General features: G+C 71.2%; 44 protein-coding genes, 3 tRNA genes, 1 rRNA gene, 1 other RNA gene and 1 pseudogene (1 of these 50 running past the window's edge). 23 read left to right on the plus strand and 27 right to left on the minus strand.

What is annotated here, in order from left to right; genetic code table 11:
* Positions 1–376, plus strand: the 3' end of a protein-coding gene (locus tag AB0C02_RS10340) for an ArsA-related P-loop ATPase (RefSeq protein WP_357543259.1). The gene continues 776 nt to the left of window position 1, outside the view; the window shows 376 of its 1,152 coding nt (coding positions 777–1,152); its start codon lies beyond the left edge, outside the window; it ends in the stop codon at positions 374–376.
* A gap of 25 nt (positions 377–401) precedes the next feature.
* On the opposite strand, the gene AB0C02_RS10345 is transcribed toward AB0C02_RS10340, so the two are convergent.
* A complete protein-coding gene (locus AB0C02_RS10345; protein ID WP_357543262.1) occupies positions 402–722 on the minus strand; it encodes a WhiB family transcriptional regulator in 321 nt (106 codons plus the stop codon).
* Positions 723–1,124: 402 nt separating this feature from the next.
* Between AB0C02_RS10345 and AB0C02_RS10350 the strand changes: the two genes are divergently transcribed.
* Positions 1,125–3,575 carry a penicillin-binding protein gene (locus tag AB0C02_RS10350; protein ID WP_357543362.1) on the plus strand — a complete coding sequence of 817 codons (2,451 nt, stop codon included), beginning with the start codon at positions 1,125–1,127 and terminating at the stop codon, positions 3,573–3,575.
* Positions 3,576–3,638: 63 nt separating this feature from the next.
* Here the strand turns inward: AB0C02_RS10350 and AB0C02_RS10355 are convergent, their stop codons facing one another.
* The gene (locus AB0C02_RS10355; protein WP_357543264.1) at positions 3,639–4,094 is read right to left on the minus strand and encodes a GatB/YqeY domain-containing protein; all 456 of its coding nucleotides are present in this window, start codon (positions 4,092–4,094) and stop codon (positions 3,639–3,641) included.
* A 25-nt stretch (positions 4,095–4,119) separates the two neighbouring features.
* On the opposite strand from AB0C02_RS10355, the gene AB0C02_RS10360 reads away from it, so the two are divergent.
* Positions 4,120–5,013 (plus strand): metallophosphoesterase, encoded by an 894-nt coding sequence (locus AB0C02_RS10360; protein ID WP_357543266.1) that lies wholly within the window; start codon positions 4,120–4,122, stop codon positions 5,011–5,013.
* A 156-nt stretch (positions 5,014–5,169) separates the two neighbouring features.
* Positions 5,170–5,246, plus strand: a tRNA-Pro gene (locus AB0C02_RS10365).
* A gap of 118 nt (positions 5,247–5,364) precedes the next feature.
* On the opposite strand, the pseudogene AB0C02_RS10370 reads toward AB0C02_RS10365, so the two are convergent.
* Positions 5,365–5,640: pseudogene (locus tag AB0C02_RS10370) on the minus strand (LacI family transcriptional regulator); the annotation flags it as partial.
* A 246-nt stretch (positions 5,641–5,886) separates the two neighbouring features.
* Here AB0C02_RS10370 and AB0C02_RS10375 point away from each other — a divergent pair.
* The 3 genes from AB0C02_RS10375 to AB0C02_RS10385 all read left to right on the plus strand — a co-directional run bounded on the left by AB0C02_RS10375 (position 5,887) and on the right by AB0C02_RS10385 (position 9,793).
* Complete coding sequence (locus tag AB0C02_RS10375) at positions 5,887–6,345, plus strand: hypothetical protein (protein ID WP_357543268.1); 459 nt, start codon at positions 5,887–5,889, stop codon at positions 6,343–6,345.
* 907 nt (positions 6,346–7,252) lie between these two features.
* Positions 7,253–8,365, plus strand: coding sequence for an ionic transporter y4hA (locus AB0C02_RS10380; RefSeq protein WP_357543270.1), 1,113 nt, complete (start codon positions 7,253–7,255; stop codon positions 8,363–8,365).
* 144 nt (positions 8,366–8,509) lie between these two features.
* Complete coding sequence (locus AB0C02_RS10385; RefSeq protein WP_357543272.1) at positions 8,510–9,793, plus strand: MFS transporter; 1,284 nt, start codon at positions 8,510–8,512, stop codon at positions 9,791–9,793.
* Positions 9,794–9,800: 7 nt separating this feature from the next.
* Here the strand turns inward: AB0C02_RS10385 and AB0C02_RS10390 are convergent, their stop codons facing one another.
* A complete protein-coding gene (locus AB0C02_RS10390) occupies positions 9,801–10,580 on the minus strand; it encodes a phosphodiesterase (protein ID WP_357543274.1) in 780 nt (259 codons plus the stop codon).
* Between the two features lie 184 nt (positions 10,581–10,764).
* Between AB0C02_RS10390 and AB0C02_RS10395 the strand changes: the two genes are divergently transcribed.
* Complete coding sequence (locus AB0C02_RS10395) at positions 10,765–12,297, plus strand: diguanylate cyclase (RefSeq protein WP_357543276.1); 1,533 nt, start codon at positions 10,765–10,767, stop codon at positions 12,295–12,297.
* Between the two features lie 4 nt (positions 12,298–12,301).
* Here the strand turns inward: AB0C02_RS10395 and AB0C02_RS10400 are convergent, their stop codons facing one another.
* The gene (locus AB0C02_RS10400) at positions 12,302–13,363 is read right to left on the minus strand and encodes an aspartate-semialdehyde dehydrogenase (RefSeq protein ID WP_357543278.1); all 1,062 of its coding nucleotides are present in this window, start codon (positions 13,361–13,363) and stop codon (positions 12,302–12,304) included.
* A 6-nt stretch (positions 13,364–13,369) separates the two neighbouring features.
* Positions 13,370–14,635 carry an aspartate kinase gene (locus tag AB0C02_RS10405; RefSeq protein ID WP_357543280.1) on the minus strand — a complete coding sequence of 422 codons (1,266 nt, stop codon included), beginning with the start codon at positions 14,633–14,635 and terminating at the stop codon, positions 13,370–13,372.
* A 250-nt stretch (positions 14,636–14,885) separates the two neighbouring features.
* On the opposite strand from AB0C02_RS10405, the gene AB0C02_RS10410 reads away from it, so the two are divergent.
* Positions 14,886–15,662, plus strand: a complete 777-nt coding sequence (locus AB0C02_RS10410) for a hypothetical protein (protein ID WP_357543282.1) — start codon at positions 14,886–14,888, stop codon at positions 15,660–15,662.
* Positions 15,663–15,943: 281 nt separating this feature from the next.
* The gene (gene leuA / locus AB0C02_RS10415) at positions 15,944–17,695 is read left to right on the plus strand and encodes a 2-isopropylmalate synthase (RefSeq protein WP_357543284.1); all 1,752 of its coding nucleotides are present in this window, start codon (positions 15,944–15,946) and stop codon (positions 17,693–17,695) included.
* Positions 17,696–17,722: 27 nt separating this feature from the next.
* Here the strand turns inward: leuA and AB0C02_RS10420 are convergent, their stop codons facing one another.
* On the minus strand, positions 17,723–19,156 hold the full coding sequence (locus AB0C02_RS10420) for an MFS transporter (RefSeq protein ID WP_357543286.1): 1,434 nt from the start codon (positions 19,154–19,156) through the stop codon (positions 17,723–17,725).
* A 107-nt stretch (positions 19,157–19,263) separates the two neighbouring features.
* On the opposite strand from AB0C02_RS10420, the gene AB0C02_RS10425 reads away from it, so the two are divergent.
* Both AB0C02_RS10425 and AB0C02_RS10430 read left to right on the plus strand, forming a co-directional pair.
* On the plus strand, positions 19,264–19,923 hold the full coding sequence (locus AB0C02_RS10425; protein WP_357543288.1) for an HNH endonuclease family protein: 660 nt from the start codon (positions 19,264–19,266) through the stop codon (positions 19,921–19,923).
* Entirely contained in the window at positions 19,920–20,303 is a 384-nt protein-coding gene (locus AB0C02_RS10430; protein ID WP_357543290.1) for a hypothetical protein, read from the plus strand. Before AB0C02_RS10425 ends, AB0C02_RS10430 begins: the two co-directional genes overlap by 4 nt.
* A 51-nt stretch (positions 20,304–20,354) precedes the next feature.
* Here AB0C02_RS10430 and AB0C02_RS10435 read toward each other — a convergent pair whose 3' ends face one another.
* The 9 genes from AB0C02_RS10435 to ffs all read right to left on the minus strand — a co-directional run bounded on the left by AB0C02_RS10435 (position 20,355) and on the right by ffs (position 30,518).
* Positions 20,355–21,452: an ABC transporter ATP-binding protein gene (locus AB0C02_RS10435; protein ID WP_357543292.1), complete on the minus strand. Its 1,098-nt coding sequence runs from the start codon at positions 21,450–21,452 to the stop codon at positions 20,355–20,357.
* On the minus strand, positions 21,449–22,435 hold the full coding sequence (locus tag AB0C02_RS10440) for an ABC transporter ATP-binding protein (RefSeq protein ID WP_357543294.1): 987 nt from the start codon (positions 22,433–22,435) through the stop codon (positions 21,449–21,451). Before AB0C02_RS10440 ends, AB0C02_RS10435 begins: the two co-directional genes overlap by 4 nt.
* A gap of 112 nt (positions 22,436–22,547) precedes the next feature.
* Positions 22,548–23,489, minus strand: a complete 942-nt coding sequence (locus AB0C02_RS10445; RefSeq protein ID WP_357543364.1) for an ABC transporter permease — start codon at positions 23,487–23,489, stop codon at positions 22,548–22,550.
* A 175-nt stretch (positions 23,490–23,664) separates the two neighbouring features.
* Positions 23,665–24,672, minus strand: coding sequence for an ABC transporter permease (locus tag AB0C02_RS10450; protein WP_357543296.1), 1,008 nt, complete (start codon positions 24,670–24,672; stop codon positions 23,665–23,667).
* A 92-nt stretch (positions 24,673–24,764) separates the two neighbouring features.
* On the minus strand, positions 24,765–26,435 hold the full coding sequence (locus AB0C02_RS10455; RefSeq protein WP_357543298.1) for an ABC transporter substrate-binding protein: 1,671 nt from the start codon (positions 26,433–26,435) through the stop codon (positions 24,765–24,767).
* A gap of 319 nt (positions 26,436–26,754) precedes the next feature.
* Entirely contained in the window at positions 26,755–27,348 is a 594-nt protein-coding gene (gene recR / locus AB0C02_RS10460; protein ID WP_357543300.1) for a recombination mediator RecR, read from the minus strand.
* Positions 27,349–27,356: 8 nt separating this feature from the next.
* Positions 27,357–27,665, minus strand: coding sequence for a YbaB/EbfC family nucleoid-associated protein (locus AB0C02_RS10465; protein ID WP_030502117.1), 309 nt, complete (start codon positions 27,663–27,665; stop codon positions 27,357–27,359).
* Positions 27,666–27,771: 106 nt separating this feature from the next.
* On the minus strand, positions 27,772–30,321 hold the full coding sequence (locus AB0C02_RS10470; protein WP_357543302.1) for a DNA polymerase III subunit gamma and tau: 2,550 nt from the start codon (positions 30,319–30,321) through the stop codon (positions 27,772–27,774).
* Between the two features lie 107 nt (positions 30,322–30,428).
* An RNA gene (gene ffs, locus AB0C02_RS10475) (signal recognition particle sRNA small type) lies at positions 30,429–30,518 on the minus strand.
* A gap of 82 nt (positions 30,519–30,600) precedes the next feature.
* Between ffs and AB0C02_RS10480 the strand changes: the two genes are divergently transcribed.
* The 4 genes from AB0C02_RS10480 to AB0C02_RS10495 all read left to right on the plus strand — a co-directional run bounded on the left by AB0C02_RS10480 (position 30,601) and on the right by AB0C02_RS10495 (position 34,774).
* A tRNA-Ser gene (locus AB0C02_RS10480) sits at positions 30,601–30,685 on the plus strand.
* A gap of 340 nt (positions 30,686–31,025) precedes the next feature.
* A complete protein-coding gene (locus tag AB0C02_RS10485) occupies positions 31,026–31,640 on the plus strand; it encodes a hypothetical protein (RefSeq protein ID WP_357543304.1) in 615 nt (204 codons plus the stop codon).
* 32 nt (positions 31,641–31,672) lie between these two features.
* On the plus strand, positions 31,673–32,158 hold the full coding sequence (locus AB0C02_RS10490) for a hypothetical protein (RefSeq protein WP_357543366.1): 486 nt from the start codon (positions 31,673–31,675) through the stop codon (positions 32,156–32,158).
* Between the two features lie 102 nt (positions 32,159–32,260).
* Positions 32,261–34,774: a hypothetical protein gene (locus AB0C02_RS10495; RefSeq protein ID WP_357543306.1), complete on the plus strand. Its 2,514-nt coding sequence runs from the start codon at positions 32,261–32,263 to the stop codon at positions 34,772–34,774.
* 97 nt (positions 34,775–34,871) lie between these two features.
* Here AB0C02_RS10495 and AB0C02_RS10500 read toward each other — a convergent pair.
* Positions 34,872–34,961, minus strand: a tRNA-Ser gene (locus AB0C02_RS10500).
* A 75-nt stretch (positions 34,962–35,036) separates the two neighbouring features.
* On the opposite strand from AB0C02_RS10500, the gene deoD reads away from it, so the two are divergent.
* The 3 genes from deoD (at position 35,037) to AB0C02_RS10515 (ending at position 36,943) form a co-directional block, all read left to right on the plus strand.
* Complete coding sequence (gene deoD, locus AB0C02_RS10505) at positions 35,037–35,744, plus strand: purine-nucleoside phosphorylase (RefSeq protein WP_357543308.1); 708 nt, start codon at positions 35,037–35,039, stop codon at positions 35,742–35,744.
* Between the two features lie 111 nt (positions 35,745–35,855).
* Positions 35,856–36,494, plus strand: a complete 639-nt coding sequence (locus AB0C02_RS10510) for a TetR/AcrR family transcriptional regulator (protein WP_357543310.1) — start codon at positions 35,856–35,858, stop codon at positions 36,492–36,494.
* Entirely contained in the window at positions 36,491–36,943 is a 453-nt protein-coding gene (locus tag AB0C02_RS10515) for a thioesterase family protein (protein WP_357543312.1), read from the plus strand. The genes AB0C02_RS10510 and AB0C02_RS10515 overlap by 4 nt, the downstream gene beginning before the upstream one ends.
* 29 nt (positions 36,944–36,972) lie before the next feature.
* On the opposite strand, the gene AB0C02_RS10520 is transcribed toward AB0C02_RS10515, so the two are convergent.
* From AB0C02_RS10520 to AB0C02_RS10535, 4 genes are all read right to left on the minus strand, one after another.
* Positions 36,973–37,425 carry a nucleoside deaminase gene (locus tag AB0C02_RS10520; RefSeq protein ID WP_357543368.1) on the minus strand — a complete coding sequence of 151 codons (453 nt, stop codon included), beginning with the start codon at positions 37,423–37,425 and terminating at the stop codon, positions 36,973–36,975.
* Between the two features lie 178 nt (positions 37,426–37,603).
* Positions 37,604–38,131, minus strand: coding sequence for a tRNA adenosine deaminase-associated protein (locus tag AB0C02_RS10525; RefSeq protein ID WP_357543314.1), 528 nt, complete (start codon positions 38,129–38,131; stop codon positions 37,604–37,606).
* A gap of 115 nt (positions 38,132–38,246) precedes the next feature.
* Entirely contained in the window at positions 38,247–38,417 is a 171-nt protein-coding gene (locus tag AB0C02_RS10530; RefSeq protein WP_357543316.1) for a hypothetical protein, read from the minus strand.
* A gap of 72 nt (positions 38,418–38,489) precedes the next feature.
* Positions 38,490–38,786 (minus strand): hypothetical protein, encoded by a 297-nt coding sequence (locus AB0C02_RS10535; protein WP_357543369.1) that lies wholly within the window; start codon positions 38,784–38,786, stop codon positions 38,490–38,492.
* 224 nt (positions 38,787–39,010) lie between these two features.
* Between AB0C02_RS10535 and AB0C02_RS10540 the strand changes: the two genes are divergently transcribed.
* Entirely contained in the window at positions 39,011–39,769 is a 759-nt protein-coding gene (locus AB0C02_RS10540; protein WP_357543318.1) for a M23 family metallopeptidase, read from the plus strand.
* A gap of 69 nt (positions 39,770–39,838) precedes the next feature.
* Positions 39,839–40,909, plus strand: a complete 1,071-nt coding sequence (locus AB0C02_RS10545) for a PHP domain-containing protein (RefSeq protein WP_357543320.1) — start codon at positions 39,839–39,841, stop codon at positions 40,907–40,909.
* A gap of 72 nt (positions 40,910–40,981) precedes the next feature.
* On the opposite strand, the gene AB0C02_RS10550 is transcribed toward AB0C02_RS10545, so the two are convergent.
* Positions 40,982–41,977 carry a DMT family transporter gene (locus tag AB0C02_RS10550; RefSeq protein WP_357543322.1) on the minus strand — a complete coding sequence of 332 codons (996 nt, stop codon included), beginning with the start codon at positions 41,975–41,977 and terminating at the stop codon, positions 40,982–40,984.
* Positions 41,978–42,150: 173 nt separating this feature from the next.
* On the opposite strand from AB0C02_RS10550, the gene AB0C02_RS10555 reads away from it, so the two are divergent.
* Positions 42,151–43,821 (plus strand): DUF885 domain-containing protein, encoded by a 1,671-nt coding sequence (locus AB0C02_RS10555; protein ID WP_357543324.1) that lies wholly within the window; start codon positions 42,151–42,153, stop codon positions 43,819–43,821.
* Positions 43,822–43,887: 66 nt separating this feature from the next.
* On the opposite strand, the gene AB0C02_RS10560 is transcribed toward AB0C02_RS10555, so the two are convergent.
* The 3 genes from AB0C02_RS10560 to nudC all read right to left on the minus strand — a co-directional run bounded on the left by AB0C02_RS10560 (position 43,888) and on the right by nudC (position 47,454).
* A complete protein-coding gene (locus tag AB0C02_RS10560; RefSeq protein WP_357543326.1) occupies positions 43,888–45,450 on the minus strand; it encodes a DUF6114 domain-containing protein in 1,563 nt (520 codons plus the stop codon).
* Positions 45,451–45,530: 80 nt separating this feature from the next.
* Positions 45,531–46,079 (minus strand): DUF6230 family protein, encoded by a 549-nt coding sequence (locus AB0C02_RS10565; RefSeq protein WP_357543371.1) that lies wholly within the window; start codon positions 46,077–46,079, stop codon positions 45,531–45,533.
* Between the two features lie 451 nt (positions 46,080–46,530).
* Positions 46,531–47,454 (minus strand): NAD(+) diphosphatase, encoded by a 924-nt coding sequence (gene nudC / locus AB0C02_RS10570; protein WP_357543328.1) that lies wholly within the window; start codon positions 47,452–47,454, stop codon positions 46,531–46,533.
* A gap of 193 nt (positions 47,455–47,647) precedes the next feature.
* On the opposite strand from nudC, the gene AB0C02_RS10575 reads away from it, so the two are divergent.
* Entirely contained in the window at positions 47,648–49,462 is a 1,815-nt protein-coding gene (locus AB0C02_RS10575) for a VanW family protein (RefSeq protein ID WP_357543330.1), read from the plus strand.
* 73 nt (positions 49,463–49,535) lie between these two features.
* On the opposite strand, the gene AB0C02_RS10580 is transcribed toward AB0C02_RS10575, so the two are convergent.
* A complete protein-coding gene (locus AB0C02_RS10580) occupies positions 49,536–50,162 on the minus strand; it encodes an NAD(P)-binding domain-containing protein (protein WP_357543332.1) in 627 nt (208 codons plus the stop codon).
* Between the two features lie 176 nt (positions 50,163–50,338).
* Positions 50,339–50,431: ribosomal RNA gene (rrf, locus tag AB0C02_RS10585) — 5S ribosomal RNA — on the minus strand; the annotation flags it as partial.

Genomic DNA, 50,431 nt, shown 5'->3' on the forward strand with positions numbered 1-50,431 from the left:
CCTGCTGGTCGCGGCTCCGGAGCCGGACGCGGTCCGGGAGGCGGCCTACTTCGCGGGCCGGCTCCGCGAGGATCGGATGCCGTTGGCCGGCCTGGTGCTCAACCGGGTGCACCGGCCTGCGGTGCCGGAGCTGAGCGCGACCGACAGCGTGGCCGCAGCGGAACGGCTGGCCCGGGAGGGCGGGCACGCGCGCACCGTCGAGGTGCTGCGGGCCCACGCCGCGCTGGCCCAGCAGGCCGTACGCGAGCAGCGGGTGGCGGCCCGGTTCACCGAGGCGTTTCCCGGGGTGCCGACGGTGTCGGTGACGGCGCAGCCCGCCGACGTGCACGACGTCGACGGGCTGCGGACGATCGGCGAGGCGATCAGCCGGCGGTGAGCCGCCGGGCCGCCCAGCACAATGGTCAGTTGGCCGAGGTCACCAGAATCTTGTCCTTGCCGGCCTTATCCTTGGCGTTCTTCTTCATGGCCGCCTCGAACATCTTGCGCCAGCTGGTCACCTGGGGGTGACGGCGCAGCAACGCCCGGCGTTCGCGTTCGGTCATGCCACCCCACACGCCGAACTCGATCCGATTGTCGAGCGCGTCGGCCAGGCACTCGTACCGAACTGGGCAGCTCCGGCAGATCCGCTTCGCCACGTTCTGTTCGGCGCCCTGTACGAACAACGCGTCCGGGTCCCCGTTCTGACACGCCGCCAGTGACGGCCAGTCAGCGATCATGCCCATCTGTACACGTCCCCCCTTGCATCAACCACGACTTCGCGCGACCAGCCGTCGAATTCCCCCCGGTCGTCCGGCCGGCCTCCCCCAGGGCGGCGCGGACGACATGTGGCTCTGTCGCCGCCATCATCATGCTGGGTAGTCACCCGATTACGCAACGTTGTCGGCGAAATCCATCATTCCGGACACTCCCGGCTTCCCGGGCCTACGTCCGCCGTCTACCCGGTCGAGGTACGTGAAAACCCTGCGCGGCTCCCCCGTTCGGGGGAGACTTCCCGCCAGGTTTCACGCAACCGCAGACCAGGGTTCGTGCGTTTAGCACAACGAGGCCGGCGCGCGCAGGAAATGGGGAAAAGACGCCCCAGCGCCCCTCGATTCCTACTCGCGTACCCTGTCGAGGTGACCTGGATGCGGAAACGTGACCACAATCTGCTGACCAATGCCGCATCGCTGCTCGTCTGTGGCCTGTTGGCCGGCGTGGTGGTCGCGGCGGCGGCCTTCCCCGCCGTGGCGATGTCCGGGCTGGCCGCCAAGGCGGGCGCGGAAACCTACGGCGCGCTGCCGAAGACACTGAGCGAACCCCGCTCCCCGCAGATCACCTATCTGCTCGCCGCCGACGGCAAGACGCCGCTCGCCACCATGTACGACGAGAACCGCCGCAACGTCAAACTCAAGGACATCTCGCCGTACATGCAGAAGGCGATCATCGCGGCCGAGGACCACAACTTCTACAAGCACAACGGCGTCGACTTCAACGGCGTGGCCCGGGCCTTCGTCAACAACAGAGGCGGCGGCTCCAAGCAGGGCGCGTCGACGCTGACGATGCAGTACGTCCGGCTGACCATCTCGTACTCGGCGACCCACCCGGCTGACGTGGTGGCCGCGACCGAGGACACCAGCGCACGCAAGCTGCGCGAGATGTCGCTGGCCCTCCAGGTGGACAAGGATCTCTCCAAGGACGAGATCCTGGAGCGCTACCTGAACCTCGCCCCCTTCGGCAACGGCGCGTACGGCGTCTACGCCGCCAGCCAGGTCTACTTCCGCAAGCCGCCGAGCAAGCTGGACATCCAGGAGTCGGCGCTGCTGGCCGGGCTGGTGAAGGGGCCGACCATGTACGACCCCACCACCACGTCCGGCTACCAGGCGGCGGTGGAGCGGCGGGACTACGTCATCGAGAACATGGTGCTGATCGGCGCCATCACCCAGGAAGAGGCCGACCAGGCCAAGAAGATCACGTTGGAGGTCAACCACAAGCGCACCCCGAACGGCTGCGTCGCCGCCAACGTGCAGAGTTGGGGCTTCTTCTGCGACTACTTCTACCGCTGGTGGATGCAGCAGGAGACGTTCGGCTCCACCACCTACGACCGCGAGCGCCAGCTGAAGAGCGGTGGCTACACCATCACCACCAGCCTCGACGTGAAGGCCCAGAAGGGCGCCGACACGGCGGTGCGCCACAACCTGAGCGTGAACAGCAAGGCCGCCCGCATGGTCGCGGTGGTCGAGCCGGGCACCGGCCGGGTCCGCGCCCTCGCGACCAACCGGAACTACAAGCTCGACGACCCGAGCCACCCGCAGAACAAGCTCTCGAGCAATCCGGCGAAGGCCGCGAAGAAGATCCGGGGCAGCTACCCGAACACGGTGAACCCGCTGATCAGCGGCGGCGGCGGCATCACCGGCTACCAGGCCGGCTCGACCTTCAAGATCTTCACGGTGGTGGCCGCGCTGGAGAAGGGCTACCCGCTCGCCTACACAATGAACGCGCCGGACCAGTTCAAGTCCGAATACATCATCGACTCGGGCAACTCGGCCGCCTGCTCGGGCACGCACTTCTACTGCCCGAAGAACGCCAACCCGGCCATGGCCGGGCCGCACACCATGTGGAGCGCGTTCGGCTTCTCGGTCAACACCTACTTCGTGGCGCTGCAGCAGCAGGTCGGCGCGGAGAACGTGGTGAAGACGGCGCAGAAGCTCGGTATCACCTTCCGCGCCTCGAACGACGCCAAGTTCGCCGCCGACAAGAGCGCCGCGCACCAGTGGGGCGCGTTCACCCTGGGCGTCGCGCAGACCACGCCGCTGGAGTTGGCCAACGCGTACGCCACCCTGGCGGCGGACGGCAAATACTGCGAGCCGATCCCGGTCCAGGAGATCCGCGGCCCGGACGGCGAGAAGCTCGACATCGCCAACCCGCACTGTGAGCAGCGGATCAGCACGCAGGTGGCCCGGGCCGCGGTGGACGCCGCCCGTTGCCCGGTGGGCGACCGCTCCTCCACCTCACGCTGCCAGACCCCCACCGCTGGCGGGGTCCAGGGGTTCGTCGACGCCCCGGTGGCCGGCAAGTCCGGCACCACGGACGGGAACAAGACCTCCGCCCTGGTCTCGATGACGAAGCAGTACGCGGTCGCGGGCATCATGGCCGACCCGGACTGGCCGCAGACCACCCAGCAGATGGGGCACAGCGAGTCGGACGGTATCAATCCGGCCGTCATGGAGACGCTGCGCGCCGCCATGAAGGGCAAGGAGCGGATCGACTTCACTCCGCCGACCGGAAAGATCGTCTACGGCGACCAGCGCTCCATCCCGGGCGTCAAGTGCGAGTCGATCGAGACCGCCAAGTCACGGCTGCGCGGTGCCGGTTTCGAGCCGGTGGTGTCCAGCACCAAGGTGGCGTCGGAGTGCGCGGCGGGTATGGCCGCCGGCACCAGCCCGGACGGGAAGACCATCAAGGGTGGCGTGGTGACCATCATGGTCAGCTCCGGCCAGGGCAGCACGCCGAATCCCGACACCAGCACCGGGCCCGGCAACGGCCCCGGTAACGGCACCACGCCGACGCCCGGCAACGGGCGACGACCACGCGGCTGACCTGGAGAAACAACAGCGGGCGGGCACCCCTCGGGTGCCCGCCCGCTGCTTCTTCGGCCCGTCTCAGAGGCCGAGCTGCCGACGTACCTCGGCGGCGACCCGGCCCCCCTCGGCTCGGCCGGCCACCGCGGCCTGGGCCGCCTTCATCGCCGGGCCCATCTGCGCCTTCCCGGTGAGGCCGCCCGCGGCGAGCGCGCCCCCGACCAGCTCGGTCAGCTCGGCGTCGGAGAGCTGCTTCGGCAGGTAATGCTCCAGCACCTCCCCCTCGGCGGTCTCCTTGCCTGCCTGCTCAGTGCGACCGGCGTCGGCGAAGGCGGTGGCGGCCTCGCGCCGCTTCTTCGCCTCCCTGGTCAGCACCGCGAGCACCTCGTCGTCGGTGAGCTCGCGCTTGGCCTTGCCGGCGACCTCGGCGTTGCCGACGGCCGCGAGGGCCATCCGCAGCGTGGAGGTGGTCAGCTCGTCGCGCGCCTTCAGAGCGGCGCGCATGTCGGCGGTGAGACGATCCTTCAGCGTGCTCATGGGTGGTGAAACTACCCTGAACGTCATGCGAAAGCGCACACTATTCCGACTCGCCGCCGGGACCGCCGTCGCCGGCGCGGCCACCTTGGCGTACGCGTCGCTCGTCGAGCGAAACATGTTCACCCTGCGCCGGTACGACGTGCCGGTGCTGCCGACCGACGCCGAGCCGCTGCGCGTGCTGCACCTGTCGGACCTGCACATGATGCCCGGCCAACGGCGCAAGCAGGACTGGGTCGCCTCGCTGGCCGCCCTCGACCCGGACCTGGTGGTGGTCACCGGGGACAACATGGCCGACCCCGACGCGCTCCCCGGCGTGCTGCGTGCCCTGCAACCGCTGCTCGACCTGCCGGGTGCCTTCGTCTTCGGCTCCAACGACTACACCGGGCCGGTGTGGAAGAACCCGTTCACCTACTTCCTGCCGGACCGGGAGTACGCCGAGGGCCTGCCGCTGCCGTACGAGGAACTGCGCGACGTCTTCACCGGCGCCGGCTGGGCGGACCTCAACAACGCGCGGACCACCCTGAAGGCGGGGGGCCGGGAGATCGAGCTGGTCGGCGTCGACGACCCGCACATCGAGCGCGACGACTACGACGCGGTGGCCGGCCCGGTCGGCTCCGGGGCGGCGCTCACCATCGCCGTCAGCCACTCCCCGGAACCGGTCGTGCTGGACCGGATGGCCGCCGACGGCTTCGGGCTGCTGCTCGCCGGGCACACCCACGGCGGCCAGGTCTGCGTACCCGGCTACGGCGCGCTGGTGACGAACTGCGGCCTGCCCCGCTCGATGGCCCGGGGGCTGCACCGCTGGCCCGGCTCGGACGCCTGGCTGCACGTCTCCGCCGGCCTCGGTACGCACCCCACCGCGCCCGTGCGTTTCGCCTGCCCACCGGAGGCGAGCGTGCTCACGCTGATCCCCCGCTGATCCGTAGGTTGGCCCGGACGATCGGATCTTGGAGGGAAACGGCCCCTGGAGGGGCCACCCTCCTCCAAGATCTCCCGCTGGTCCTGGCGACGCGGCGGGAGGGGGGTACCGAGTTTGACCATCGGAGCGGGTGGGCTACTATTTGTCGGCACGCCTCGGGGTGTGGCGCAGCTTGGTAGCGCGCTTCGTTCGGGACGAAGAGGTCGTCGGTTCGAATCCGGCCACCCCGACCAGAGTAGGTGCAGCTCAGGGCCGGTCTCCTTCACGGGAGACCGGCCCTGAGTCGTTCCCCAGGGGTACCCGTGGAAGAAATCTGGGAGAAGATCTTGACGGAACGTCTCCCGGCCAGCCCTACCCTCGCGGCTTCAATAGCCGGTTAAGCGCTGCCACGGGCGAGCCGGGCGCCATCTCCCGGCGGGCCGCGAGCGCTGCTTCCCACCGGTCGGTGAGAACCGTAACGAGCCGCCGCCGCATCTCTGGCGTCACGTGCGAGTAGCAAGCCTGCACCGACCGATCCTCATGCCCCATCCGCTCGTCCATGAGCTTCGGAAGGGTGCCCAGCTCGACCATGACGGTCTTGTGGGTGCGTCTGAGGCCGTGTGGCGTCAGTCGGGGCGCGACAGGCAGAGGCTTGGGCGTGGCGCTCCGTAAAGCCTCTCCGCCGAGTGCAGCCTCCCGCCGGGAACGGCTACGCGTGTGGCACAGGGCCACCGAAAGATCGATATGCGGGTAGTGTCCACATCGTACGGACGATCATGTGGTGGCCGTCTCGCGTCCACCCGGGGTTCGGCAGCAAGATCTCAAACGGCGGCTGCCGTACGAGGAAGTTCCGGGGCGTTCACCACGCGGCCGTCCGGGAGGGAGCAGGAGAGCATGAATCTCACCCGTAAGGTGCTGGCGTCGGTCGCCGCGCTGGCCGTGTCGTTCGCCACGGTGCAGGTGATCACCGAGGCGCCGTCGCAGGCCGCCGTTTCGTGTTCGGGGACGATCACGTTCCGCCAGGCGTACCCGGCGAGCAACCCGGTGATGGAGTTGGTCATCTATTACAACAGCACGAACGGCGGCACCAACAGCGCCTGCACCAACCACCTCGGCGCGACGTACGGGAAGCCCGCCCGCACCACGGTGCAGATAGCCCGGTGCGCCCAGACCTCGGGTAAGGGCAACGCCTGCACGGTCACCGCGGCGTCCACTATTGACGACGACATCTACTCGTACTATGCCGGCCCGCGCGGCGTCACCGGCACCGCCAACAACTGCGTGGCGGCGGCCGGCATGTTGCAATGGGGCGACATCACGTACAACATCACCAGCGGCACCCAGGGCTGCTGAGCGGCCGCAGTGACCGCGAAGGGCGGACACCGCGCGCCGGTGCCGGCGGACGACCCACGGGACGTCCGCCCGCACGCGTCAGCTCTTCCAGGGATCACCGCTCCTCCTGAGGCAGCGAACCACGGCGAGCGGCTGCAACCGCACGACCTGGGCCGTCCAGCAGTCGGACGATTCGGTCGCGAGTTCTGCCCCACAGTTGCACACCAAGTTGGGGCCGTCTTGACCGGCGGGACCGCAGCAACCGCTACGACGCTTGTCGTCGGGGTGTAGGCAGCGTACGAGCAGGTCGTCTGGGCTGATCAGGACAGTGTTTCGTGGGCCTGCAGGGACCAGAAATCCCTCATCCTCGCTCCACACCACCGGTTCCGGACGGACTGCTAGCGACAGCGCGGGCAGGTCAACTGCTTTGGCCGAGGCCGGCCGGCAGCAGCCCTGATCCTTGCAGGGCAAGGGCCAGCGTGGCGAGGCAGGTCAAGCCAGGTTGCCGCCGTGTGACTTCCGGCTGTGTCCACACTTCCTGGACCACGGGCTGCGGTCGCCAGGCGTGTCTGCGCCGGGGGACCAGGTGGGGACCACACGGTGTGCGCGATGGTGGCCATCATGCCGTCGGCTACGTAGGGCGGCCCGAACGGGTCGACGTCGACCGCGAACTTCCCGCTTGGCACCCATGCAGGACAGGGCTCGCCAGGTCGTAGGTCAGACGGCGCGACCGGCTCCGGCAACTCCTCGAACTGCACCTCGTCGAGGTCGTTGGTAACGGAGGTTCTGCAGCGGACGCAGGCGAAGACCGTCATGCAGAGATCATCGGGTACCGCCGACGCTATGGAAGATGGGGTTCCACCACTCCAGAGCGAGCGGAAGCACCTGAACAGGGCCGGTAGATCAAATCTCCTGGCATCGTTGACGGGTGTTTGCGCTCATCCGATCCCGCCTGACCGACTGGACCACCCTCGTACCCCTGATCGCGATCTTGATACTCGCGGCGTGCTGGGGACGCCAACTGCCCGCAGTGGTGGTCGTGGTGGTGGCCGCGCTGCTGGCCGGCGCGGTGCTGGCCGCCGTGCACCACGCCGAGGTGGTGGCGCACAAGGTGGGTGAGCCGCTCGGCTCGCTGGTCCTGGCGGTGGCGGTAACCGTGATCGAGGTCGCGCTGATCGTCACCCTCATGATCAGCGGCGGGGCCAAGACCGAGTCGCTGGCCCGGGACACCGTCTTCGCCGCCGTGATGATCACCTGCAACGGGATACTCGGGCTGTCCCTGCTGATCGGCGCGCTACGGCGACGGGTGGCGGTCTTCAATCCGGAGGGCACCGGCGGAGCCCTGGCCACCGTGGCCACGCTCGCCACCCTCAGCCTGGTGGTGCCGAGCTTCACCATCGGCCGGCCGGGCCCGCAGTTCTCTCCTGCGCAGCTCACCTTCGCGGCGGTCGCGTCGCTCGCCCTCTACGGGCTCTTCGTGATGGTGCAGACCGGCCGGCACCGCGACTACTTCCTCCCGGTCACTCAGGAGGGCAGCGTGCTGGCCGTCGACGCCGACGGTGACGGGCACGCCGACCCGCCGTCGACGCGTACCGCGTGGGCCAGCCTGGCGCTGCTGATCGTGGCCCTGGTCGCGGTGGTCGGCAACGCCAAGCTCATCTCTCCGGCGATCGAGGCCGGCGTCTCGGCGGCGAACCTGCCGCCCGCGTTCGTCGGGGTGGTCATCGCCCTGCTGGTGCTGCTGCCGGAGACCCTCGCCGCGTCCCGGGCCGCTCGGCGGGACCGGGTGCAGATCAGCCTCAACCTGGCGCTCGGCTCGGCGATGGCCAGCATCGGGCTGACCATTCCGGCCATCGCGCTCGCCTCGATCTGGCTGGAGGGTCCGCTGGTCCTCGGCCTCGGCGGCACGCAGCTGACCCTGCTCGCGCTCACCGCGGTGACCGGGGTGCTCACCGTGGTGCCCGGGCGGGCGACCGTGCTCCAGGGCGGGGTCCACCTGGTGCTGCTCGCCGCCTTCGTCTTCCTCGCTGCGATCCCCTGACGGGTCGCGATCCCCTGACGGGTCGTGGTCACCGGACCAGCCGTGGCAAGCGACGTGTTTTTACTCACCCGCCGGCTCTGCCGAGCGCGTGACCGGCGGTAATCGGGTCGCGGGCCGTCGTACCCACCACACAGAATTCCAGCCATGCTGCGCCGCGCCCTGCCCGCCCGTCCGGAAGCCCGCCGGATCCTGCTCGGCACGCTGCTGTCGGCCATCGGGCGCGGGCTGACCCTGCCGTTCCTCTTCATCTATCTCACCGACGTGCGCGGCCTGACCGACAACCAGGCCGGCCTGGTGATCGGGTGGTTCGGTGCGGTGACCCTCGCCCTGTCCCCGCTGGGCGGGGCGCTGATCGACCGGTTCGGCGCCCGCCGGGTGGTGCTGCCCTGCCTGGTGATCGAGGCGCTGGGCACCGGCTCGCTCACGCTGGTCGACTCGCTCGGGACGGCGTTCGCGGTCAGCACGCTGATCGCGGTGGGCGGTTCGGCGCTCTGGTCCGGGCAGACCACCATCCTCGCCTCGCTCACCGACGACGGCGAGCGGCAGCGGGTCTTCGGTCTCCAGTTCGCCCTGCTCAACCTCGGCATCGGGGTGGGTGGCCTGATCTCCGGCGCGGTGGTCGACATCGCCCGCCCGGTGACCTTCCAGGCGATCTACCTGCTCGACGCACTGAGCTACCTGACGCCGGGCCTGATCCTGCTGACCCTGCCGCATGTCGGGCACCGGCTGGTGCAGAGTTCGGCGGCGGGCACCGGGCGGTCGGCGGGCGGCTACCTCACCGTGCTGCGGGATCGGCCGTTCCGACGGCTGGTCGTCTTCGGCCTGGTGCTCACCACCTGCGGGTACGCGCAGGTCGAGGTCGGTTTCGCCGCGTACTCGATCCGGGTGGTGGAGGTGACGCCGCGGGTGGTGGCCTGGGCGCTCGCCGCCAACACCGTGATGATCGTGCTCTCCCAACTGCTGGTGATCCGCCGGATGGAGGGGCGCAGCCGGACCCGGGGCCTCGCGGTGGTGGGCGCGGTCTTCGCGACCGCCTGGCTGGTGCTCGGCATGGCCGGCCTGGTCGGTACGGGCAACGCGTTGGTCGCGGCGTTCTGCGTGGTGGCCTGCTCGGCGATCTTCGGGTTCGGCGAGACGATGCTCTCACCGGTGATGCCGGCGTTGACCAACGCGCTCGCCACCGACGAGCTGCGCGGGCGTTACAACGCGATGACCTCCATGATCTTCGGGATCAGCGGGATCATCGGCCCGGTCACCGCCGGCCCACTGATCGGTGCGGCGCACGGGCGGCTCTGGGTGGCGGTCGTGGTGGGCGGCTGCCTGGTCGCGTCGGCGCTGGCCCTGTCGCTGCGCCGGCTGCTCACCCCCGCCCAGGACGGCCGCGCCACAGCCACCCCGGCCCGCGACCCGGAGCCCGCCGCCGCCTGAGCGACGATCAGAACCAGGAGGTACGCCCGGCGGCGTGACTCACCTGGACGGTGTGCGTGACGCAGCCGCCGTCGGCCACCCGGTGCAGCAGGAAGGCGGTCGGTTCGGCGACCAGCCCGACCTCCGGCTCGTCGGTCGTGGTCAGGCTCAGCTGCACCCAGGTGCTCGGCGCGGTGGTCAGCACCGTGCCGGCGAACGCGCTGGTCACCGGGCGGTGCAGGTGCCCGGCGGCGACGCGTACGACATGGGGGTGGCGGGCGACCACCGCGGCGAACGCGTCGGCGTCGGCGAGCCGGATGGCGTCCATCGCCGGCATCCCGACCGCGACCGGCGGATGGTGCAGGCACACCACGGCGGGCTGCTCCGGGCGGCCGGCGAGCACCCCGTCGAGCCAGCCGAGCTGCTCGTCACCGAGCCGGCCGCCGCTGCTTCCGGGGGCGAGCGAGTCCAGCACCACGAGCGTGCCGTCCGGGTGGTCGACGTGGTAGTGAGCCGAGAAGCCGCCCCCGAGGTAGGGGGTGCCGCCGAAGGTGTCGAGCAGCGACTCCCGGTCGTCGTGGTTGCCGGCGGCGAGATGCACCGGCAGCGGGAACCGCCCGATGATCTCGCGCAGCGCGACGTACTCGTCGGGGCGGCCGTTGCCGACGAGATCGCCGGTGATGACGACGCAGTCGGGCCGGGGTCGCAGCGCCAGCACCCGGCCGAGGGCGCGGTGCAGCCCGGAGGCCGGCTCGGCGGCGAGCGGGCCGGTGGTCACGTGCGGGTCGCTGAGCTGGGCGATGAGCATCGACGCCTCCTCGGGACCGGGATCCTCACGCTATCGCCGCCAGCCCCGCCGCGCGGCCCCGCCGTCTGGGTCGGCCGTGCCCACAGGCTGTGTCCACACCCTGTGGATAGCACATGTGTACGAGAGTCGTCGGGCTGCACGCTGAGTACCCTTGATCGCACCCCGACCCCTGACCAGGAACGACGTGGAGCACGAGCGAGTCATCCGAGACGTCACGGTCCGCCTCCCGATGGCGTCGACCGTTGTCGAGGCGTGCGAGTGGAGCGTCGCCGCGCTCGCCCGGTACACCCCTGCGGCGATCTCGATCCTGCTCCGGGTGCACGACCGGCTCCGCTGCGTCGCGGCCACCGGCGCCTGGCAGGTCTTCTCCACCGTGCCGCCACCGGCCGGGAGCGACAGCTCCCGCTCGGCTGGCGGCCACAATTCGGCCTCCACGCCGCTCGGCGGCACTCCGGACCGAATGAAGGCCGGCGCGGCGCCCCACGGCGACCTGGAGCGGTCGATTGTCGGCCGGGTGTACGCCTCCGGTAAGTCCGCCGCCGTCACCAACGTCACCGCCCTCCCCGACCACCTTCCGGTACGCCCCGACATCACCACCGAACTCTGCGTACCGGTGCTGGATCCGGCCGGCCGCCCGATCGGCGTGCTCGACCTGCAGTGGAGCGGCCCGGTCGAGCTGGCGCGGTGGCGGGAGACCGCCGAGCGACTCGCCCACCGGCTGGGTGCCCGGATCGTGGCGCTCGGCGGGCCACCGGCGGAGAGCCGCAGCGAGAAGCTGCTCCGGCACGCCGCCGCGATGACCGCCGCCGCCACCGAATGGGACCTGCTGGCCGCCACGCTCACCGCGGCCCGCGACGTATCGGCCCTCGCCGCCGCCGTGCTGCTCCTCGCCGGCCCGCCAGAGCCACGGCTGGGCGCGCAGACCGGCGTACCCGGCGAGCTGGAGTCCCGGATCCGGGCCGAACTGGCCGAGGCCGGGCCGGACGCGCTCGGTCGACTGATCGCCCGGGCGCACCGGCACGGCTCGGCGTACACCCTCGGCGAGGCCGGGCACCCCCCGACCGAGGACCATCTGCCGCTGGCCCGGGCCGGGGCCCGCACCCTGGTGGCGGTGCCGGTCGGGCCGCCGGACGCCGGCGGGGTGCTGCTGGTCGCCGACGATCGGCTGCTGCGCCCCGACCCGACCACGGTCAACCTGCTGGAGCTGCTGGCCGGGCAGGCGTGGGCCTGCCTGGACCGGCTGCGTACGCTCGCCCGGCTGCGCGAGGAGGCCAGCTCGGACCCGCTCACCGGCCTACGGCACGCCGGGCCGTTCGAGCAACGGATCGCGAGCGCCACGCCGGGGCGTACGGCCCTGCTGGCCATCGACGTGGACGGCTTCAAGGACGTCAATGACACGTACGGCCACCAGGCCGGGGACCGGCTGCTGGTCGGGCTGGCCCGGGCGCTGGAGGGGGCGCTGCGGCAGGGCGACGAGCTGTACCGGACCGGCGGCGACGAGTTCGTCGCGGTGATCGAGGTCAGCCGCCCGGAGGAGGCGGTCCGCATCGCCGAGCGCCTCACCGAGGCGGCCCGGCGCACCGGCCGCACCATCAGCGTCGGCGTCGCCCTGCCGCACCCCGGCGAGTCCCCCGAACGCACCCTGCACCGCGCCGACCAGGCCCTCTACACCGTGAAGCGCCAGGGCCGCGACGGCGTCCGCCTCTCCGCCGCCTAAACCGTCAGGAGCGGGCGAGTTCGGCGGCGAGGAGTTCGGCGATCTGGGCGGTGTTGAGGGCGGCGCCCTTGCGGAGGTTGTCGCCCGTCACGAACAGGTTGAGGGCGCGGGGGTCGTCGACGGCGCGACGGATCCGGCCGACCCAGGACGGGTCGGTGCCGACGGCGTCGATCGGCATCGGGAACTCGCCGGCGGCCGGGTCGTCGACCAGGATCACGCCGGGGGCGTTGCGCAGCACCTCCCGGGCGACCTCGGCGTCCACCTCGGTGGCGAAGACCGCGTGCACCGCGACCGAGTGGCCGGTCACCACCGGCACCCGTACGCAGGTCGCGGAGACCTTCAGATCGGGCAGCCCGAGGATCTTGCGCGACTCGTTGCGCATCTTCATCTCCTCGGACGACCAGCCCCCGTCGGCCAGCGAGCCCGCCCAGGGCACCACGTTGAGCGCCAGCGGCGCCGGGAACGGGCCCAGCTCGTCGCCGACCGCCTGCCGCACGTCTCCGGCGCGGGAACCGAGCACCCGATCCCCGGCGATCTTGCCGAGCTGGGCGTGCAACACGTCCACGCCGGCCTGGCCCGCCCCGGACACCGCCTGGTACGACGCGAGCACCAGCTCACGCAGGCCGTACTCGCGGTGCAGCGGGGCGACCGCCACGATCATCGCCAGGGTGGTGCAGTTGGCGTTGGCGATGATCCCCTTGGGCCGGTTGCGCACCTGCTCCGGGTTGATCTCGGGGACCACCAGCGGGACGTCCCGGTCCATGCGGAACGCACCGGAGTTGTCCACCGCGATCGCGCCCCGGCCGACCGCGATCGGCGCCCACTCCGCGGAGACCTCGTCGGGGACGTCGAACATCGCCACGTCCACCCCGTCGAACGCCTTTGGGGTGAGCGCCCGCACGGTGAGCAGTTCGCCTCGACACTGCACCTGCCGCCCGACGGAGCGCTCGGAGGCGAGCAGCCGGATCTCCCCCCAGACGTTGCGCCGGGAGGAGAGGATCTGGCACATCACCGTGCCGACGGCACCGGTCGCCCCGACCACGGCGAGGGTGGGCAGCGACGACATCGCGCGCTACCGCCCGGTGCCGGCGTAGACCACGGCCTCAGACTCGCCGCCCAGGTCGAAGGCGTCGTGGATGGCCCGGACGGCCTTGTCGAGGTCGGTGTCCCGGCAGACCACGGAGACCCGGATCTCCGAGGTGGAGATCATCTCGATGTTCACCCCGGCCGCGCCGAGGGCGGCGAAGAAGCCGGCGGCGACGCCCGGGTGCGAGCGCATGCCGGCGCCGATCAGCGAGACCTTGCCGACGTGGTCGTCATAGAGCAGGCCCTTGAACTTGACCACGTCCTGGATCTTGTTGAGGGCGGCCATCGCCGTCGGGCCGTCGGCCTTGGGCAGGGTGAACGAGATGTCCGTGCGGCCGGTGCCCTCGGTGGACACGTTCTGCACGATCATGTCGATGTTGATCTCGGCCCCGGCCACGGTGTTGAAGATCTGCGCAGCCGCGCCCGGTTCGTCAGGCACCCCGACGATGGTGATCTTCGCTTCACTGCGGTCGTGGGCCACCCCGGTGATCAGTGCCTGTTCCACAGGAAGGTCCTCCATCGATCCGGTGACCATGGTGCCGGTGCTGGTCGAGTATGACGAACGGACGTGGATCGGCAACCCCGCGCGCCGGGCGTACTCGACGCTGCGCAGGTGCAGCACCTTGGCGCCGCAGGCGGCCAGCTCCAGCATCTCCTCGTAGGTGATGTTCTTGATGTGCCGGGCGTTCGGCACGATCCGCGGGTCGGCGCTGAAGATGCCGTCCACGTCGGTGTAGATCTCGCAGACGTCCGCATCGAGCGCGGCGGCGAGCGCCACCGCGGTGGTGTCCGACCCACCCCGGCCCAGCGTGGTGACGTCCTTGGTGTCCTGCGAGACACCCTGGAAGCCGGCCACGATGACCACCGCGCCCTCGTCCAGCGCGCCCTTGAGGCGGCCCGGGGTGACGTCGATGATCCGGGCCCTGCCGTGCACGGAGGTGGTGATCACGCCAGCCTGCGAGCCGGTGAACGAGCGGGCCTCGTACCCCAGGTTGTGGATAGCCATGGCGAGCAGCGCCATGGAGATCCGCTCCCCGGCGGTGAGCAGCATGTCCAGCTCGCGGCCGGGCGGCAGCGGGCTGACCTGGTTGGCCAGGTCGAGCAGTTCGTCGGTGGTGTCGCCCATCGCGGAGACCACCACGACCACGTCGTCGCCGGCCTTCCGGGCGGCCACGATTCGCTCGGCCACCCGCTTGATCCGCTCGGCGTTGGCGACGGAGGACCCGCCGTACTTCTGCACTACGAGTGCCACGACGGTGCACTCCCTCCCAGCGACGACCCTGAGCGTGCCGGCGCCGCCGGGAATCCGGCCCGGCGGCGCGTGTCAGACCTTCCCAGGGTATCGGTCCCGGTGCGGCGCCGAACCGGGTGATCCCACCATCCGGCCGGAGGTGGGGTGACTCACGAACGCCGCCCGGGTCGGTCGCGGCCCGCGCGACACGCCGGGACAACAGCCGTACGGCGGGCTCCCGCGGCCCCTCCGGGCACCGCAGAATATCCCGGTGCACGCTCACCTCCGCGCAGCCCGGCGGCTGGCCGGCGCCCTGGCGATCGCTCTGCCGGCACCGCTGGCCGCCTGCACCGCCGACCCGCCCCCGCCCGCCCTGGTCAGTACCGCCGACCCGATACCGGCGGAGGCGGACGCGGCCCGCGACGAGCTGGCCGCCCTGGCGGCCGCCGCCCAGGATCGCCACCTGACCGCCACGTACACGTTGACCACGGGAGACGACCCGGCCCGGACGATCTCGGTGACCAGCGCGAACGACGGCTCCTGGCGGGTGGACGTGCCCGGTTGGGGGCGCGGCGGCACGGTCGACGTCTCGCTCGCCGCCACCGCCGACGGGCTGTTCCAGTGCGCCCTGCCCTCGGCGGGTCACCCCGAGCCGGCGAGCTGCGTACGCCTCGGCGCCCCCGACGATGCTGTACCGGGAAAGCTGGACCCCCGGGTGCAGCACCCGTTCACCGACTCACTGGAGGTGCTCACCGACCGGCGTGCCCCGCTCGCGATCTCCCCGGCCACCCCGCCGGCCGGGATGAGCGGGCAGTGCTACTCGGTGGACTCGACGTCCGCCTCCCTGAACGCCCCGCTGGACGTGGGCATCTACTGCTTCCGGCCGGACGGCACCCCGTCCGGGGTCCGGGCCGCCTTCGGCACGCTGACGCTGGCCGGCGAGCCCGGCGCGGCGCCGGCCACCGTGCAACTGGCCGGACCGGTCACCGACGCCGAACCCGTCGGCCGACACGCCCCCACGGAAGACCCGAGCCCGACAACGCAGTAGACCGATGCGAAGCCCCGGCCGCTCATGGGACTCGCGTCTCAAAATGCGGACGCCGCTACCAGCGGCCCCCCTGATCACGTAGGGTCACCCTGTCATGTGGCGGGCGTACCTTCTCCTTCGCTGCCGCGACGGGGCCTGACGGCCGGCACCTCGTCGCGGGGCTGAACCGCGCCGTCCAGCAATCCGAACTTCTCCTCGGCACCGCGCGGGCAACGTCGCCCCGCATCTCGCCGACACCTTCCGATCTGCTGACGCCACATGTTCCCAGGGAGCTCTCCGAGATGGCTCAACCTGCCACTGAAGCTGAGACCGATCCGATCGCCCGGCAGCGCCCCAGCCGGATGCCGTTCCACCGTTACCTGCCCTACCACCAGCAGTTCCATCTCGACCTGCCGGACCGCACCTGGCCCACCCGCCGGGTCGAGGCCGCGCCGCGCTGGTGCGCGGTGGACCTCCGCGACGGCAACCAGGCCCTGATCGACCCGATGTCGCCGGAGCGCAAGCGCCGGATGTTCCAGTTGCTCGTACAGATGGGCTACAAGGAGATCGAGGTCGGTTTCCCCTCGGCCAGCCAGACCGACTACGACTTCGTCCGGCAGCTGATCGAGCAGGATCTGATCCCCGAGGACGTCACCATCCAGGTGCTCACCCAGTGCCGGGAGCATCTGATCGACCGGACCTTCGAGTCGCTGCGCGGCGCCCGCCGGGCCATCGTGCACTTCTACAACTCCACCTCCACGCTCCAGCGGCGGGTGGTCTTCGGCCTGGACCGGGACGGCATCACCGACATCGCCACCACCGGCGCCCGGTTCTGCCAGAAGTACGCGGAGATCCACACCCCGGACACCGACATCCGCTACGAATACTCCCCCGAGTCGTACACCGGCACTGAGCTGGAGTACGCGCTGGAGGTCTGCGCGGCGGTGATCGACGCCGTTGACCCGACGCCGGACCGCAAGCTGATCGTCAACCTGCCGGCCACCGTCGAAATGGCCATGCCGAACGTGTACGCCGACTCGATCGAGTGGATGCACCGGCACCTGCCCCGGCGGGACAGCCTGGTGCTGAGCCTGCACCCGCACAACGACCGGGGCACCGGCGTGGCCGCCGCCGAGCTGGGCCTGCTGGCCGGTGCGGACCGGGTCGAGGGCTGTCTGTTCGGCAACGGCGAGCGCACCGGCAACGTCGACCTGGTGACCCTGGGGCTCAACCTCTTCTCCCAGGGCATCGACCCGATGATCGACTTCTCGAACATCGACGAGGTTCGGCGGGCGGTCGAATACTGCAACCAGCTCCCGGTGCACGAGCGGCACCCGTACGCGGGCGATCTGGTCTACACCGCCTTCTCCGGCTCGCACCAGGACGCGATCAAGAAGGGCTTCGACGCCCTGCACGCCGATGCCGCGACGGCCGGCGTGCCGGTCGACGAGTTCACCTGGGCCGTGCCGTACCTGCCGATCGACCCGAAGGACCTGGGCCGCACCTACGAGGCGGTCATCCGGGTCAACTCGCAGTCCGGCAAGGGCGGCGTCGCGTACATCATGAAGTCCGAGTACCAGCTCGACCTGCCACGCCGCCTCCAGATCGAGTTCTCCGGCGTGGTCCAGCGGGTCACCGACCACGACGGCGGCGAGGTCGAGCCGGCCGCGATGTGGGACATCTTCGCCCGCAACTACCTGGTCGACCACCAGGTCGACCCGGCGGTCACCGTGGCCGACTACACCATCGGCACGGCGGACGGCAAGGTCGAGATCGAGGTCCAGGTCGGCTTCGGCGGCGAGGCCCGCTCGCTCGCCGCGATCGGCAACGGCCCGATCGACGCGTACGTCAACGCGCTGCAGGCCCTGGGCGTGGCGGTACGCGTGCTCGACTACCACGAACACGCGCTCTCCTCCGGTGGAGACGCGCAGGCCGCCGCCTACGTCGAGTGCGAGGTGGACGGGCACCCGGTCTGGGGCGTCGGGATGGACGCGAACATCGTGACCGCCTCGGTGAAGGCGGTCACCAGCGCCGTCAACCGCGCCCGCGCCTGACCCTGGGAAGGCGGGGCCCCTTCGGTGTTAAGAAGGGGCCCCTCCCTTACCGCTCGGTCGGTGGATCAGTAGGGCGGCGAGCGCGGCGCCGAGCAGCAGCAGACCGGCGCACCAGAGCATCGCCCCACGAAACGCGGCGGCCAGCGTCGCCTTCTGCTCGTATCCGGTGCCGGAGAGGCCGACCAGCAGCGGCAACGCGGCCACCGCCAGCAGACCCCCGGCCCGGGACGCGGCGTTGTTGAAGCCGCTCGCCACCCCGGCGAACCGGTCCGCCACGGCCGCCAGCACCGACGTGGTCAGCGGCGCCACCACCAGGGTCAGGCCCGCCCCGAACAGGGCCACCCCGGGCAGCACGTCCACCCAGTACGACGCCCCCGGCCCGACCCGGCGCAGCAGCAGCAGACCGGCTGCGGCGAGCACCGGCCCGACGGTCAGCGGCAGCCGCGGTCCGATCCTGGACGACAGCGCCCCGGCCCGGGGCGAACCGACCAGGAGCAGCACGGTCATCGGCAGGGTGGCCAGCCCGGTGCGCAACGGGGACCAGCCGATCCCGTTCTGCAGATAGACGGCGAGGAAGAAGGTGAACCCGCCGAGGGCCGCGTACACCAACACGGTGAAGACGTTCAGCACCGAGAAGAGCCGACTGCCGAAGAGCTTGGTGGGCAGCATGGCGGCTTCCCCGCGCCGCCGCTCGACCAGCACGAAGAGCACTGCGGCGAGCACCCCGACCAGCACCGACGCCAGCACCGCCGGGATGCGTCCGCCGCGCGCGTCGATCAGGGCGTACGTGACGCCGCCGAGGCCCAGCGCGCCGAGCACCGCGCCGACGATGTCGAACCGCCGTTTCGCCCCGGTACGCGAGGCGGCCACGTCGCGGCTCTCCGGCACCCAGCGCAGCGCGGCGAGCACCACCGCGACGGCGAGCGGCAGGTTGATGAAGAAGATCCACCGCCAGGAGAGCGCGTCGATGAGCCACCCGCCGAGAAGTGGGCCGAGGGCGGTGGAGACTCCGGACAGCCCGGACCAGGTGCCGATCGCCCGCCCCCGGTCGTCCGGATGGAAGCTGGCCTGGAGCACGGAGAGCGAACCGGGGGTGAGCAGCGCCCCGCCGGCGCCCTGCAGGAACCGGGCCACGATCAGCCAGCCGGTCCCCTGGGACAGCCCGCAGAGCATGGACGCCGCCGCGAACCAGGCCACGCCGATCAGGAAGACCCGCCGGCGGCCGAACCGGTCACCGAGCGCGCCGCCGAGCAGCACGAACGCGGCCAGCATCAGCAGGTATCCGTTCACCGTCCACTGCAAATCCGCGACGCTGGCCTTGAGGGTCGCGCCCAGCCGGGGCAGCGCCACGTTGACCACCGTGCTGTCCAGGAAGACCATGCCGGAGGCGAGGATCGCGGCGAGCAGCGTGCCCCGCCCGGCGGCGGTGCCCATCCGGAGCGCGGGAGTGGCTGCGGTCATGGGTATCCACTCTGCCCGCACTCCACTGACGACGCCACGAATCACCGAAACCGTTTTTGGGTACTGTGCGGATTCGCCATGAGCACGCAAGCTGGAAGGTGTCGTCTGTGCGTACGAGATCAGGAGTCCGGGCCGGGCTGGCGGCCGCACTCGCGGCGGCGGTCGCCCTGGGCATGGCCGGCTGCGTGCCGGTGGACGACGAGCCGGAGCTGTCGACGAGTAACAGCGCCGGGACCGGGACCGGGGCTGTCACCAAGCAACTCAACGAACTGACGGTGGCCGCCGCCGGGGCCATGAAGGGCTACAGCCGGTCCCGATTCCCGCACTGGCGGAAGACCGGCAAGAACTGCGACGTGCGGGACAGCGTGCTGCAGAAGGACGGCAACGACATCAAGCTCAACGGCTGCGATGTGGTCGGCGGCACCTGGAAGAGCCTGTACGACGACGTGGTCTTCGACGACCCGGCGAAGGTGGACATCGACCACGTGGTGCCGCTGGCCAACGCCTGGCGCTCCGGCGCGGACGAGTGGGACGACGCGAAGCGCGGCGACTTCGCCAACGACCTGACCCGGCCGCAGCTCATCGCGGTCTCCGCGCGCTCCAACCGGGCAAAGGGTGACCAGGACCCGTCCCAGTGGAAGCCGCCGAGCCATGCGTACTGGTGCCAGTACGCTACGGACTGGGTGGCGGTCAAGCACTACTGGCAGCTGACGGTGACCAGCGCCGAGAAGACCGCCCTCGCCGACATGTTGGAGGGCTGCCCATGAGCGAGCGCCAACCAGGTTCCGCCTCGGCCGGGATGACGGCCGACGGCACCCCGCCCGGTCGCGCCGACGTCCCCGGGGCGGGCATGTCCGCCGACGCCGCCCCGCCCGGCGGCGCCCCGGAGGGTGCGGGCTCGCAGCAGCGGACCAGCGACATCACGGCCGGCCCGGGCGGGGTGATGACCGACGAGGTCGGCGTGGTGACCGGCGAGCTGACTCTGTGCACCGAGTACGCCGACGGCCAGGTCACCCTGCACGTGCAGTACAAGGACGCCGACGAGTGGTACGTGGTGACCGGCGGGCAGGTGCCGCTGGCCGAACCGGCCAGCCTGGACGCCGTGCACGCCATCGCGGTCGCCCTGCTCGACCGTCCGGAGGGCTGAGACGCGCCGAGGCCCCCTGCCCGTGACCGGGCAGGGGGCCTCGTGCTGTGCTCACGGGGTAGGGATCAGCTCACCGGGCTCGCTCGGCGGTACGCCCTCGTCCGGCCGGACCAGTTCCGGCTCCACCTCGTGCGGCCGGATCCGGCCGTCGGCGATCTGCTCGGCATAGTGACAGGCCACCCGGTGCCCGCTGAGCACCTCGCGCAGCGCCGGCCGCTCGTCTGCGCAGCGGGTCGGCTGGGCCCAGGGGCAGCGGGTGTGGAACCGGCACCCGGCCGGCGGGTTGCTCGGCGAGGGCAGGTCGCCGGCGAGCAGGATCCGCTCGCGGCGGTCCTCCACCGTCGGGTCCGGCACCGGCACCGCCGACATCAGCGCCTTGGTGTACGGGTGCATCGGCTCGCGGTAGAGGTCGTCGCTGGACGCCTCCTCCACCAGCCCGCCCAGGTACATCACCCCGACGGTGTCGGCGATGTGCCGCACCACCGCCAGGTCGTGGGCGATGATCAGGTACGTCAGGCCCCGCTCGTTCTGCAGGTCCTCCAGCAGGTTGAGCACCTGCGCTTGAATCGACACGTCCAGCGCGGACACCGGCTCGTCGGCGACGATGAGGTCCGGGTCGAGCACCAGCGCCCGGGCGATGCCGATGCGCTGCCGCTGGCCGCCGGAGAACTCGTGCGGGTACTTGCTGAGCGCCGAGGCGGGCAGCCCGACCGCCTTCAGGGCGTCCCGGAGCCGCTGCGCGGTGGCCGCCTTGTCATCGGCCAGCCCGTGCGCCTTGAGCCCCTCGACCAGCAGCGATTCCACCGACTGGCGGGGGTCGAGGCTGGACAGCGGGTCCTGGAAGATCATCTGCATCCGGCGGCGGGCCCGGCGCATCGTCTCGCCCTTGAGCGAGCGGACGTCGGTGCCGTCGAAGATGACCTCTCCGTCGGTCGGCTCGACCAGCCGCAGCAGGCCCCGGCCGAGGGTGGACTTGCCACACCCCGACTCGCCCACCAGGCCGTACGTCTCACCCTTGTTGATCGACAGCGAGACGCCGTCGACGGCGTAGACGTAACCGACCGTACGGTCGAAGAGCACGCCGCTCTTGATCGGGAAGTGGACCTTGACGTCGCGTAGTTCGACCAGTGGTTCGGTTCGCTCGGTCACGGCACCGCCACCTCCTCGGAAACGGGGTTGTTGCAGCGCAGGTCGCCGCCGGTCGCGTTGGGTTCGAGCGGGGGCGTCCCCTCCAGGCAGGCGTCCACCACCCGGTCGCAGCGGGGCGCGAACGCGCACCCCTCGACCCAGGGGATGTTGTCGGCGACCGAGCCGCGGATGGCGTGCAGCCGCTCGCCCCGGGGGGCGTCCAGCCGCGGCACGGAACTGAGCAGCCCGTGGGTGTACGGGTGCCGCGGCCGGGCGAACAGCTCGTGCCGGGCGGCTCGCTCGACCACCTTGCCGCCGTAGAGCACGTTGACCGTGTCGCAGAGGCCGGCCACCACGCCGAGATCGTGCGTGATCATGATCAGCGCGGTGCCGGTCTCTTCGACGAGCTGCCGGAGCAGGGTGAGGATCTGCGCCTGGATGGTCACATCCAGCGCGGTGGTCGGCTCGTCGGCGATCAGCAGCCGCGGCTTGCAGGCCAGCGCGATGGCGATCAGCGCGCGCTGCCGCATGCCGCCGGAGATCTGGTGCGGATACTCCTTCAGCCGCCGGGTCGGGTCCGGGATGCCGACCGCGTCGAGCAGCTCCCGGGCCTCCTTCAGCGCCGCCTTGCGGTCCATGCCCCGGTGCCGCTCCAGCACCTCGGCCACCTGGACGCCGATCGGCACGACCGGGTTCAGCGAGGAGAGCGGGTCCTGGAAGATCATGCCGATGTCCCGGCCGCGCCGGTCCCGCATGTCGCTTGAGCGGAGCTGGAGCAGGTCGGTGCCGTCGAACATCACCTGGCCGCTGACCTTGTTGCCCCGCTTGGGCAGCAGGCCCATGATCGCCAGGCTGGTCACGCTCTTGCCGCAGCCGGACTCGCCGACCAGGCCAACGGTCTGCCCCGGCTCCACGCTGAAGCTGACCTTGTCGACCGCGGTGAACGACCGCTCACCGCGACGCTGGAACACCACGCTCAGATCGCGTACGTCGAGCAGGCTCATCGGGTCACTTCCTCACGGTGCTGGTATTTCGCTCGCGAATGCGGGGCTCGCACGCTCACTCCTGGCGCTCGCCGCCGGCCAAGGCCGGTTGGGCTGGTCCACCGCATCGCCGTCACCGCCGGTTCTTCGGGTCGATCGCCTCGCGCATCCCCTCACCCAGCAGGGTGAAGCCGAGCGCGACCACGATGATCGCCAACGCGGGGTAGTAGGCCAGCTCGGGCCGCACCTCGAAGTAGCGGACACCGTCCACACCGAGCATCAGGCCCCACTCGGCCCGGTTGATGTCCGGGTCGCCGAGACCGAGGAAGGAGAGCGAGGCGGCTTCCAGGATGGCGGTGGAGAGGGTCAGCGTGGCCTGCACGATCACCGCAGTCATCGCGTTGGGCAGCATGTGCCGCATCACGATGGAGTTCGTCTTCACGCCCAGCGCCCGAGCGGCCAGCACGTGGTCGCTCTCCCGCTGGGCCAGCATCGAACCGCGTAGCAGCCGGGCGAAGATCGGCACGTTGACGATGGCCACCGCCATGATCACGGTCCACTGGCTCGACCGGCTGGCCATGGCGACCAGGCTGATCGCCAGCAGCAGGGCCGGCAGGGCCAGCATCACGTCGGTGAGGCGCATCAGGATGTTGTCGACCCAGCCGCCGAAGGCACCGGCGACGGCCCCGACCAGCGCCCCGAGCGCCAGCCCGATCAGCGTGGCGAGCACGCCGACGAAGAGGGTCTGCCGACTGCCGTAGATCAGGCGGGAGAGGAAGTCCCGGCCCATCGGGTCCGACCCGAGCGGGAACCCGTCGGTGGTGCCGGGGATGTTGTCGACGGTGAGGTTCTTGGTGAGCTCGTCGAAACGCTGCGCCGGGTCGTGCGGCGCGAGCAGCGGCGCGAGGACCGCCACCAGGACGAACACCGCGACGATGACCACGCCGACCATGGCGACGGGGTTACGCCGCAGCCGACGGCCCGCGTCCCGGAGCAGGCTGACGCCGCCCTTGTCGGCGCTGGCCTGGGCCAGCGCATCCAGCTTCGCCTTCTTGCGGTCGCCGAGCCGGCCGATGCCGCGCTCGGCCGCGCCTTCGCGCGGCTTGTCGGTGGCGGGCGTGTCGGCGCCGTCGCGGGGGGTGGCCACCCCGGGCCGGGTGATCGGGTCGCTCATGCGGCCACCTCGCTTCGCTCGGCGGCAGCATGAGGCTCCGCCGCACTGTGCCTGATGATTCGCTCGCTACGCTCGCTCATCGCACACGCACCCTCGGGTCGATGACGGCGTAGGAGAGGTCGACCAGGAGGTTGACCACCACGAAGACCACCGCGGCCAGCAGGATCAGCGCCTGGAGCACCGGGTAGTCACGGCCGCCGCTGATCGAGTTGGTGATCAGCGTGCCCAGGCCACCCCAGTTGTAGACCTTCTCGGTCAGCACCGCGCCGGAGAGCAACGCGCCGGTCTGCAGGCCGATGGTGGTGACCACGGGCAGCAGGGCGTTACGCAGGATGTGCCGGCCCCGGATGGTCTTGTGCCGCAGGCCCTTCGCCTCGGCCGTGCGGACGTAGTCCTCGTTGAGCACGTCCAGCACGCTGGCCCGCGTCATCCGGACGATTACCGCCAGCGGGATGGTGGCCAGGGTGAACGCCGGCAGGATCAGGTGCCACAGCGCGTCGGCGGTGACGTCGAACTCCCGGGTGAGCAGCCCGTCCAGGACGAAGAACCCGGTTACGTGGGTGCTGTCCAGGCCGGTGCTGAGCCGCCCGGAGGGCGGGAACCAGTGGATGTTCTGGGTGAAGACGTCCTTGAGCAGGTAGCCCAGGAAGAAGATCGGGATCGAGATGCCGAGCAGGGTGCCGGCGATGCTCAGGTTGTCCAGCAGCCGGCCCTTGTACCGGGCGGCGAGGTAACCGAGCGGGACGCCCAGCCCGATCGCGATGATCATGGCGGCCAGGGCCAGCTCGATGGTGGCCGGGAAGGCACGCCCGAGCACCTCGGTCACCGGGTCACCGTTCCGGATCGAGTTGCCGAAGTCGCCGGTCACGACCCGCTGCATGAACTTGGCGTACTGCACCAGGATCGGCTGGTCGTAGCCGAGCGCCTTGGTCAGCAGCACTCGGCGCTCCGGGGTGCCCCGCTCACCGAGCAGCGCCTCGACCGGGCCGCCGGGCAGATTCCGCAGCCAGATGAAGATCAGCGCTGACAGGGCTATCAGGGTCACCACCAACTGGAGCAGTCGGCGGACTATGACTCGCAACATCTCTCACACACCAGATTCTCGATAACAGCGGGTCGGCCCGGGCCGGGGAAGCCCGGCCCGGGCCGATTCCACGTACGGCGTCAGTGACAGCGTCAGCCGACGCTGACCGTGTCGAACCGCTCGTCGGTCAGCGGGCTGGCGATCAGGCCCTTGACGTCCTTGGTGACCACGATGGCCGGCGGGGCGTGCCAGATCGGCACGGCCGGCAGCCACTTGGTGGCGATGTCGCGGTTGACCTGCTCCCAGGCGGCCCTCTTGCCGGCGTCGTCGACGGTGGCGTCGGCCTTCGTGATGGCCTCGAACATGTCGGTCATCGCCGCGTCACCGAACTCGGTCTTCGCCCGACCGAAGAAGGTCCCGACGAAGTTGCCCGGGTCGTTGTAGTCACCGGTCCAGCCGAGGAGGTGCAGGTCGTGCTTGCCGAACTGCTGCACGTCGTCCTTGTAGCCGCCGTTCCACGGACGGGACACACCGTTGACCTTGAAACCGACGGCCTGCAGGTCGTTGGCGAGGACGGTGAAGATCTCCTGCGGGTTCGGCATGTACGGCCGAGAGACGTCGGTCGGGTAGTAGAAGTTGAGGGTCATCCCCTCGGCCCCGGCCTCCTTGAGCAGCTGCTTGGCCTTCTCCGGGTCGTACTCGTACTTCTGCACGTCCGGGGCGTAACCGAGCACGGTGTCCGGCATGAACTCGTCGGCGACCTTGGTGCCACCCGGGCCCTTGGTCTGCACGAGCTGCTGACGGTTGAGGGCGTAGGCGATCGCCTGACGCACCCGCAGGTCCTTCAGCTTCGGGTTCTTCTGGTTGATGCCCAGGTAGAGGATGTTGAACGCCGGGCGGTTGATGACGTTGAAGCCCTCCGACTCCAGCGCCTTCCGGTCGGCCGGGGCCGGGAAGTCGATGCCCTGGACGGTGCCGGCGCGCAGCTCCTGCTTGCGGGTGTTCTCGTCCTCGATGACCTTGATGATCACCTTGTCGACCTTGGCCTTCTCGCCCCAGTAGTCGGCGTTCCGGTTCAAGGTGATCTCGTTCTTCGACTTGTCCCAGCCACCAAAGGTGAACGGGCCGGTGCCGACCGGGTGCTCGTTGGCGAACGCGCTGTACTCGAAGGAGTCGCCGTTCTGCTTGACCGTGTCGGCGTCGTACTTCTTCAGCGCGTCCGGGCTGGCGATCGAGAGCGAGGTCAGCGCGAAGGCCCCGGGGAAGGCGCCCTTGTACTCGTTCATGGTGATGACGGCCGTGTTGTCGTCCGGCGCGTCGCACTTGTTGTAGAGCGCCTTGCCGGCGTCATCGCTCTCGTTGTGCGCGAAGCCGCCGAAGACGTCCATGTAGTAGAGCATCTGCGACTGGGCCGCAGCGCCCTTCATGTTGTACCAGCGGTCGAAGTTGTAGCAGACCGCAGCGGAGTTGAAGGCGGAGCCGTCGTGGAACTTGACACCCTTGCGGAGGTGGAAGGTCCAGACCTTGCCCTCGGCGTCGTGCTCCCAGCTCTCGGCCAGGGCGCCCTCCAGGTCGGCCGTGCCCGGCTTGTTCTGGATCAGGGTTTCGAACATCTGCCGAACCGGCCGGAACGTCTCGCCGTCGTCGTTGAAGATCGGGTCGAAGTTCTTCGGGTCACCGGCACCCGCGAAGACGAAGGTCCCGCCGGTCTTGGCCCCGCCGCTGTCCCCGCCGCGCTCGCTCTTGGCGCAGCCGGACGCCCCGACTGCCAGAGCGGCTGCGGCCGCGAGGGCCACGGCTGCTTTACGCCTGCTCGCCTGCATCTCTCACCTCTGTCATGCGCCTGTCCACGCCGAAGTTGTGGCTCAGTCTGTGAGCGGGAGGCTATGACACGACACACAGAAGCGGAACGGCCGTTAGGCAATCGCTATCAAGCCGACACCAAGCCGCAGAGTCTGACAGCGGTTGAGCTTCCGACAAACAGGACTGTCACAGCGGCAAGCAGATGTCGAGACCGGGCATATCCTGCTAAGTCAGGCCAGCCTCACAGCCGCGTGGTGAACGGCACCCCATCCCACATTCCGGTTGCGGGATCGCCGCCGGGCAGACCGAGAGCCCACCGCGTCCCACACGCGGTGCGGCTCAGATCGCCCGACGGCCCTCGAACGCCCGGCCCAGGGTGATCTCGTCGGCGTACTCGAGGTCGCCGCCGACCGGCAGGCCACTGGCCAGTCGGGTCACCGCGATGCCCATCGGCTTGACGAGCAGGGCCAGGTACGTCGCGGTCGCCTCGCCCTCGGTGTTCGGGTCGGTGGCGAGAATCAGCTCGCGGATCGCGCCGCCGCCCAGCCGGGTCATCAGCTCCCGAATCCGAAGATTGTCCGGCCCGATCCCCTCCAGCGGATTGATCGCGCCGCCGAGCACGTGGTAGCGACCGCGGAACTCGCCGGTCCGCTCGATCGCCACCACGTCCTTCGGCTCCTCGACCACACAGAGCACCTCATCCGTACGCCGTGGATCGCGACAGATCCGGCACTGCTCCGACTCGGCCACGTTGAAGCAACTGGTGCAGAACCGCACCAGCTCCTTGACCTTTCGCAGCGCACCGGCCAGCCGGTTCACGTCGGCCGGATCCGCCGACAGGACGTGGAAGGCGATCCGCTGGGCGCTCTTCGGGCCCACGCCCGGCAGCCGGCCCAGCTCGTCGATCAGGTCCTGAATGGCACCCTCGTACATCTGTCGGCTCAGAACCCGGGCAGGCCGAGGCCGCCCATCCCGCCCGCGACCGGGCCCATCTTCTTCTCGGTCAGCTCCCGGGCCGCCTCGGCGGCGTTGTGCACGGCCGCGACGACCAGGTCCTCCAGGGTCTCCACGTCCTCCGGGTCGACCGCCTTCGGATCGATCTTGATCGCCTTCAGCTCGCCGGTGCCGGCGACGGTGGCAGTGACCAGGCCACCGCCCGCGGTGCCGGTCAGCTCCGCCTCGGCCAGCTCGGCCTGAGCCTTGGCGATCTGCTGCTGCATCTTCTGCGCCTGCTTCAGCATCTGCTGCATGTTCGGCTGTCCACCTGGGCGCACGGACGGCTCCTTCTCACACTCGTCTGATCGGCCGCGCCCAGCCTAGTCGGGCAACGGCACCGGTCTTCGGGGCCGGGCACGCTCAGCGCGCGTCCACCTCGTGGATCTTCTCCGCCCCGAACGCCTCCCGGAGCAGCTGTACCGCCTGCTCCTCGCTGGACTGCCGGGCGGTCCGCTCGTCGATCACGTCGTCCAGCGGCTCGTCTCCCGGGTCGAAGCCCTCGTAGACGGGGGTCGCGGTCGCGCCGCCGGCCGAGACCGGCCCGTCGTAGTCCGGGTCGTAGGGCGGCTCACCGGCCCACTCGGCGTCCGCGGTCTGCCGCGCCTGCGCCGCGCGAGGCTCCCGACCCGACCCGCCGGCCGTCGCGGCCGCCGCCGCCGCCCGAGCCGCCGCGATCGCGCTGCTCACCGGCGCGCCGCCCGCCGCCGCCCGAGCCGCCGCGATCGCGCTGTTCGCCGGCGCACCACCAGCTGGCTGCGCCAGCGGCTCGGGTACGGCGGGAGCCGCCGCCGCGGTCGCCGTGGCGCCACCTGGCCGGGCTGCCTCCGGCCAGTCGCCGTCCCCACCGCCACCCGGACGGGCCGGCTCGGGCCACTCCTCGTCGTCGGTGGCGGCCCCGCCACCTGCGGCCGACCGGCCGGAAGGGCCAGCCGCCCGCGTCGGGCCGGTGCCGGCCGAGCCGTTCGGGGAGCCATCCGCGTCCGCCCGGGCGCGACCGGTCGCGGCAGGCCCGGTCGAGGCCTGGTCACGACTCGCGCCGCCCCCGCCGTCCGGAGCACCGCCCGCAGCGCCCGAACGGGCCGGGCCGGACGGACCCGTGGCGGGTGTGGCGGCAGCCGGCCGGGACGAGGCGGCGGGCCGGGCCGGGCCGCCGAGCGACGCGGCACCCCGCTCGCCGGCCACCTCGCAACGGATCTGCCAGCGGCCGCCCAACTCCTCGTAGAGCGCGTCGGTCAGCACCTGGGCGTGGTCGGCCATCATCTTGGCCAGCACCGTCGACTTCACGGTCAGCACCAGCGTGTCGCCGTCCACCTCGCGGACCACCGCGTCGCGCATCAGCGCCGCGATCCGCTTGTTGGTCCGGTTGACCTTGCCGACCGCCTCGGGCCAGACCCGGCGTACGGCGACCGCGTCCAGCGCGCCGGGCGGAGTCGAGCCGGGACGCGGCGGTTCCGGGGTGACCGGATCGGGCATCACCGCCGACGGCGACGCCGGACGCCGGACGGGGGCATCGGCCGGAGCCGCGTCGGCCGGGCCAGCGGCGACCGGACCGGGACGGGAACCGGCGGCCGCGGCGGCGGCCCGCGCGGCGGCCACCCCGCTCGGGGCGCCGGCAGCCGCCGGCGTGCCGGCGGTCTGCGAGTCGGGCGCGGCGGCAGCCGCGGCCGGGGCGGGAGGCTCTTGGCGTACCTCGGGGGCGGGGGCTACCGGCGCGGGGCCGGCGGCGGCCGACGACGGCTCGGCACCGCCCAGGGTGAGCCGGCGTTCCATCCGTTCGAGGCGCTGAAGCAGGCCGCCGGTCGAGTCGTCCACGCCGGGCAGCAGCATCCGGGCGCAGATCAGCTCCAGCACCAGCCGGGGGGCGGTGGTGCCGCGCATCTCCACCAGGCCGTTGTGCACGATGTCGGCGCAGCGGGACAGGGTGGCCGGACCGAGCCGCTGGGCCTGGGCGGCCATCCGCTCGATCTGGTCGTCCGGGCCGTCGATCAGGCCCTTGGCGACGGCGTCCGGCACCTGCTGCAGAACGATCAGGTCACGCAACCGTTCCAGCAGGTCGGAGGCGAACCGGCGGGGGTCGTGCCCGGCCTCGGCGACCCGGTCGACGGTCGCGTACGCGGCGGCGCCGTCCCCGGCGGCGAGCGCGTCGCACATCTCGTCGATCAGCGCGGAGTCGGTGACGCCGAGCAACGCGGCCGCCCGGGCGTAGCCGACCCCCTCCGGGCCGGCGCCCGCGATGAGCTGGTCGAGCACGGAGAGGCTGTCCCGGGCGCTGCCGCCACCGGCGCGCACCACCAGCGGGAAGACCGCCGGGTCGACCTGGACCCCCTCGGCCTCGCAGAGCTGCTCAAGGTAGGGCCGGAGCACCTTCGGCGGCATCAGCCGGAACGGGTAGTGGTGGGTCCGCGACTTGATCGTGCCGAGGACCTTCTCCGGCTCGGTGGTGGCGAAGATGAACTTGACGAACTCCGGCGGCTCCTCGACCAGCTTGAGCAGGGCGTTGAAGCCGGCCGACGAGACCATGTGCGCCTCGTCGATGACATAGATCTTGAAGCGGCTGCGGGCCGGCGCGAAAAACGCCTTCTCGCGCAACTCGCGAGCGTCGTCGACGCCACCGTGGCTGGCCGCGTCGATCTCGATGACGTCGATCGAGCCGGAGCCGTCGATGGCCAGCGAGCGACAGGACTCACACTGCCCGCAGGGCTCGGGGGTGGGACCCTGCTCACAGTTGAGCGAGCGGGCCAGGATCCGGGCGCTGGAGGTCTTGCCGCAGCCCCGGGGACCGGAGAAGAGGTAGGCGTGGTTCAGCCGCCCGCTACGCAGCGCCTGCGACAGCGGCTCGGTGACGTGCTCCTGACCAATGACCTCGGCGAACGTACGGGGCCGGTACTTGCGGTAAAGGGCCAATGCCACCCGTACCGCCTCCTCTCGACCGAGCCATTCTGCGCCGGTCGGGCGCGGGTGACCACCCACCACCCCGTGACCTGACCCGCAGGGACGTTACCGGCGCCCAGAGACAGAAAGGCCTCCCGTGCACCCGGCAGAGCTCGCTTATCCTTGCTGCCTTCCGGCCCTGGGGAGGTTCACGAGGTACCGCCGCACGGGAGGTGCCGCCAAGCCTACCCGACCCCTCGTCGATCTTCGGGGGGTGGTGGGGTGGCCCACCCGACGGAGACCTGTATCCTGGCTCGCGGAGGATTCGCCTAGAGGCCTAGGGCGCACGCTTGGAAAGCGTGTTGGGTTAACACCCTCACGAGTTCGAATCTCGTATCCTCCGCCGTTCACACGAAGGCCGGCCCCGAGCGGGGCCGGCCTTCCGTCGTCTCTGCCGGTCGTTCTCGTCTCAGTTGAGGGACGGAGGCACCTCCCTACCGTCCGGGAATCTGGCGCGGCGCCAGTTCGGCGACGGGCCACCGGAGTGTCTCGGGTCAGCGGCTTCACCATCTGACCTGCCGTGGGCCGGCCACCGCCTCGACATCGGCCTCATCGCGCTTGTGCGGCTGGGTGGGCGGGCGTCACGATAATGGCGCTTCATGCCCGAAGCTCCCGACCACGGGGGCTACCTCGCCCGTCGTACACATGTTCTATCCACAGCCTGTGGACGCCGAGAGGATCGGATGAGTTACCAGCTCAGCGCGGTCGTCGCCGACGTCGAGCTGCTCCGCGAGCGGACCGCCGACCTGGATCACGCGATCCTCGCCGCGCTCCGCCAGGACTTCGCGCTGCTGCCGGTCACCCCGCAGCTCGTGACGGAGCTGACCGGTGCGCTGCCCGACTTCGCCACCGGCGAGCCGTCCGTCGAGCAGCCCTTCGAGCTCGTCCTCTCGCCAGCCCTGAGCGAGCTGCTGGCGGGTTGGTCGCGGCAGGGGCCGGTGGCGTACCTGGAGGCGGAGTTCGCCGGCGGGCTGGGCCACCAGTCGGCCGCGGTCTGGCTGGGTGGCGCGGTGAGTTGGGGGCCGTGCTTCGACGACGTTTTCGACCGGCCCCGCGCCGAGTGGCCGATCAACGCGGCGCTCGGCCGGCTCGGCGCCGAGCCGGGGCCGTGGATCGACCTGTTCGCCGAGCTGGGCCTGCATCTGGAACGCGAAACGGCCGGCTGGCTGGCGCACGGCCGCCGCGGCCTCTCCGCCGACTACTGGGACGACCTCGCCGAAGAGTGGGAGCTGCGGCAATCCGGGCAACACCAGCAACCTCCGCGCCCCGGTCCCGTTGGGGACTGGGGGATTGCATGAGACTGCGACAATTCGGGTTTATAGCCGTGCTGATGATGGCCGCCTCGCTCGTCGGTAGCGGTGTCCGTCCACAGGGGGCGGCCGTGCCGGCCCGGCCCGTCGAGGTGGTCGGCCTGACTGGGCTGCGCAACGCCGAATTCGGCACCACTGAGCAGGAACTGACCCGGCGCGGGATCCTGCGTAGCGACGTGGCGGCGTGCGGCCCGACGCTGACCGGGCACGGGTCCGTGAGCCCGATCTTCGCCGACAACCGCCTGGTCCTGCTCTGGCTCGATGACCCGATGAGCACGCCCGAGGGAATCACCGTCGGCACCCCGCTCCCCGCAGTGCGCGCCGCCTATCCGTCGGCGGCCGAGTTGGCCGCTCCACAGGGGACGCACCGGTTCGACGGACTGCTGGCCCGCGACGGCGACCGCGCGTACCTCTTCCTCCACGACCGGGCCACGGTCCGGAAAATCATCGCCGGGTACGCGGAGTGGGCCCGCCGCCTCTTCGACGAGGGCTACGGCCCCTGCTGATCGATCGACGAGCGCGACCAGTAAAGACGATTGCTATCGATCGACGCCCGTGGAATCATCACCTCGTCCGCGCAGGTCGCGCGGCATTTCACGGGGGAGTTGATGTTGAGGACAACCCTGCCCAACTTCCGGCACAAGGGCCTGCCGCGGCTGACGATGCTCGCCGCGTTGACCACCACCATGGCGAGCGTCCTGATCGGACCGCCCGCCGCGACCGCGGCGCCGTCACCGGCTTCATCGGCGGCGCCGACCACGACCACGGCTCCGTCGGACCCAGCGGCCAGCCCGTCGACCACCGCGCCAGCCGCTCCGGGTAAGACAGCCACCGCCGGGATCGACGGCGGAAAGTCCACCGACGCCGCGCAGAGCACCGGCTCCGGCGGCTGCGGCGGAAAGCTCGCCTTCGGCAAGGTTGAGCGTTGCTCGGCGATCAGCGGTGCACAGCAGAACGCCTGGACGGTCACCTCAACCGCCGCCCAGGACACGATCTACCTCCGGCTCAAGAGCGTGTCGGGCGAGGGCGTCAGCGCCCAGGTCACCGACCCCAACGGAGACGTCGTCTGTTACGTCCTGCCGTACCTGAACGAGTGCCGGCTCGGCGGGGCGGGCAAGTACACGGTCACCGTGACGCTTTACTACGGAACCGGGACGGGTGCCTACACGCTCTCCGCCGAGTCCATGCGGAAGCCGTCGGAGTGCGGCAACCTGCCGGAGAACTTCTTCTCCTTCGCCTCGGCGGGGCGCAGCGGCACGCTCCCGGCCGGCCTGGCCGCCCGCTGCTACAAGTTCAACCAGCCGACCGGCACCGTGCTGCGCCCGGCGCGCTCGGGCAGCGGTGACGTGCGGGGCGTTGTTCTGGACTCGCAGTACCAGCCGGCGGGGTGCACGGTGGGGTACACCTCCGAGTGCACCCTCACCGGGCCCGGCCCGTACCGGCTCTTCCTGCAGGAGTTCTACGGCGACGAGGCCGCGTACACCCTCAAGATGCCACGCATTTCGCGCGCGGTCGGGTGCCCGACCCTGCGGCTGGCGTCCTTCGGTAATCCCGGCACCGCCGTGAGCAACGGGACCGTGCCGGGCTACGACGGGATGACCTGCCTGTCGTTGTCCAGCACCACGGCCGGCGCGGTCGTGGTCCGCCTCAACCAGTTCGCGAACCAGTACCTCGGCTGGCGGGTGTACGACGCCGACGGCCGGCAGGTGTGCGAGAAGTGGTCCGACGAGCGTTCCTGTGCTCTGCCGACGGCGGGCTCCTACCTGCTCCTCCTCACTCAGACCTGGTACTGGGAGCCGGTGACCTACCAGCTGGCCGTGGTGGCGCTCAGCCGCGCCGAGGGGTGCGCCTCGACCATCGGCACCGCCTGGGACCAGCCGACCCAGGTGGTGCACCAGACCTCGGCCGTGCAGACCCACTGCCAGCCGTTCCGGGGCCGGGCCGGCGACCGGATCATGGTGTACCAGGCCCCGGACGTCTACGACGACACCTTCTCCTGGTTGGTCGACGAGCAGGGGAAGGTGCTCTGCTCCGAGTGGTCGGAGGACGACGGGTGTGCCCTGCCCGCCGCCGGGACCTACCGGGTGATCTCGTACCTGGGATACCGGGGTACGGACAGCGCCGACCTCACGTACCGCATGCAGGTGCGGTCGTTGACCGACCCGACCGGCTGCCCCACGGTCACACCCGGCGCCTACAACGCCGCGCCGGCCGGGGCGCTCGGCGGCATCCGCTGCCGGGTCCTCGACCTGCCGGCCGCCGGCACCTACCGGGTGCGGGCCGTCGACGCCGACAACTACCGCCAGTGGGGGTCCGTCTACGACGCTGCCGGGCACAAGTTCTGCACTGATGTGTGGTGCCAGGTCCCGGCCGCCGGGAAGTACACCCTGGTGCTCAATGCGGCGGAGCCCGGCAGGGTTATCGACGAAAACTTCCGGTACGCGTTGGCCCTGCTGCCGTGGACGCCGTCGGGCTGCCGGCCGGCGTCCGACACCGGCTGGCAGGGCACGCCGGTCCGGGGCGAGTTCACCGCTGCCGGCCAGTTCGACTGCCTGCAACTCGCCAGCCCGGCCGGATCCCGGGTCGTGGAGCTGCTGCCCGGCCGCGCCACCGGTGCCGCCGCCCCGGACATCACCGTCGTCGACTCGACCGGCGAATACCTGTGCGACTGGTACTCCGTGCGCCAGTACGCCTGCGAGTTGGCCGGCGAGGCACCGTACTTCGCGGTGCTCAACTCCGACGACGGCGCGCCCACTGGGGCGTACTCGCTGGCCTTCGCCCGGACTGACGGCCCGCCGGCCTGCCCGGTGCTGCCGGCGGACGCGACGGGGGCCACGGTGACCACGGGCACGGACCGGTACGCGGTCTGCTTCACCATCCCGGCGAACCAACGGGGCACCGGGGAGTCGATCACCTGGAAGCGGCTCACCGGCACCGGTGACGCCCGGCTCTCCGTCTTCTCCGAGTCCGGTATCCGCTACTGCGGCCCCGCCACCTACGCCGTCGAGCGGACCATCTCCTGCTCGCCCCCGGCAGGCGCGCTCACCGTGATCCTGGAGACGGCTGCGGTCGACGCGACGTACCAGCTCACCCACCGCGACGCGGCGCTGCCGCCCGCGTGAGCCACGGCGGGCCGGCCCTATCAGGGCCGGCCCGCCGACCTGCCCCTAGATGCGGAAACGCCCGGCCGATCCGTCAGGACCAGCCGGGCGTTTCCGTTGGCGGTGGCGGCGGGATTTGAACCCGCGGAGGGCGTAAACCCTCACACGCTTTCGAGGCGTGCTCCTTAGGCCACTCGGACACACCACCGCCGAGTACGGTACAGGATCACCGGTCCGGACGCCGAACCGGTATCCCCCGGCCCAACCTGGCAGGATCTTTGGCATGAGTACGCACATCGGCGCTGAGCCGGGAGAGATCGCCGAACGGGTTCTGATGCCGGGTGACCCGCTGCGGGCCAAGTGGATCGCGGAGACGTACCTCGAGGACGCTCGCTGCTACACGACGGTCCGCGGCATGCTGGGCTTCACCGGCCGCTGGAAGGGCGTCGAGGTCTCCGTCCAGGGCTCCGGCATGGGCATGCCGTCGGCCTCCATCTACGCCCACGAGCTGATCAACGAGTACGGCGTGAAGACCCTGATCCGGGTTGGCTCCTGCGGTGCCCTCCGCGAGGACCTCCAACTGCGGGACGTGATCGCCGCGATCGGGTCGTCCACCGACTCGAACATGAACCGTATGCGCTTCGACGGGCTGATCGACTACGCCCCGGTCGCCGACTTCGGCCTGCTGCGCACCTCCGTCGAGGTGGCCGAGCAGCGCGGTATCACCATGCACGTCGGCCCGATCCTGGCGGCGGACGCCTTCTACACCGACCGCCCCGACCTCTACGACGCCCTCGCCGACTACGGCGTGCTCGCGGTGGAGATGGAGTCGGCGGCGCTCTACACCATCGCGGCCCGGTTCAAGGCCCGCGCGCTGACCATCCTGACGGTCAGTGACCACATCAAGACCGGCGAGAAGACCACCGCCGCTGAGCGGGAGCAGACCTTCAGCCAGATGGTCGAGGTCGCCCTCGACACCGCGATCGCCTGACCCGTCCGAGCCCTCGCCGCCCCGCCACCGTCGCCGGTGGCGGGGCGGCCGCGTTCCAGATCACAAAAATAAATACGACCGGTCGTGCTTCTTTTGGATTACGCTCCCCGCATGACCTCCGACGGCCGCATCGCCCGCGGTGAGCGCACCCGCGCCGCGGCGCTGGACGCCGCCGTGGCCCTGGCCACCGAGGCCGGTCTGCACGGGCTTTCCCTCGCGCAACTCGCCGACGCCCTCGGAGTGAGCAAGTCCGGCCTGTTCGCGCACTGGCGGTCCAAGGAGGCCCTCCAGCTCGCCACCGTCGACCGGGCGGTGGCCCAGTGGCAGGAGCGGATCGTCCAGCCGGCCCTGCACGCCCCCCGGGGCGTACGGCGGCTGTGGGCCGTGCACGAGGCCCGGATCGACTTCTACGCCGCCCGGGTGCTCCCCGGCGGCTGCTTCTTCGCGAACACCGAGTTCGAGTACAACGCCCGTCCCGGCCCGGTCCGGGACCGGCTCGTCGAGGCGTTCGGCCAATGGACCGCCTTCCTCGAACGCCTCGTCCAGGAGGCGGTCGACCTCGGCGAACTCCCCGCCGACGTGGACGCCCCGCAGCTGGCGTACGAGATCGACGCGCTCGGGATCAGCGCCGTGATGCGCTCCCGGCTGCTCGCCCCGGACACCGCCTACCGGCACGCCCGCCAGGGCCTGCTGAACCGCCTACGGGCACTGTGCCCCGATCCGAACCTGCTACCGGAAGGTCTGCAATGAGCCACGCCACCGTCGATCGCCCCGCCGTCGAGTTCGGCCACGTCGAGCACGTCCCGGTGCACTTCGACGACCTCGACGCCATGGGCATCCTGCACAACGCGCGGTACGCGGTGCTGCTGGAACGGGCCCTGACGCCGTACTGGGCCGAGCGCGGCATCGCCTTCCAGGGCGGGCGGTCCACGGCCCCGGACGTGTTCCACGCGGTACGCGAGTTCAACATCACCTACCACGCCCCGATCAGCGGAACCGGGCCGGTGGCCGTGCACTTCTGGCTCGACCACTTCGGCACCAGCAGCGCCCGGTACGCCTACGAGTTCCGGTCGGTGGACGGTGCCACCCTGCACGCCGACGGCACCCGCTCGATCGTCCGGCTCGACCCGGCGACCATGCGCCCCACCGCCTGGACCGACGCCGCCCGGGCGGTCGCCGCAACCCTGCTGCGTCCGTGAGCGGGAGGGACGTGTAACCGGGCCCCTGCTTACCTGAAGAAGGCGCGGAGGAGGGCGGCGCTCTCGGTTTCGAGGACGCCGCCGTAGACCTCGGGGCGGTGGGTGAGGCGGCGGTCGCGCAGGACGTCCCAGAGTGAGCCCACCGCGCCCGTCTTCGGTTCCCACGCACCGAAGACCACCGTGGAGATCCGGGCCAGCGCGATCGCGCCCGCGCACATCGTGCACGGCTCCAGCGTCACCACCAGGGTGCAGTCCGCCAGCCGCCAGTGGCCCAGCCGCTCGGCGGCCCGGCGCAGCGCCAGCACCTCGGCGTGCGCGGTCGGATCGCCTGTCAGCTCGCGTTCGTTGCGCCCGATGGCCAGCTCAACGCCGTTCGGGCCGTAGACGACCGCACCGACCGGGACGTCCTCGACCGTGGCTTCCCCGTCCGCCGCCGGGTCGCTGTCCGGGCCGGTCACCGCGATCTCCAGGGCCCGACGCATCCACAGCTCATGCCGCTGCCGGCGGCCTGCGCCACCCGGATCGGCCAGCCCCTCGTCCGCGCCGGGGCCGACCCGGCCGACCGCGCCCGGGGTCGGCTGCCCGGGGCGTACGGTCTCCAGCGCCGGGTCGGTGACGTCGGCCGGCTCCCCGCCGCCGGTCGGCACCGCTCCGGGCGGCTCAGACCTCACGCAGCTCCTCGACCTCGTCCGCACAGCCGAGCACCTGGCAGATCTCGGCGACGACGTCGGCCGGCATCATTCCCTCGTGGCCGCAAAGGGCCAGCAGCTTCTGCGCCGAGATGCCCAGGTTGGCGAGGATGTCCGCGTCGCCCACCGGATCGGCCTCCGGATCCGCCGCCGGCTGCTCGGTCTCGTCGTCGCCGCCGGCGGCCGCCCGCGGCTCGTCGGTGTCCTCCAGGCCGGTGACCGAGGTCTTCAGGTCACCGACCAGCAGGGCGCCCAGCCTCGACTCGTCCGCGTACGCCGAGTCGGAGCCGAAGATCCGCAGATCCTCCCCCTCGTCCAAGCGCAGGATCACCAGGTAGGTGTCGTCGGCCTCGACGAACAGCAGGGACAGGTCGGCGTCCGGCTCGACGTCGCGCAGCCGGTCGGCGACCTCCTCGATGTCGGTGACGCCCCGCAGGCTCACCTCGTCGGCGGTCCAGCCGCCCTCGACGCGCGCCACGGCAGCAGCGAAGTACGACACGGTCCCCCCAAATTGGCCTCGGCAACAGCCGACTCACGCGTGCACGTTAACCGGTCGGGTCGGCAGGCGACCGGTCAACGCCCCGAAGGGCCGGCCGTTGCTGGAGAAAGTCGGGTCAGCCGGCGATGCGCCGGCGGGTGGCGATGAGCTGACGCAGCCGCTCGCTGCGGGCCCGCTGCGGCCGCTCGCGCTGGCGTACGGCGCGGGCACCGGCCAACTCGGCGAGGAGTTGCAGGCGGCGGCGGCTCCGCTCGGGGTCAAGCCGCGGCGGAATGGTCCAGGCCATACCGCGAGCGTGGCCCGTCACCGCGCGTACGTCAAGACGGCCTTCGCTGCGCAGTGACCCATACGCGTTGCGTCACCAGAGTGGCCAGACCCCGCTCTGCGCCCAGCGGAGCATGACGAGGGCGGCGGCGATGCTCCAGCCGCCGGCGGTGACGATCGCGACGCCGGTGGCCACCCCCCGGTCGCCGTACCGGGCCAGCGCTCCGGCGGCCAGCCAGGCCAGCCCGCCGGCGACCAGCGTCCACCAGGCGTAGCTGGGCAGATCGCGGCCGAGCAGGCCGAACAGGAGCAGCCAGGCGAAGGCGACCCCGGCACCGGACGCGACGCCACCGCCGCTGACCGGGTACGGCTCGCGCCACGTCGGCCGCATCGGCGCCCCGGCCGGGAAGAGCCCCGACGGGGTACGCGGCAGCGGGCGGTCCGGGCCCGGACCGGCCCCGCCGGGTACGTCGTGCCACCCGTTCATCGCCCCTGCTCCCTTCACCGACGGCGGACCCACCGAGATCACGCAGAGCTACCGTCCACGAATCCGAACGGACGCCGGACCGGAACTCGGCGTTCGTGCCCACGGTAGTGGTCTGTCAGGATGACCGGATGCGCTCGCGATCGACCGTACGCCGCCCGCACGCGGCGTACCCGGTCCTGCTGCTCCTACCGGCCCTGGTCGCCGGGTGCGCCGCCGCCGGCCGGCCCTCGGCCGTCGCGTGGCAGGGTCCGAGCGCCGCAGCCACCGCCGAGCAGCCCGCCGGGGCGACCGCCGTCGGGCCGGGGACGCCGCCGGAGACCGCGACCCCGCCGCCGTCGCCGACCGGTACGCCTCCGCGACACGTCTTCCCGGTGCGCGCCGACAAGGTCGCCTACCACCCCACGCACGGGGCGTACCCGGCCACGGACATTTTCGCCGACTGCGGCGCCCCGGTCATCGCGGTCACCGACGGCCAGATCCTCGAGGTGAGCCGGGTCGACCGGTTCGACAAGCGCGGCCCGCTCGGGCCGTTAAACGGGGGCCTGTCGGTCTCCCTGCTCGGCGACGACGGGGTCCGCTACTACGGGTCGCACCTGAGCGCCGTTGCCACCGGCATCGACCCGGGCGTACGCGTCCACGCCGGCGAGCCGCTCGGCGAGGTCGGGCGCACCGGTAACGCCAACAATGTGTGTCACCTGCACTTCGGCATCTCTCCCGAGTGTCAGGGCCACGACGACTGGTGGATCCGCCGGGGCGTGATCTGGCCGGCCCCCTACCTGGACTCGTGGCGGGCGCGGGGCAACCGCGAACCGGCCGCCAAGGTAGCTGCCTGGCAGCGCAAACACGGCTGCCCCAAGGCCCCGGCCAAGGCCGACGGCACCGGCTGACCGCCGTCCATTCCCGACACCCGGCGCGACGCCGGGCGACCGGCGACGCGGGCGCGTAGTTTGCAGGACATGACTGCCCGGGACCCCATCGCCGACCTGCGTCGGATCGCGTTCCTGTTGGAGAAGGCGAACGAGGCCACCTACCGGGTCCGGGCGTTCCGGTCGGCGGCCAACACGCTCGCCGCGCTGCCTGCCGGGGAGGTGGCCGAACGGGCGCGTACCGGCAACCTGACCGAGCTGACCGGGGTCGGCGACGTCACCGCCCGCTGCGTGGCCGAGTCACTGGCCGGCGAGGAGCCGGTCTACCTGCGGCGGCTGGTCGCCACCGAGGGCACCGACCTGAACGCCGCCGCCGCAGCCCTGCGGGACGCGCTGCGCGGTGACTGCCACACCCACTCCGACTGGTCGGACGGCGGCTCACCGATCGAGGAGATGGCCCTGGCGGCGGTCGAGCTGGGGCACGAATATCTGGTGCTGACCGACCACTCGCCCCGGCTGAAGGTGGCCCGGGGGCTGACCGCGGAGCGGCTGCGCAGGCAGCTCGACCACGTGGCCGCGGTGAACGACGCGCTGCCGAAGGGCTTCCGCATCCTCACCGGCATCGAGGTGGACATCCTCGCCGACGGATCGCTGGACCAGGACGAGGAGTTGCTCGCCCGCCTCGACGTGGTGGTCGGCTCGGTGCACAGCGGCCTCAACGACGAGCGGTCGAAGATGACCCGGCGAATGCTCACCGCCGTCGCCAACCCGCACCTGGACATCCTCGGCCACTGCACCGGCCGCATGGTCTCGTCCCGACCGGCCGGGGTGACGGGACCGGGCGACCGGGGGCACCGGGCGCGTACCCGCGCCGAGAGCGACTTCGACGCGGACGCGGTCTTCGCGGCCTGCGCGGACCACGGCGTGGCGGTCGAGATCAACTCGCGCCCGGAGCGACAGGACCCGCCGAAGCGGCTGATCCGACGCGCCCTGGAGGCCGGCTGCCGGTTCGCCATCAACACCGACGCGCACGCCCCCGGTCAGCTGGACTGGCAGCGTTTCGGCTGCGAACGCGCGGCGCTCTGCGGCGTGCCGGCGAACCGGGTGGTCAACACCTGGAAGGCGGACCGCCTGGTGAAGTGGACCCGCACCCACCGCTGACCCGGCACCGGCTCGGGGCCGGCTGGGCCGGCTCAGCGGTGGGTGGGCTGGCTCCGCGGTGGTGGGCTGGCTTCAGCCCCGGGCGGCCGGCTCCGCCTCGGCGAGCGGTGCCACGAGCGGCGCGGCGGGAGCGCCGAGCATGGGACGCGGCCGGCGCCGGCCGAGCACCCCCTGCGCGACCGCCACACCGAGCAGCACGACCAGCGCGCCCGCCGGCTGGTGCCAGTTCATCCGCTCGCCGAGCACCGCCGCGCCGACCAGCACCGCGAAGATCGGGATCAGGTACGTGACGGTGGACGCCGTGCTCGCCCCGGCCACCCGGATGTTGCGCAGGTTGATCACGAAGGCCAGCCCGGTGCCGAGCGCGCCGAGCGCCAGCACGCTGCCGACCACCCGCGCGGAGAGGTCGCCCGGCACCGGCGGCGCGCCGGCCACCAGCGGCGCGACCACCGCGAGCTGCGCCGTCGCGACCAGCAGCTGCGCCGCCGACAGCGACAGACCGGAGTACGAGCTGCCCGCGATGAACTTCTTCTGGTACGGAATGGCCACGCCGTAGCAGGCCGCCGCCCCGAGGCACATCAGCTGGCCGGTGAAGTGCGACCCGCCGACGCCCTCCCAGACGCCGAGCACCACCAGCACGCCGGCGAAGCCCAGCCCCAGCCCGACCGCCCGCCGCACGGTCAGCCGCTCGGTGCGGAACACCAGCACCGCCAACGGCAGCACGATCAGCGGCGTGGTGGCGTTCCAGATGCCGGCGAGCATCGACTCCACCCGCTGCTCGCCGAAGCCGAAGAGGGTGAACGGCAGGGCGACGCCGAAGGCGGCGACCACCAGCAGGTGCGCCCAGATCCGGGGCTCGCGGGGCAGCCGGTCACGCAACACGGCCAGTACCACCAGCAGGGTCGCCGCGCCGGTGGCGACCCGGTAGAGGGTGAGGTGCAGCGGGTGCAGCTCGGTCACCCCGATCTTGATGAAGAGGAAGCTGGAACCCCAAATCACGCCGAGCGCGAGGAAGCCGGGCAGCCAGCTCCGCAGCGCCGCCCGGTCAGGAGTCAAATCGGCTGTCACCCCTGACACTTTGCCGCAGGGGTACGACGAAGTCCCGCGAAAATCGGACGCGGTGTCGTGCGCCACAGCAACCGACCTGCCGTTCCCGATCGAGTTCGATCCGGCGGACCTGCTGCCCTGAACACGGCAAACACGGTCGACAGCGGGCTGGCCGGGTCACGTAGGGTCGCAGCGTGGGACGAATCGATGACCTCGCCAACCAGTACGTGGCCGACTGGGCCCGGCTGAGCCCGACCGGCGCCACCTACGTCGGCATCGCCGGCTACGACGACCAGCTCGACGACCTTTCCCCGGACGGATACGCGGCCCGCGCCGATCTGGTCCGACGCGCTCTGGCCGACCTCGACGTGACCGAGCCGGACTCGGAGGCCGAGCGGACCGCCAAGGAGGCGATGCAGGAGCGCCTCGGCCTGGATCTCGCCCGGCACGAGGCCGGCGAGACCACCAGCGAGGTCAACGTGATCGCCAGCGCGCTGCACGACATCCGCATGGTCTTCGACCTCATGCCGACCGAGGGCGACGACGCCAGGGCCAACATCGCCACCCGACTCAACCGCTTCGCCAGTGCCCTGGAGGGCTACAAGCGCACGCTACGCGAGTCGGCCGCGACCGGAAAGATCAGCTCGCAGGTGCAGCTGGTCGAGGTCGCCAAGCAGTGCGACATCTGGACCGACCCGAACGGCGACAACTTCTTCCACGGCCTGGCCGACCGGCTCGGGGTCGACGGCACACTCGGCGCCGAGCTGCGCAAGGGCGCCGCCGCCGCCACCGCGGCCACCGCCGAGTTCGGGCAGTTCCTCCGCAAGGAGATGGCCCCGCAGGGCCGGCAGAAGCAGGCCGCCGGGCGGGAGCGGTACGAGCTGGCGTCGCAGTACTTCCTCGGCGCCAAGGTCGACCTCGACGAGACGTACGCCTGGGGTTTCGCGGAGCTGGCCCGCCTGGAGGGCGAGATGCGAGCCGTTGCGAAGCGGATCGCGGGTTCAGGCGCGACTGTCGATGATGCCGTAGCGGCGCTGGACGCCGACCCGGCCCGGACCATCAAGGGCAAGGAGGCCTTCCGGGACTGGATGCAGGCGCTCGCCGAAAAGGCGATCACCGAACTGAACGGCACCCACTTCGACATCCCCGAGCAGGTCCGCCGGATCGAGTGCTGCCTCGCCCCGACCAGTGACGGCGGGATCTACTACACCGGCCCCAGCGAGGACTTCTCCCGGCCGGGCCGGATGTGGTGGGCGGTGCCGCAGGGCGTCACCGACTTCTCCACCTGGCGCGAGGTGACCACGGTCTACCACGAGGGGGTGCCGGGCCACCACCTGCAGGTCGCCCAGACCGCCGTCCGCGCCGACCTGCTCAACCGATGGCAGCGGCTGCTCTGCTGGGTCTCCGGGCACGGTGAGGGCTGGGCGCTCTACTCCGAGCGGCTGATGGACGACCTGGGCTACCTCGACGACCCGGGCGACAAGCTCGGCATGCTCGACGGGCAGGCGTTCCGCGCGGCCCGGGTGATCGTCGACATCGGCATGCACCTGGAGCTGGAGATCCCCCGGGACAACCCGTTCGGTTTCCACCCGGGCGAGCGCTGGACGCCGGAGCTGGGCTGGGAGTTCATGCGGGCGCACTGCCGGGTGCCGGACGAGAACCTGCGCTTCGAACTCAACCGCTACCTGGGCTGGCCGGGGCAGGCCCCGTCGTACAAGGTGGGCGAGCGGATCTGGCTGCAGGCGCGGGAGGAGGCGAAGGCCCGCAAGGGCGCCGACTTCGACCTCAAGGAGTTCCACCGGCAGGCGCTCGACCTGGGCGCGCTGGGGCTCGACCCGCTGCGCCGGGCGCTGGCCCGACTGTAGGGACGACGAACGGCCGGGAGTCGGAGGTCTCCTCCGGCTCCCGGCCGTTTCGCGTGTCGAGCGTGATCAGGCCAGGTCGAGCTTGAGCGCCGGCTTGGCGGTGAGCGTCTTGGAGTCGACGAACGCCAGGTCGATCACCGGGTCGGTGAAGGTGACGGACACCGGCGAGGTGACCGGGAGGCCGTGCGGCAGCGGCAGTTCGGGGGTAAGCGTGATCTTGACACCCTCGAGCCGTCCGACGAAGCGGGTGGCGTAGAAGGCGACATCACCCTCGACGGCGAGCTGCTTGGTGACGTACCGCTGCCGGCGGCCCGCCGGCCCGTCGGCCTGCAGGACGAAGTCGTCCGTCACGCCCTTGGTCATGGAAAACTTCAAACACTTCAGGGTGCCGCCTTCGATGGGCAGCTCGACGATGCCCTCGAACCGCAGCCCGGTCATGGTCACCTTGGACCCGGTGAGCTTCGAGGGTCGGGCGGCGACCTGGGGCTGCCCCGGGTCGGCGGCGATCTGGGGCAGCGGCTCACCCACCTCGACCGGTTCCGGCGTGGTCGGCGCCGGGCTGTCGCACGGTTCGGTGTTCAGCTTTCCCGGCCGGGCGGGCTTCGGCACGGCGCGGACCGGGGTGATGGTGACGACGGTCTTGGTCGCCGCCGGGCCGGCGGGGACCGCCGCGAGAGCGGCCGCGCCGGCGGGGTGCCCACCCGTGACCAGCCGGGTGACTCCGTCGACGATGCCGGTCAGCAGGTTGCCGTCCGAGCCCTCCTCGGTCGGTTCGGGGATCGGGCTGGCCGAGCCGGAGTCCGGGGTTGAGGCGGACGGGCTCGGAGCGGCCGAGCTGGGATCGGCAGGGCTGGGAGCGGCCGGGCTGGGAGTCGGGCAGCCGGCGGGCGAGGCCAGGGCGACCTCCTCGCCCCGAAGCGCGACCAGGCCGGCCATGGACATGCTGACGAGCACCAGCAGGATCGCGTACAGCTTCGGGTCGCGGTGCCGCCCCGGCCCGTGCGGCGTGTCCGGGCCGACGGCCGGCAGGGACTGGGTGGAGTCGGCGGCACCGGCCGGCGGTTCCGCCGGAGCCGCCTCAAGCAGCGGGTTACGCGGCTCGGGCAGCGTGTCGGTGAGGACGCCGGTGGTCTCCTCCTCGCGCTGCCGGGGCAGCAGCTCGTCGACGAGGGCCAACTCCTCCTCGCCGCCGACCGTGTCCTCGTCCGGAACCGGCCCGTCCCCGGCCGTCGCTGGCCTGCGGGCGGGCACCCAGGCGAAGCCGAGCGCACTACCGATCATGCCGAGCAGTAGGCCGATGAAGAAGCCGCCGAGGTTCACCCCGATCAGCGAGTAGACCGCGGTGACCGCGGCAACGACGGAGTAGAACATCCGCTGCTGCGGGCTGAACCAGAGCAGCATGCCGCAGGTGGCGAGGATGGCCGGGATCAGCCAGGCGAGAAATCCGGTCGGTCCCATCGCGAAGGTGAGCCCGTTCAAACTCATCTTCGTACTGCCGAAGATCTCCAGGCCGGCCAACGCGGTGAGGAGCCCACCCCAGAACGGCCGCGTTCGCCGCCACCGGCGGAAATCACGCCACGCCTGACCGAACCGGCCGGGCCGGACGTGCTGCGTCTCGGCGCTTGTCACGTACTCCTCCTGGCAGTGCTGACGTGGTGAGACGTGAACGAGGCCCGCGGAGGGCGCCCTCCGCGGGCCTCGGCATCAGTTCAGAAGCATTCCTTGGCATCCTTGCCAATGTTGATCTTCATCTTCAGGCCGGTCAGCTTGAAGGTGCCGGCGCTGGTGGAGCGGGCCACCTGCTTCAGGCCGGTGATGGTCACCTCGTCGGCGCTCTGTCCGAAGGTCCCCTGCTTGGCGTGCGAGTTCAGGTCGCTCGCGTCGCGGCCGATGTCGATTTTCTTGAACTCCGCGTCGCCCTCGAGGGAGTCCATTTCGATCAGCATGCCGCTGGCCTCGGCCGGCTTGCCGCGACCGCCGGCGTTGATGGTCAGCACGATCGGCACGCCCGGCAGGCTGGCGTCGACCGACTGGCACAGGTCGTACAGACTGGCGGTGGCGATCTCGGAGACGGCCACCGGGTGCTGGGTCCCGTCCTTCTCCACGGCGATGCCGCCGTACTGTTTGAAGCCCTTACCGACCAGCTTCGAGGCGCCGACCTTGAAGGTCTGGCCCGAGACGTTGAACGACGCGGCAATGGCGCCGTTGGACATGCCGAACACGATGGCGCCGGCCACGGCGGTCGCCGGCACCATCATTGCGGCGAAGCGACGCCAGCGGGTGCCGCCACCGACCTGGCGGTCTTCCGATTCACTCACGGGGTCCTCCTCGAGAGGGTGCGTCACCGGACGCGGGACGCGACGCGGGACGGGGAAAGCTGCGGGGCGACGCGGCTGCCGTCGTGCCGACGGCTCACGCAGTGCGCGGATTGGATGCTCTCGCGAAGCGACACAGCTCACAAGACCCTGCTACTGACCAGTAATACGTGCGCGCCGACATTCGCGCCAATGATTACCGACGGTGAATATCTTGACGGCCATCGACCCCGGGCAAACCATCGCGATTACGACAGGAGGGCAGACCGTTCTCACCTGCGGTAGGCATGACGGACTTTCATCACAGTTCGGTAACGGCAGGCTGACAAACCGCTGAGGATGATCGGGCGTTCACCCGTCCGGCGGAAGCGACTGACCATCCGGTGCCTGCGATTCAGATCACTCGATTCAGCCAGGACCCCAACAGATGATGGTCGATCGAGTCGATCCGACCCAGCGGATGCCCATCGGCGACCCGCGCCCGCAACTCCTCCCGGGTGAACCAACGCGCGTCCACCAACTCCTCGCCGTCGACCCGCACCTGGGTCGACGCCGCCGTCGCCCGGAAGCCGACCATCAACCCCGCCGGGAACGGCCACGCCTGCGACCCCTGGTACGACACGTCCACGACGGTCACCCCGGCCTCCTCGACCAACTCCCGGCGGACCGCGTCCTCCAGGGTCTCACCGACCTCGACGAACCCGGCCAACGTCGACCACGACCCCTCCGGCGCGCCCCGGTGCCGGGCCAGCAGGCAGCGCTCCGGCTCGCCCGGCGCCTCGACCAGCACGATGACCGCCGGCTCGATCCGGGGAAAGAGCAGCCGGCCGCAGCCAGCACCGGCACACGACCGCGTGTGCCCGCCGTCCCGCGCCACCGTCGGCGCCCCGCAGCCGCCGCAGTATCGCTGCCCCCGGTGCCAGTGCAGCAACCCCTTGGCGTACGCCTGCACGGCCGCCTCGGCCGGTGTCAGCGCGCCCACCAGGGCCCGCACGTCCACCGCCTCGGCCGCACCGGCCAACGCCAGCGCCTCCCGCTCGGGCCGACCGGAAAGGTCGGCGGCGAAGATCGCCCGCCCCGCGTCCAGCCCGAGGAAGACCGTCTCGGCGGCGGCGGCGAGCAGCCCGGCGGCGGCGACGGCGGCCAGGCGCACCGGCATCCGATCCGCCGCGACCAGGCAGCGGTCCCGCCAGTGCGGCAGCAGCACGCTCTCCCGGTCGGTCAGCCGCGCAGCGATCCACCCCGGGTCGGTCCGCAGCCCAGCCGCCCGGTCCAGCCACCCACCGCCGTACGCCAGGCCCCGCTCATTCGTCCGCACCCGCACACCGTCGCACGCCCACCGGCCGCCGCACCCACCAGGCGCAGGTGATCGTCGCGACACCCGCGCCGAGCAGCCAGGACAGGTAGCCGAGCGCCGACCGGCGATTCCTGGCCGGCTCACGCGTTAGTTACCGTAGGTGTCTTCCGGGCGGGGAAAGCCATCCCCCGTGGTACTTCCGATCGAGGTTGCTGTGACGCTGTACGGCGACAAACTGCCGCCCGCCGATGACCGGCCCACCGTGCAGGTCACGGCGGTGAGCTGGCCGGACGACGAGCCGGACGCCGTCGCACCGACGCCGGCCCGACCCGCCGGCCCCACGCCGACCCGCCGCGGGCGGCTGCTGCTCGCCGGCGGGGTCGCCGCGGCCGTGCTCGCCGGCGTCGCCGGAGCCGGCGCCTACGCGTACGCGGGGGACGTGCCCCGGGGCACCATCGTGCTCGGCACCGAGTTGGGCGGCCGGAGCCGGGCCGGCGCGGCCCAGGCGCTCCGCGCCGAACTGGACCAGCGGTCGGCGGCGCTGAACGCCCCGATCAGCATCACCGTGGGCGAGCAGCGCGTCGAGGTGCAGCCGGCCGACATCGGCCTCGCGATCGACGTGGGCGCCACCGTGGCGGCGGCTGCCGCCGCCGAGGCGCACCCGGTAAGCCGCCTGGTCGGCTCCCGCACGGTCGAGCCGGTGGTCGTCGTCGACGCCACCAGGCTGGACGCCACGCTGAGCCGGGCGCTCGGCGACCAGGGCCGGGACATGACCATGCCGGCCATCATCTTCACCGGCACCACCCCGAAACCGGTCTACCCGAAGCCGGCCCTGACGGTGGACCCCGGCGCGGCCGACACGGTCAAGGCCGGCTGGCTCGCCGGCCGGCCGGTCACCGTGCCGCTGGTCGAGAAGTGGCCTGCGACCAGCCGCGCCGAGGTGGACCGACTCGTCGCCGAGCTGGCCGAGCCGGCGGTGTCGGCTCCCGTCACACTCTCCACCGATCAGGGCTCGGTCACCATTCCACCCGCCGCGATCGCCAGCGGCCTGCGCTTCTTCTCCGACGACGCGGGCAGGCTGAACCCGCGGGTGGACATGAAACGGCTACGCGCCGCGCTCGGCGACCGGCTGACAAAGATCGAAGTCGAGCCGAGGGACGCGAGCCTGACCATTGCCGGCGGCAAGCCGAAGACGGTGCCCGGCCGGGCCGGCAAACAGGTCGACGCGACCGCGCTGAGTCGCGACCTGCTCGCCGTGTTGCCGCAGGCGGACGGTCGTACGGTGGCCGCCACGCTGAAGCCGGTCGAGCCGGAACTGACCGAGGCGAAGCTGGCCGACCTGGGCATCAAGGAACGGGTCTCCACCTTCACCACGCGGTTCACCGGCGGCCTTTCCTCGCCGCGCAGCCAGAACATCATCCGGGTGGCGAAGGACGTGAACGGCGCGATCGTGAAGCCCGGCGAGACGTTCTCGCTCAACGGCCACACCGGCGAGCGCGGATACGACCAGGGCTACCAGGACGCGGCGACCATCGTCAACGGCAAGCTGGTGCCGGGGGTGGGCGGCGGCGTCTCACAGTTCACCACGACGCTGTTCAACGCCGCCTACTACGCCGGGCTGGAAGATGTCGAGCACAAGCCGCACTCGTTCTACTTCAGCCGCTACCCCGCGGTGATCGAGTCGACGATCTACTGGCCGCAACTCGACTTGAAGTTCCGCAACAACACCCCGCACGGCATCCTGATCAACACGTCCTACACGTCCGGCAGCGTCACCGTGTCGATCTGGAGCACCAAAATCTACGACAGCGTCAAGACCGAGTACGGCCCCCGCCGGGACATCTCCCAACCCAACACGGTCCACCTGGAGCCGGGCCCCACGTGCATCGCCGCCGAGGGCAGCGTGGGCTTCGCCCAGGACGCCTACCGCGTCATCACCGAGGACGGCAAGGTGATCAAGCGGGAGAAGTTCAGTTGGCGCTACGCCCCCGAGCCGCGCTTCATCTGCGGCCCGAAGCCCGCCACCTGACGTCCGTCCAGGTCAGGCACCTGCAAGCCCCGCCGGCTGCGTCACCGGCGGGGCTTTCCCATGTCGTACGCCCTCAGGGCCGCGCCGCGGCCAGCCCCTGCCGTACGCCGTCCGCGTCGCGGTCGGCGCCGTAGACCGGCGTGCCGGGCTGCTGCCGCCAGCTCGCGTCGAGCGTCCCGCCGTCGACGGGGTCGAAGCCCAGCTCGTCCACCAGCTCCATCACTACCTGCTTGGCGGCCGGGTCGTCGCCCGCCACCGGCAGGGCGATCCGGTCGGGTGCGCCCGCCGGCCGACCGTTGTCCATCAGGTGCGCAGCCCGGATGGTGTTGAAGACCTTCACCACCCGGGCGCCCTTGAGGTGCTCCGCGGTCCAGCGACTGGAGGTGAGGCTACGGTCGACCAGGTCGGGGATCTCGCCGTCCCGCTCGGGGTAGTAGTTGTCCGCGTCGGCGACCAGCTTGCCGTCGAACAGCGCGGCCGGCAGGTCCGGCACCGCCCTGACCGGTACGGCGATGACCACCAACTCGGAACCCTGCACGGTCTCCTCCAGCGTGCCGGCCGTGGCGCCGGTCTCCGCCGCGAGCTCGGTCAGGCTCTGCGGCCCGCGTGAGTTGGTCACGGTCACGTCGTGGCCCAGTGCACGCAGTCGACGGGTGAGGGTGCCACCGATGTGACCCGACCCGATGATTCCGATCTTCATGACCACTCCTGCCTCCGCCAGCAGTGCCGGGGCGCCAGGCGGCCCCGGCATCGACGGTACGAGACCCGGCAGGCGGTACGCGGGGATTCCTGAACCTAACCCGCCTGATCCGGCCAGGAAATAGCCAGGGAAACGCAGTCAGGGGCACCCCGAAGGGTGCCCCTGACCGAAAGTTTGTCCGGCGGTGTCCTACTCTCCCACACCCTCCCGAGTGCAGTACCATCGGCGCTGGAGGGCTTAGCTTCCGGGTTCGGAATGTGACCGGGCGT

The organism is Micromonospora sp. NPDC048999 (assembly GCF_040649295.1).
GTDB lineage: Bacteria > Actinomycetota > Actinomycetes > Mycobacteriales > Micromonosporaceae > Micromonospora.

Bases quoted from the DNA above. Each gene is read 5' to 3' on its own strand.
- AB0C02_RS10345 (WP_357543262.1), bottom strand. From the start codon at position 722: ATGGGCATGATCGCTGACTGGCCGTCACTGGCGGCGTGTCAGAACGGG.
- AB0C02_RS10350 (WP_357543362.1), top strand. From the start codon at position 1,125: ATGCGGAAACGTGACCACAATCTGCTGACCAATGCCGCATCGCTGCTC.
- AB0C02_RS10355 (WP_357543264.1), bottom strand. From the start codon at position 4,094: ATGAGCACGCTGAAGGATCGTCTCACCGCCGACATGCGCGCCGCTCTG.
- AB0C02_RS10360 (WP_357543266.1), top strand. From the start codon at position 4,120: ATGCGAAAGCGCACACTATTCCGACTCGCCGCCGGGACCGCCGTCGCC.
- AB0C02_RS10375 (WP_357543268.1), top strand. From the start codon at position 5,887: ATGAATCTCACCCGTAAGGTGCTGGCGTCGGTCGCCGCGCTGGCCGTG.
- AB0C02_RS10385 (WP_357543272.1), top strand. From the start codon at position 8,510: ATGCTGCGCCGCGCCCTGCCCGCCCGTCCGGAAGCCCGCCGGATCCTG.
- AB0C02_RS10390 (WP_357543274.1), bottom strand. From the start codon at position 10,580: ATGCTCATCGCCCAGCTCAGCGACCCGCACGTGACCACCGGCCCGCTC.
- AB0C02_RS10400 (WP_357543278.1), bottom strand. From the start codon at position 13,363: ATGTCGTCGCTGCCCACCCTCGCCGTGGTCGGGGCGACCGGTGCCGTC.
- leuA (WP_357543284.1), top strand. From the start codon at position 15,944: ATGGCTCAACCTGCCACTGAAGCTGAGACCGATCCGATCGCCCGGCAG.
- AB0C02_RS10420 (WP_357543286.1), bottom strand. From the start codon at position 19,156: ATGACCGCAGCCACTCCCGCGCTCCGGATGGGCACCGCCGCCGGGCGG.
- AB0C02_RS10430 (WP_357543290.1), top strand. From the start codon at position 19,920: ATGAGCGAGCGCCAACCAGGTTCCGCCTCGGCCGGGATGACGGCCGAC.
- AB0C02_RS10440 (WP_357543294.1), bottom strand. From the start codon at position 22,435: ATGAGCCTGCTCGACGTACGCGATCTGAGCGTGGTGTTCCAGCGTCGC.
- AB0C02_RS10450 (WP_357543296.1), bottom strand. From the start codon at position 24,672: ATGTTGCGAGTCATAGTCCGCCGACTGCTCCAGTTGGTGGTGACCCTG.
- AB0C02_RS10455 (WP_357543298.1), bottom strand. From the start codon at position 26,435: ATGCAGGCGAGCAGGCGTAAAGCAGCCGTGGCCCTCGCGGCCGCAGCC.
- recR (WP_357543300.1), bottom strand. From the start codon at position 27,348: ATGTACGAGGGTGCCATTCAGGACCTGATCGACGAGCTGGGCCGGCTG.
- AB0C02_RS10465 (WP_030502117.1), bottom strand. From the start codon at position 27,665: ATGCAGCAGATGCTGAAGCAGGCGCAGAAGATGCAGCAGCAGATCGCC.
- AB0C02_RS10485 (WP_357543304.1), top strand. From the start codon at position 31,026: ATGAGTTACCAGCTCAGCGCGGTCGTCGCCGACGTCGAGCTGCTCCGC.
- AB0C02_RS10490 (WP_357543366.1), top strand. From the start codon at position 31,673: ATGATGGCCGCCTCGCTCGTCGGTAGCGGTGTCCGTCCACAGGGGGCG.
- AB0C02_RS10495 (WP_357543306.1), top strand. From the start codon at position 32,261: ATGTTGAGGACAACCCTGCCCAACTTCCGGCACAAGGGCCTGCCGCGG.
- deoD (WP_357543308.1), top strand. From the start codon at position 35,037: ATGAGTACGCACATCGGCGCTGAGCCGGGAGAGATCGCCGAACGGGTT.
- AB0C02_RS10510 (WP_357543310.1), top strand. From the start codon at position 35,856: ATGACCTCCGACGGCCGCATCGCCCGCGGTGAGCGCACCCGCGCCGCG.
- AB0C02_RS10515 (WP_357543312.1), top strand. From the start codon at position 36,491: ATGAGCCACGCCACCGTCGATCGCCCCGCCGTCGAGTTCGGCCACGTC.
- AB0C02_RS10520 (WP_357543368.1), bottom strand. From the start codon at position 37,425: ATGCGTCGGGCCCTGGAGATCGCGGTGACCGGCCCGGACAGCGACCCG.
- AB0C02_RS10530 (WP_357543316.1), bottom strand. From the start codon at position 38,417: ATGGCCTGGACCATTCCGCCGCGGCTTGACCCCGAGCGGAGCCGCCGC.
- AB0C02_RS10535 (WP_357543369.1), bottom strand. From the start codon at position 38,786: ATGCGGCCGACGTGGCGCGAGCCGTACCCGGTCAGCGGCGGTGGCGTC.
- AB0C02_RS10540 (WP_357543318.1), top strand. From the start codon at position 39,011: ATGCGCTCGCGATCGACCGTACGCCGCCCGCACGCGGCGTACCCGGTC.
- AB0C02_RS10545 (WP_357543320.1), top strand. From the start codon at position 39,839: ATGACTGCCCGGGACCCCATCGCCGACCTGCGTCGGATCGCGTTCCTG.
- AB0C02_RS10565 (WP_357543371.1), bottom strand. From the start codon at position 46,079: ATGATGGTGCCGGCGACCGCCGTGGCCGGCGCCATCGTGTTCGGCATG.
- AB0C02_RS10580 (WP_357543332.1), bottom strand. From the start codon at position 50,162: ATGAAGATCGGAATCATCGGGTCGGGTCACATCGGTGGCACCCTCACC.